A 56,746-nucleotide genomic window follows, 5' to 3' on the forward strand; every position below is an offset into this window, starting at 1 on the left:
CATATCCAATGATACTGTTTATGTGTCTTACAGGAAAAACCGAAGAGCGTATAAAAGAATTTGAAGCCATGCTGAAATGTGAAGAAGGGGACTTAAGTTGTCCATTTATAATCAAGACTCAGAACCTAGGTTTTGTGGACATTTCTAAAAAGATTTAATTTTGGCTACAAAATACCTCAAAATAGCAAATCAATTAGAAATGTCCACAAAACCTAAATTAATTCATAATTTGTAATACTTTAAATAATTCTCCCATTTGTTTCGGTGATATTAGTCTTTCTACCTGTCTTTCTATTATTTGTGCTTGCGCAGACATCTTTCCAAACTCTACTTCTAGAGGTAAGTTATACGTCGATCCGATACTCGCATCCTCACGTACTAAAGTGTACGCTGCGGTGCTGTGTTTCGTGTCTCCTTTAAATTTCTCTCTATAAGCGAATTTGGAAAGATGTCTATAATTAAGCTTGTCTTGCAATGTTTGTTTGCGTAATAAGATTCCGTTTTCTATTAAAAAATCTCGTTGCAATATTGTATCTATTACGTTTATTTTGCTGTTTTTAGCTACCGTCTTTAATGCATAAAAATCCACATGTGCCGATAAATCAGCTTCTCCAAGATTTTCAAGGATGGGGCAATATTTATGGTTTTTAACCGCTTGTAATGTTTGATTATATTGATATCTAGTTCTACCATTCGGAGCTATATCATAGCCGTAATCTATTATTAAGCCACTGCCGCTTAGTCTTTTTAGATGTTGCGCTATAAATTTTATAATTTCTATCGATTTATAAGATTCTTCAAGTACTGCCCCGTCTTTTGCTTCAATATGAGTACGCAGCAGATATTCTTGTAATTGCTTATTAACGCTTATTTTATCGTATTTAATTCTTTTGTCTACTGGCTGCACTACAAATATTCTTTCATACCATAATTCCTTGACTTTAATATATTGCTTTGTCGGTATAGCATCAAAGAATTCGTTAGCTATTATTATAGTAGGTTTTTTTGGTATATCTTCTACAAATGATTGATGACTAATTGGTAAATTAATATCTTGTAAATTAGCCTTTTGATGAGCAATAAAATTTTTATTAATTTCTATTAGTTCAATTGATAAAGCTTTATAAAATTCCGGTACTAATTTTGCAGTACGTAGTAAATCACGCATTAATAGACCTCGACCAGGACCAAGCTCTACTAAACTAAGACTTTTTGGGCAGCCAATTCTTTGCCACTCTCTGATACACCATAAGCCGATAATTTCACCGAATAGCTGTGAAATTTCAGGAGCCGTAACAAAGTCACCTTCTCTAGCCAATGATTTTACTTGCTTATAATAGGAAGTAGGACTTAAGTTTAATACCTCCTGCATGAGGACATCGCAAGTAATATAACCGTTTTGATCAATTAATTGTCTTATTTTGGATTCGATTGACATATTAAATAACTTCCTAAAAGTAACATAGGTACAGATAAAATTTGTCCCATAGTTAAGCTATCTAAAATAAACCCGATTTGTATGTCGGGTTCTCTAAATATTTCAATAGTGATTCGGAAAAGACCGTAAAATGTTAAAAATATTCCTGAGTTTAAACTGTACTTTTTAAGAGTTTTGTGCTTAAATGTTGCATATGCTAAGATACTAAATAATACTAAACCTTCAAAAAAAGCTTCATATAATTGACTAGGATGTCTTGGCATCAAATCGCTATTCGGAAAAATCATACCAAAAGAAGAATTTGTAACACGTCCGTATAGTTCGCCGTTAATAAAATTAGCGATTCTACCTAAAAATAATCCGATAGGTACTACAGGGGCTATTATATCCGTGAGACTTAAAAAATTAATTTTATATTTTCGGCAAAACAAGTAAGCAGCAATAATCACCCCTAAAGCTCCGCCATGGAAAGACATCCCGCCTTCATAAGTTTTTAAGATATCTATTGGATTTGAAAAATATCTAGAAGGGTTATATAATAAAACAAACCCTAGTCTGCCTCCGACTATTATGCCTATAACGGCATAAGTAATGAAATCTTCTAGATTTTTTTTGGTAATTTGAGGCTTAAATTTTTCTATAATTTTATTTGCATAGAACCAGCCTAGCAAAATTCCTATTACATATGAAAGAGAATACCAAGAGATAGCAAGTGGACCTATAGAGAAAATAATTGGATTGATATTAGGAAATGTCATAGATAAATAAGTTATTTAATTCATTTAACGTCTGAGTTACGGAAAATTACGTAAGTAATTGACGAGGCAATTCAGTTTTTTATTATTTTTATGGGTTGCCGCAGCTGCTTCGTGGCTTCGCAATGACAGTATCTATATTTGCTTAGCAATACCAAATTCTTTTGAGTTAAAATTATTGATAAAAATAAAATGCTTAGTAATAATAAAAAAGATTTATATTTATAATAATAATGATAGGTAAAATATGCAATATTTAATGGATCTATATCATACCTCAAGTACTGAGTTAGTATTATTGTTTGTTATGTTAGTATCTCTTATACCGGTGATATTTCTAATTAAAAGATTAATTTTTATTCCTGTAAAAAATTATTTAACTAGACATCATTATGATGATTATGAAAGGATAAAAAAATATCCTATATTTCGTTATTTATTACATACTTTATTAGCACTTTACTTTGTATGTTGGGGAAAGATTTTTCATCCTACTTCTTTTAAAGCACATGTATTACTGGGAATCAAAGATACTATAGTAATCTTATATACTGGTATATCTGTGATGATGTTATTATTAACGCTTATAGATGCTTTTGCAAATCTGTATCACAATAGAATCAAAGCCGTTACAAAAAATGCACCGCTTAGCTTATATTTTCAAATATTAAAAATTATTGTCATAGTTATTGCAGCAATGGTAACTATTTCATATATATTAAATATTTCGCTTAGTACATTCTTAACAAGCTTAGGTGCAGCCGCAGCTCTTTTAACATTTGTTTTCAAAGATACCGTTTTAGGATTACTTGCAAGCTTGCAACTAACTACTCAAGAAATTATTAATATTGGAGACTGGGTACGTATAGGCGCAATTGAAGGAACAGTTGAAAAAATTACTATTTCCGTAGTAACAATTAGGAATTTTGACCAATCTATTTCCACAGTTCCTACTTACAGCATTTTAAATTCTAACGTAACTAATTATAGAGGAATTAGTGAATCAGGAGCAAGAAGAGTAAAGAGAGTGTTTAATATTAATATGGCAACTATTAACTTCTGTGATGCTACTATTTTAAAAGCACTAAAAAAATCTCCTTATATATCAAAGGATGTAATAGATAAAATCACTCTTGATAAAGAAGAGAAAGATTTAACCAACATTAAACTATTCAAATTATATATTCAGGAATATCTAAAAAATAATCCGGCAGTTTATACCGAAGGGTTTACTTTTCTAGTAAGACAGCTTGAACCTACGATTCATGGGTTGCCTATAGAAATATATATCTTTGTTAAAGAAGTAAATTTAGTAGGTTATGAAAATATACAGGACAATATTTCTGAACATTTCATTTCGATACTTCCTGAATTTAAATTAAAAATATTTCAGAATGTAGGAGTGGTATAATATATCTGAAGTAAAATGAAAAGTAGTAAAAATAAAAAAATAAATTAAATTTGTATCCAAGATGGAAGTTGTCTTTCATCTTAGATATTCACTACTTTTGAAAGCAAAGAAGTATATATACTACTTGATTATTTTCTCTAAATGCTTTAAAACTTAAAGCTTTAAAAATATTAAAATTTAAGACCTAGGAATGAATAATAATATAATTAATTTAATAGCCGCTATTATACTGTCTTTAAGTATAATTTTCGGTTGGCAGTATTTTGTTGTAAAACCTGAACAAAAAAAACAGCAACAGCAAATAGCAGTGCAGAAAGCAGAAAATTTAAAGAAACAACAGTTAAAAGCTTTAGTCGAACCTGTAACTGGTATTGTTGTTCAAGAAGAAAGTCAAGTACAGCGTATTAAAATAGAATCTGAATCACTCACCGGTTCTATTTCATTAAAAGGACTTAGATTTGATGATTTAATATTAAAGAAATATAAACAAGATTTATCTAAAAATAGTCCTGAAGTGAGATTATTTTCACCGGCTAATACAGAAAATGCATATTTTGCTGAAATTGGTTTAGTTAGTAATTTATCTAGTGTAAAACTCCCTAACAACGATACTATATGGAATAGTGATAGTGAAATATTAAGTCCTGAAAAACCTGTTCATTTATTTTGGGTTAATGAAGACGGAGTTAAATTTTTAGTTACTATTACTATCGATGAAAACTATTTATTTACTATAGAGCAAACCATCGTTAATAATAGTGATAAAGAACTTCCTGTGCAATCTTACGGTTTAATAAATCGTAAATATATTGCCGTAGAGAAAGCAGTGAATATATTACATCAAGGACCTATCGGGTGTATAGACGAGAATCTTAAAGAATATTCTTATGATGATATTAAAGATAGGAAAAGTGAAAAATTTGTAGCAAGTAAGGTTGACTGGATAGGAATTACCGATAAATATTGGTTATCTTCCTTGATTCCGGATAAATCAAGTAATTACAGCTCGAATTTTAATTATGCTCTTAAGCAAGGGACTGAAAGATATCAGGTAGATTTTATTTCACCGGTACAAATAATAAAGCCCGGCGAAAATTTTTCAATTAAAAGCAGAATTTTTGCCGGAGCAAAAAAAGTAGACTTGCTTGATAAATATGAAAAGCAATATGATATTAAATTATTTGATAGAGCTATTGATTTTGGCTGGTTCTATATAATTACCAAACCGGTTTTCTATGCCATGAATTTTTTCTATGGCTATGTCGGTAATTTCGGTGTTAGTATATTAATTGTTACGGTTATAATTAAGCTATTAATGTTTACTTTAGCCAATAAGTCTTATCGTTCGATGAAAAAAATGAAAAATTTACAGCCGGAAATCGATAGGATAAAAAATTTATACAGTGATAATAAAGCACGTTTAAATCAAGAAATTATGGCTTTATATAAAAAAGAAAAAGTAAATCCGGTAGCTGGTTGTCTACCTATACTTGTTCAAATTCCGGTATTTTTCTCCATCTATAAAGTATTGTATGTAACTATTGAAATGCGGCAAGCACCGTTTTACGGCTGGATTAAAGACTTATCTGCACCTGACCCTACTACTATTTTTAATGTATTCGGCTTATTACCGTTCTCGCCGCCGTCATTTTTAATGATTGGAGCATGGCCTATTTTAATGGCTATTACTATGTTCTTACAGCAAAAAATGAGTCCTGAACCTGCGGATCCGATGCAAGCTCAAGTAATGAAATTTATGCCGCTAATTTTTTTATTTATGTTTAGTAGTTTTCCTGTGGGACTTTTAATATATTGGTCTTGGAATAATATTCTATCCATCATTCAACAATATTATATTAATAAATTTAATTAATTAATGAGAATAGATAAAAATTTACCTAATTATCTAACTATTGCTCGAATAATGGTAATTCCGGTTCTTATACTGGTATTTTATATAAATAATTCACTTGCACGTAAACTTGGGGCATTATTATTTGTTTTAGCTAGTATTACGGATTTTTTTGATGGTTATATTGCAAGAAAATATAATTTAGTTACAAGTTTCGGCAAGATGTTTGACCCTATAGCAGATAAGCTACTTGTAGGTTGCGTTATTATCATGCTACTAAAAAAAGATAATGTAGATGAGATACCTTGCTTATTGATTTTAGCACGAGAATTTTTAGTTAGCGGTCTTCGGGAATTTTTAGCTCTAGTAAAGGTTAGTGTGCCTGTATCGAGACTCGCTAAGGTAAAAACGTTTTTACAAATGTTTGCTTTATCGATATTGATACTAGGCTCAAAAGGTTCAGGAATTATTTATTTAGATATAGTAGGGGAAATAATTTTATGGATTGCCGCTTTTTTAACAATCATTACAGGTTATTCTTATTTTAAAGCCTGTAAGAAATATTTTTAAATAGGAGAATTTTATGATACATGTAAAATATATAATTTTAGGGTTTATTATAGTGTCTAGTTTAAATCTTTACGCTGCTAACAATGATATAATTGCCAATAAGAAAGTTGTAAAGGTAGAAGTAAGTAATGAACATTTAAAAACATTAAATGAAGCTTCTACTCTTTTAATTAGTTGTGTAGATTTTAGATTAATAGACGAAACAGATAAATTAATGAAGCAATTAGGATTAGAAGATAATTTTGATAAAGTATCACTGCCCGGTGCATCGCTTGCCCTCGTTAACGACAAATATACTTATTGGGGAAAAACAATAGAAGATACTATTGAGATTTTGCAAGAATTACATAACATAAAACAAATTGTTTTTCTTGATCATAGAGAATGTGGAGCTTATAAAATACTTATAGGTCAGGAACAGCTAAATACCAAGGAAAAAGAAACGGCAGCACATGCAGCAATTTTAAACAAGGCCCGTGATATAATAAAAGAAAAATTCCCTCAATTAAAAGTTTATACTTTTTTAATGGGTCTTGATGGTGTAGTAGAGCAGATTTATGAAATACCTAGCTAAAAGCGGAGTTGTTGTATGGATAGGTTTATCCGTCATTGTGAGGAAATTGCGTAGCAATTGACGAAGCAATCTCAGGAGTTTGTTATTATTTCATGAGATTGCCTCACAGCCTACGGCTGCTCGCAATGACGATTTTTAACCCGCACAATAACGGCTAAGAAAAGTAATTTATTTTGTATCTTTGCTCTTATTATCATTAGAATCAACAGTATTATTCTTTTGATCGTTTTCTGCCGGTAATTTAGAGATAGATAGTTTTTGTTTATATTTTTGTTGCTCTGCTAAAAAATTTTGAGCCTCTTTGGAAAGACTGTTATATAGTTCACGTTTCTTCTTATTAATCTTGACTATTGCTACTCTATATTTTTGTATTTCCTCCCGTACTTCCGGTTTTATAGTACCGGCGTAAGCAGAAAAATCATCTATAATTTTTTGTGTTGTAACATCGTTAGTTTTTGCTGCATCTTTTTTTGAGCCGTCAGAAGTTGTACTATTGGCAAAGCAGCTTGTACTAAGTAAAATAGCTATTCCAAATATTATTTTTTTTATCATATAAACCTTAAGCCTTATTCTTGATAAGTAGACCATTTTTAAGTCTAATAGTCAATAGACTTCTTTTGGAACTCTACTTCTAGGGGTAATTTGTACGTCAATCCGGTACTCGCATCCTCACGTACTTTTTTATACGCTGTGGTGCTGCGTTCCGTGTTTCCTCCAAATTCCTCCCTATAAGCGCGTTCGAAAAGAAGTCTAATATATAATAGAAATTATTTGTATTTTATTGTTTGGTGAGTATAAATATACTAATAGTTGGAAAAAATATAAAATTATGAAAAATATACAATATTATAATAATAACGCTCAAGAGTTTTATAGCAGAACAATCAATGCAGATTTGTCTGATAACTATAAAGCATTTACTAGCTATTTACCTGAACAAGCTCATAGGTTAGGACGCCATTTTTTTAACTCTGCATCTTCATGTACTGCAAATATTATTATACATTTTGATATGCCTATTTGCGGTGCAGCAAGTCCTGCACAATTTTCTTCTTGAGCATATTTCTTTTACGCATCCTATAGTTAATAATTTTATTTAATTTCTTTTGAGAAAAAATCAATAGGTTTGACTTTTCTAACATATTCTAGTACAATGTTTATCTTCAAAATAAATAGAAAAATTTAATTTATGAGTACTCCCAAAAGTGACAATTATCTCTCGGAACTAAGCAAGGTAATTTGGCCTATAGAAAAATATGAAAATAAGAAGTTTCTTCCTATGGCGTTTATGATGTTCTGTATTTTATTAAACTACTCAACGCTTCGTTCAATTAAAGACGGGTTTGTAGTAACGGATATAGGGGCAGAAGCAATAAGTTTCTTAAAAACATATATAGTGCTACCTTCTGCCGTAATCGCTATGGTAATTTATGTTAAGCTCTGCGATATTTTAAAGCAAGAAAACGTGTTTTATGTTATTACTTCATTTTTCTTAGGGTATTTTGCATTATTTGCATTTGTTCTTTACCCCTACCCTGATTTAGTTCATCCTGATCCTGAAACCATAGAATCTTGGAGTTTAGCTTATCCTAATTTCAAATGGTTTATAAGAATAGTTGGGAAATGGAGTTTTGCATCTTTTTATACTATGGCAGAGCTTTGGGGAACAATGATGCTTAGTTTATTATTTTGGCAATTTGCTAACCAAATTACTAAAACCGATGAAGCTAAACGTTTTTACTCAATGTTTGGTTTACTTGCTAATTTAGCATTGCCTGTAACATCCGTAATTATTGGATATTGCTTGCATGAAAAAACTCAAATAGTTGCAGAACATCTAAAATTTGTGCCTTTATTTGTTATAATGATAACAAGTAGCTTTTTGGTAATATTAACATATAGATGGATGAATAAAAACGTTCTAACCGATCCTAGACTTTATGATCCGGCATTAGTAAAAGAAAAGAAAGCTAAAGCTAAAATGTCATTAATAGACAGTTTTAAAATGATCTTTACTTCTAAGTATGTAGGTTATATTGCATTGTTACTTATTGCTTACGGTGTTTCAGTAAATTTAGTTGAAGGTGTTTGGAAATCCAAAGTAAAAGAATTATATCCGACGAAAGAGGCCTATACTATATATATGGGTAAGTTCCAATTTTATCAGGGTTGGGTTGCAATTGCTTTCATGCTTATAGGTAGTAATATTTTAAGAAAAGTATCATGGCTAACTGCAGCTATGATAACTCCATTAATGATGTTAATTACTGGTGCAGCGTTTTTTGCATTTATCTTTTTTGATAGTGTTATTGCTATGCATTTAACAGGTATTCTTGCTTCAGGTCCTTTAGCACTTGCTGTTATGATTGGTATGATTCAAAATGTTTTAAGTAAAGGTGTAAAATATTCTTTATTTGATGCCACTAAAAACATGGCTTATATTCCGCTTGATAAGGATTTACGAGTAAAAGGGCAAGCTGCGGTTGAAGTTATCGGAGGAAGATTTGGTAAATCAGGCGGTGCTATTATTCAATCTACATTCTTTATTTTATTTCCTGCATTTGGTTTTGTAGAGGCAACTCCTTATTTTGCTTCTATATTCTTTGTAATATTAATATTATGGATATATGCCGTTAAAGGTTTAAATAAAGAGTATAAAGTTTTGGTAAATAAAACCGAAAAATAGAATTTGTTAAAATTTAACATTATAAAAAAACAAGTTTTAGAGTCTAGCAGTAAATAAATTTTCATTAATAATTAAAGAGCTTTTTTGCTACAAATTATAAGATTTTTGTGAAATATGAATAATATTCCTTCAAAAATCTTATAATTTGTAGCAAAAAAGCTCTTTAATTATTAATGAAAATTTATTTACTGCTAGACTCTAAAACTTGCTTTTTTTATAGTCGAGTCGGAGAGTTTATAATATGACAAACACAAGATCCAAAATTAAAACTCCAAGATCGCCATATGTAAAAAAATATAATAGTTGGCGAGTAAGGATTTTGTATTCTATTATTATAGGTTACGCAACTTTTTATTTTTGTCGTCAGAATTTTAATATAGCAACTCCTGCTATAAGAGAATATTTTGGGGTTACTAAAACACAAATTGGTTGGATATTAACTGCTTCATCTATTATGTATGGAGTTAGTAAAGCTTGTAACGGGTTTATTAGCGATAAAGTTAATGCTCGGATATTTATGGTTTTGGGTCTTTTATTTGTCGGGATCATTACTATGCTAATAGGTTTTTCAGATTCTTTATGGCTTATAGGAATTTTATGGATAGCCAGTAACTGGTTTCAATCTATGGGCTGGCCTCCTGCAACAAAGATGCTTACTCACTGGTTCGCTTCAAAAGAACTTGGAACTAAATGGGCTATGGGTGCAACTTCTAATCAAATAGGTGGTGCCCTTGCTATGATAAGCTGTGGTTATTTAATCGATAAATTTGATTGGAGAACTGCTTTTTTTGTTCCAGGTGTAGTTGCTTGTGTAGTATCGCTTTTTTTATATAATAAGCTTCGTAATTCTCCAAAAGAAGTAGGTTTATCTACCGTAGAGGAATATAAAGAATATCCATCTGAAGCTATAGGAGATTATGAGAAGCTATTAACTCCACAATTACTTAAAATGGTCTTTTGTAATAAGCTAATATGGTATGTTTGTTTAGCAAACATGTTTGTTTATATAATACGTTCCGGAGTAATTTATTGGGCTCCAACATTTTTAAAAGATTTACGTAATATAAGTCTTGCAAATGCAGGCTTACAAATCGGTTTATATGAAATGATAGGTATCCCAGGGGCATTAATAGCAGGTGTTTTATCTGATAAACTATTTCAAGGTCGTCGAGGTCCTGTTGCATCCATATGTATGGTATTGCTTAGCTTATTGTTAGTCTTGTTTTGGAAACTTCCTATTCACAGTGAATTATTAAGTATAGTAATTCTTTCTTTAATAGGCTTTTTTGTTTCAGGACCTCAGCTCCTTGTAGGTATAGCAGCTGCTGATTTTAGTACCCGTCAGGCTGTCGGTACGGCTAATGGATTATCAGGGTTATTTGGTTATTTAGGAGCGGCTATTGCGGGAGTCGGCGTAGGATGGATTAGCGATAATTATGGTTGGAATGGGGTATTTATATTTTTCAGTATTTCTGCTCTTTTAGGAGGAGGATTATTTGCTTTAATATGGAATCGTTCAGCTAAAAAATAAATTTAATAATTATAATAAATAGGTTACAAAATGACAATACAATATACTTTTTCAATGATTAAGCCTGATGCTATCAAAAGGAATAAAATAGGGCAAGTTAATACTTACTTAGAAAATGCCGGTTTAAAAATAGTGGCTCAGAAAATGAAATTTTTAACTAAATATGAAGCTGAATGTTTTTATGATGAGCATAGAGCAAGACCATTTTTTAATAGCTTAGTTGAATATATTACTTCAGGAGCGGTAGTACTTCAAGTGCTTAAGGGGGAGGATGCTATAACTTTAAACCGCACCGTTATGGGTGCAACTAATCCTGCTGAAGCTGAAGCAGGCACTATTAGAAAAGATTTAGGTGAATCAATTGAGGCTAATAGTATTCATGGTTCAGATAGTGAAAATAGTGCGAAAAGAGAAATCGAATTTTTCTTTAATAAATCTGAAATTATAGAATAATTAATGTTAAAATATGATGTAATAGTTATAGGCGGTGGACATGCAGGCGTAGAAGCAGCCGCCGCTTCTGCACGTCTTGGAGTGCCTACTCTCTTAATTACGTTAAAACCGGAAAATTTAGGCGAAATGTCTTGCAATCCAGCAATCGGTGGCATTGCAAAAGGCACATTAGTTAAAGAAATCGATGCACTTGATGGGTTAATGGGTTATGTTATAGACCAAGCCGGTATACATTATAAAATGCTGAATGAGACTAGAGGACCAGCAGTTTGGGGACCTAGAGCTCAAGCTGATCGAAAGCTTTATAAAAAAGCGATGTATCAAATACTAACAAATTATCCTAATCTAGATATATTATATGGAAAAGTGGAAGATATAGAAATTAAATCTTCTAAAATTGAAGCGGTTATTTTAAATAACGGTAGCAAAATTCTTTGTCAAAAAATTATATTAACTACAGGTACTTTCCTATCAGGTCTTATTCATATTGGACAAAAAAAAATTCCTGCCGGTAGAGTAGATGAAGAGCCTTCGTATGGATTATCAAATACATTAAAACAAATAGGTTTTAAACTGGCTCGTTTAAAAACAGGTACACCACCTCGAATTGATGGACGTACTATTGATTATAGTAAAACAATTTTACAACCCGGCGATAAAATTCCTCGTCCTTTTTCTGAATTAACAAATATTGTTAATGTTTCTCAGATAAATTGTTTTATCACAAAAACAACCTCAGAAACTCATGATATTATACGTGAGAATCTTGATAAATCCGCAATGTATTCAGGGCAAATAGAAGGAATAGGACCGCGATATTGTCCTTCTATTGAAGATAAAATAGTCAGATTTAGTACAAAATTAGAACATCGTATATTTTTAGAACCTGAAGGGTTAGATGATTATACGATTTATCCAAACGGTATTTCTACTTCTTTGCCTGAAGATGTGCAACATAAATTAATCAAAACAATACCAGGATTAGAAAATGTAAAGGTTTTACGTCCAGGTTATGCTATAGAATATGATTATGTTGATCCACATGAAATAAGTGTTACGCTAGAGACAAAAAAAATAGCTGGATTGTATTTGGCCGGGCAAATTAACGGTACTACAGGATATGAGGAAGCCGCAGGGCAAGGTATAATAGCCGGTATAAATGCTGCTTTAGCAGTAAAAGATCAAGCACCGTTTATGTTAACAAGAGCAAACAGTTATATTGGAGTAATGATTGACGATTTAACAACATTTGGTACTATAGAACCTTATCGTATGTTTACTTCTCGCTCAGAATATAGATTATCTTTAAGAGCAGATAACTCTGATTTACGTTTAACGGAATTAGGGATGAACATTGGAGTCGTATCAGAAAAACGTAAAAAAATATTCACAAAAAAATGTGAAGATGTAGAAAAAATAAAATCATTATTAAATACTTTGTCTTTAACTACTAGTAAACTTGCTAAAATGGGTATACAGGTTGCACAGGATGGTACATATAAAACAGTATTAGACTTATTTAAAATACCTAATTTTAATGTTGAACAAGCTATTAAAATTTTTCCTATGCTTAAAGAAACACAAAATAATAACATTTTGCAATTACTCTATATTGAAGCAAAATATGCTTCATATTTAACTAGACAACACGCAGATATTAATTTATTTCAAAGTGAAGAGGCGCAGTTAATACCTAAAAATATTGACTATTTTAAAATACCAAGTATATCATTAGAGATACAGGAAAAACTTTCTTCCCATAAACCTACTACTATTGGTGTAGCACGTCGAATTCCAGGGATTACACCTGCAGCAATTACGGCTATTATAATTTATTTAAAAACTAAATATAGTGATGGAAGTTCCACGTGAAATAATTGAAAAGTTAGAAATTTTTCAAAAGTTAGTTAAAAAATGGAATAAATCAATCAATCTTGTATCGGATAATACTATACATAATTTTTGGCAACGTCATATATTAGACTCATTACAATTAATACAATATATTGATAATAAAGAAATACATTTGGTTGATATAGGAAGCGGTTCCGGTTTGCCTGGTATAGTATTATCTATAGCGGGGGTAGCGCAAGTAAGTTTAATAGAAGCTGATTTACGTAAATGTATATTTTTAGAAAAAGCATCAAAGATATCAAATAATAACATACAAATAATCAATCAAAGAATAGAAAAAGTAGAAATAGATTGTAGTATATTAACTTGTAGAGCTTTCTCTAACTTAAATACAATATTTAATTGCATAAAAAATATTTCAGTACGAGAAAAATTTTTGTTATTAAAAGGAAAAAATTATTTAACTGAAATAGTAGCAGCTAAAGAGAGATGGTTATTTGGTTATTTAATACATCAAAGTATTACTTGTGAAGAAGGGAAAATTCTAGAAGTTAGTAATTTAACAAAAATGATATGAAAGTAATTGCTATTGTTAATCAAAAAGGAGGGGTAGCTAAAACTACAACTACTGTAAATTTAGCTACAGCTTTTGCTGCTGTAAATAAAAAAATTTTAGTTATAGATCTTGATCCTCAAGGGAATAGTAGTACCGGTTTTGGAATTAGTCAGCAACAACGCAAAAATACTATATACCAAGTATTAACAAATTTAATAGAATTGCAAGATGCAATAATTTCTACAGATATACCAAATTTAGAAATAATTACTGCAAACACTAATCTATCTGCGGTTGAATTAGACTTAACAAAATTAAAGGACCGAGAATATATTTTAATGAAGCTATTGGCAGAAATAAAAATATTATATGATTATATAATTATTGATTGCCCTCCCTCATTAAATTTATTAACGGTAAACGCTTTAGTTGCAAGCGATGAAGTACTGATTCCAATGCAATGTGATTTTTATTCTTTAGAAGGATTAAGTCATTTGTTAAAAACAATTGAAATTGTAGAGAAAAAATTAAATCCTAAGATAAAGATTGCAGGTATATTATTTACAATGTATGATAAGCGTAATCGTTTAACTGAACAAGTAGAAGATGATGTTAGAAAATGCTTAGGAGAATTAGTATTTAAAACCGTTATTCCAAGAAATATTAAACTATCTGAAGCTCCTTCATATGGAAAACCGGCTATTATATATGATTATAAATGTTCAGGAGCAGTTGCATATATAGAACTTACAAAAGAAATCTTAGAAAGATATGGCGAAAAATAAAGGACTAGGAAGAGGATTATCTTCATTACTTGGAGAAGAAGTTATTTCTATAGAATCAGAAATAGTACAAATAATAAATATTGATAAAATAAGACCAAATGAGAATCAGCCTAGAAAAAACTTTGAATATGATAAAATAAAAGAATTAGCAGATTCTATATTGAATAATGGTTTATTACAGCCTATTATTGTTGATAATAATTTCCAAATTATAGCAGGAGAGCGACGCTGGCGTGCATGTAAATTAGCAAAAGTTTTAGAGATACCGGTAATTATAAAAAATTTAGATGCTAGAGAGAGTATGGAAATAGCATTAATTGAGAACATACAAAGAACTGATTTAACAGTGATGGAAGAAGCTCGTGGCTTTAAATATTTAATAGAAAATTTTAATTATACGGCAGAAAAATTAGCTGAAAGGCTTGGTAAAAGTCGTAGTCATATAGCTAATTTATTAAGGCTTAATAATTTGCCGCAGTCTATTCAAGATAAAGTAAATGAAAATATACTAAGTATGGGTCAAGCTCGGTGTTTAATAAATCATGAATATGCAGAAGTAATAGCCGATCATATTATAAACAATGATTTAAATGTACGTCAAACAGAAGAACTAGTAAGACAATGGTATAAAAATGAGTATACAAAATCCCCTAACAATAATAACAAAATAGGAAAGCGTTTTTTAAAGGACAACGCTACGGATAATGATCTAGAATTATTAGTAAAAGCTTTATCAGAAAAATTTGGTATAAAAATAACAATAGAAAATTATCCATTAGGCGGAAAATTAATATTTCATTATAAAGATTTGGAAGAATTAGATTTGATATTATTAAAATTAAATTAAAATGCATATGAAAAAATTATCAATAAGCTTGAACGAAAAATTATAAGTATAAAAGTATACACAATCCTCAAGCTGCTAAAATTAAAGTATATATACAGCATTTTATTTCTTAAGATAAATATCTAAACGAGAAAAACAATGATAGAAATTACAATGTCTGATTTTGAATTATATGATCATAGAGCAATAAATTCATACAATACAGTAGTAAATATATATATCGGTGTAAAATAATAATATAAGGAAATAAGTAATTTATGTCATATCAATATGTTTATGAAATGGTTGGTTTAAGCAAAATTATAAACGGTAAACGAATTTTAAAAGAAACAAATTTATCATTTTTACCAAAAGCTAAAATCGGTATAATAGGTCCAAATGGAGCAGGCAAATCGACTTTATTAAAAATAATGGCAGGTATTGATAAAGAGTTTGAAGGTAAAGCAACAGCTAAAATTGGTATAAAAGTAGGATATTTACCTCAAGAACCGTATCTTGATGCTAGTAAAAATGTTTTTGATAATATCATAGAAGGTCTTCATGAAAAGAAAAAACTTATTGATGAATTTAATTATATAAGTAACAAATTTGCTGCTGAAATCACTGATGAAGAAATGCAAAAGCTTTTTGATAAACAAGCAGAATTGCAAGAAAAAATAGACAATTGTGATGGATGGAATCTAGAACGTGAAATAGAGATCGCAATGCTTGCTTTACGTTGCCCACCAAAAGAAGCAGATATTACAAAAATTTCCGGTGGAGAAAAAAGAAGAGTGGCTTTATGTAAATTGCTTTTAGAGAAACCTGATATGTTGTTACTTGATGAACCTACAAATCATTTGGATGCAGAATCAGTTTCTTGGCTTGAGGATTATTTAAAGCATTATGAAGGTACTGTGATAGTAATTACCCATGATCGTTATTTTTTAGATAATGTTACAAAATGGATATTAGAAATAGATCGTGGAAATTGTATACCATGGGAATTAAATTATAGTTCTTGGCTTGAGCAGAAGCAAAAAAAATTAGCTTTAGAAAGTAAAGAAGACGATGATAGAAAAAAACAATTGAATCGTGAACTTGAATGGATTCGTCACACTCCAAAAGCTAGACAATCAAAAAATAAAGCACGTATTACAGCATATCAAGAGTTATTAAATAAACAACAAGAACAAAAAACCGATCCTACTCAAATAATTATACCTAACGGACCTCGTTTAGGTGATCTTGTTATTGAAGCAGAACATATAGCTAAAAAATTTAATAATAAAATATTATTATCAGATTTTAGTTTTAAAGTTCCACGTGGAGCTATTGTAGGAATTATTGGACCGAATGGAGCAGGTAAGTCTACTTTGTTTAATATTATTACAGGTAAAATAATGCCAGATAGTGGTTTTATTAAAATTGGTCAAACGGTAAAATTAGGTTATGTCGATCAATCACGGGATCATTTAGATGATAATAAGACTATATGGGAAGAAATTTCAGAAGGTCTAGATGAATTACAACTTGGTAATAGAATAGTTAAAAGTAGAGCTTATTGTGCAGCTTTTAATTTTAGAGGCGGTGATCAACAAAAAAAAGTTGGACAACTTTCAGGTGGAGAACGTAACAGAGTACATTTGGCAAAATTACTAAAAGAAGGAGCAAATGTTATATTATTAGATGAGCCGTCTAATGATTTAGATATTGATACGTTAAGAGCACTTGAAGATGCTATTTTAGATTTTGCAGGTTGTGTATTAGTGATTAGTCATGATAGGTGGTTTTTAGATAGAATAACCACTCATATTATATCATATGATAAAAAAAATAATGCTACATGGTTTGAAGGAAATTATCAAGATTATCATGAATATATGCTAAGTACTAACGGGGAAAGTATTTTAAATCCAAAATATAAGCATAAGAAATTAATATAAATATGTCTTTAACGCAAATATTATTAATTTTGTTTGTAGGAATATTGGTAACAAAACCGCATGATATTTTTATAATTATTAAAGAATTAAAAAAAATAAAAGCGTATTTAATTAATATTAAGTCGTCTATTGTAAAAAATATAGATGAACCGTTAGAAACAGAGCAGATAAATTTTTATTTAAAAAAAATTATTAACCTAGAAGGTTATTATCATGGTAGTTATGATTTAACAACAATAAAAGAAAAATATTATACACTAATAATTAATAATGACTTAATAGAAAATGCATCAGTACCTGATATAACAGAGAAACACTAATCCGTGCCTCGTTCAATTAATTAAATCTAAGAATTATGCAAAAAGTAGTAAAACTTAACAATATCAAAATAGGAAATGATTTACCGTTTGTTCTAATTACAGGGCCTTGTCAGATTGAAGGAAAAGATCATGCGTTGTTTATGGCAGAAAAACTTGTTAAATTAACTAGCAAGCTTGAAATTCCATTTATTTATAAATCTTCTTTTGATAAAGCTAATAGAACTTCCGTACATGGGATTAGAGGACTTGGTATTGAGAAAGGTTTAGAAATTTTATCAAAAGTAAAATCTGAATTCGATTGCCCTATTGTTACTGATGTTCATTCAGAGAGTCAATGTACCGAAACAGCTGAAGTAGCAGATATTTTACAAATTCCGGCATTTTTATGTAGACAAACCGACTTGCTTCAAGCTGCAGCAAAAACAGGTAAAATAGTAAAAGTAAAAAAAGGACAGTTTCTAGCTCCGTGGGATATGAAAAATGTACAAACAAAACTAGAAGCTTTTGGAGTAAAGGATATATTATTTACAGAGCGAGGAGCATGTTTTGGCTATAATAACTTGGTATCTGATATGCGTAGTCTTGCAATAATGGCAGAGTTAAATGTACCTGTAGTTTTTGATGCCACACATTCCGTTCAGCAACCGGGCGGGCTAGGAGGTAGTACCGGCGGAGAAAGAAAATATGTAGAGTTACTTGCAAAGGCAGCAACTTCTGTAGGTATCGCCGGTATGTATATGGAAGTACATCAAGACCCCGATAACGCTCCAAGCGACGGTCCATGTATGATGAAGTTGGATAATCTAGAGTCCATTCTTATCAAATTAAAAAAATATGATAAAATTACAAAAGAAAAATAACTTCAAATTTTACCTTTCAAAATATATATAAATATCCCCTATTAATTCAATTTTAAAATAGAAGTAATAATTTTTTACAATATAAAAAATAGAACTTTCTTATCGTTAGAATTTCACCAATTCGCCTTTAAATCTTTGTTATAAATTTACTTATTTAGAAATTTTTTAAAAATTAGTATTAATATTTATTTATTCAACTTATAGATCAAAAATGTTTTTATTTGTATAAATGCAAATAATTTATAGGTATAATTATTATGTGGAATCAAATAAAAGCAGTTGGCAGTACACTGCTTGGTAGTCCTAAACAGGAACGAGGTTTAAAAAATATAAATGATTTTTTGACGGAGTATTTTAATAATATTTTGGAACAAAAAAACACTCCAAACTTAACTGTTCTTGAAGAATGTAATATATTAATGAAATTACGTAATATTAAGGAGATATTAACTCCAAACACAAGCTTCATATCTAAGTATGAATATAAAGATGTTATAACTTGGCTCTCTAATAACACTCGTTCTATATTTAATGAAACATTAGTAAAACCAAATAGCGGGCTTGCGGAGTTTATCAATGTAACCGCTTTGGATTTTAGTAACTACCCCTTTATAACAGACGATACACCATATATAGCAAATTATTTAAGGAATAATAAGACTATTGAGCAAGTCTTTTTGGACAATTGCGGTATAAATGATAAGCAAATAAAAATTTTAGCTGCGGTGTTTAGACTTAATAAAACAATAACTAAACTTTCTTTAGTAAATAATAAAGCTATATTAGATATAAAATTAAAACCTTATCAAGTAACCGATAATGTAGAATCTAATAAAGAACAAAAAAAATATTATAAAGAAGCATTAGAATGGCTTGATAAACTTACGGGATCGCAAGCTGAGCATATTGTTATATCTATAAATGAAATAAAAGCCAATGCTCATTATTATTTAGGTATGATCTATGAAAATAGTAAATCGATTGGTTTAGAGCAATAAGAGAATATATTAATGCTCTAGAAATTGAGAAAGATTTTAACTTTCTCTATGGCCATGATACAATTCCGTACATTTTTAGCAATATTTGTAAAAAAATAGGTGGATTATTTTTAAAATTTAGGGAGATTCTATAAGGACGAAAATAAAAGCGAAATAGTAATTAAATTGCTTCTTGAAGCAATAAAATATTTCAAGGTAAGTTTAAGTATAGACCTGATAGAAGAGTGTAGTTTTATTCTTAGAGAAATTTTTAACATCCCTAAGAATAAAAAAGAAGTAGAGAATTATCTATCTTTAAAAAAAGATCTTTATATATCTTTAGGAGAATTTTTATTTAAATTAAATTTAATACCGCTAGCTGCTTTTGAATATTTAAAGACTGCAAGTATAGCTAGCCCTCAGGAAGAACAAAAATTATTGTTAAAAGTTCATAAAGTTTATAGTACGAAAATGGAGGAAAATACTGCTTTTATACGCTCAATGCTTGACGAAGGTAAGATAGAAGATCTGAGTATAGTTACAAGAGGTTGACAGAACAAAATTTTTAAGTGATACACTATTACCGAGGTTTGCTCTGATGCAGAAATAATGGATTTAAAAACTCAACAACAAGAAGAAGGAAATACTTCGGATTGCGGAGTTTTGGTATGCGATGATTTAATAAGACAATCTCAAGGCCTTAAAATTCTCTCTACGGAGCAATCTAAAGGACAAGGACTAAATTTAAGAAAATCTCAAGCTGAAACATTAAAACAAAGTTTGATAGTTCTCAACAAGCCCAAGAACAACATGTTTATATTAACATAGATAGTAATGCTTCAGATAACGAAGAAGATAAAGATAATAAAGTTAATAGTAATGAAGTAGAGCGTCCTCCTTATGATAATAATGACGAAGTTGAGGCAGGTGGAGCAACTATGCAACTTAATGATTAACATTAAAAGTTTGACGTTGCAATGTCATTGCTGCTGTTGCAGGAATGACATCGGCATTCTAATAACAATGCCCACTCGCAATACTTGGTTTACACCGAGAAAGAATTACCGCAGCCGCATTTTGCTTTAGCTTGCGGATTACTAACGTTGAAATATGAACTGCCTAGCTCTTCTATAAAATCAAGAGTGCAATCTAGCATAAATTTTTGAGAGATAGGATCAATAATAATTGTAGCATTATGTTTAGTAATGACATAATCATCTTGCTCTATATTATCTTTTGAGACTAGTTCGTAATTATACATAAGTCCTGAGCAACCGCCGCTATCAACCGAAACTCGCAGTACTAAATTCTTATCTTTTTCTAGCTTTACTAACTCGCAAACCCGTTCAAAAGCTCTATCCGTAATTGTTATCGTCACTTAAAATTACCTTGTAAAAGTCTCATAAATTATATAGTATATCTTGATATTTTTCAAGTTGGCTTTGTTGTGTGGATACCCAATTGGCATTGCGAGCAGCCGTAGGCTGCGTGGCAGAAATAATAACAAACTCCTGAGATTGCTTCGTCAATTGCTATGCAATTTCCTCGCAATGACGAAAAGTTAGAACCACACAACAACGTCTTTCAAAATAAAGGATAATGATGCTTGCTTCATACGCTTCTGATCCTCTTAAAAGTAGGGGAAGATTATATAAGGAAATCCCGACCTCTTATAGAAACGAGTTTGAACGTGATCGTGATCGCATTATACATACTAATGCATTTAGGCGTTTGCAATATAAAACTCAAGTTTTTATTAATCACGAGGGAGATCATTACAGAAATAGGCTAACTCATTCTCTAGAGGTTTCGACTGTTGCACGTTCGGTTGCTAATACTTTAAATTTATCAAATGATTTAGCTGAGACAATAGCACTTGCTCATGATCTTGGGCATACGCCTTTCGGTCATGCGGGAGAGCGGGCTTTAAATGAATGTATGAGAGAGTATAACGGCTTTTCTCATAATGCTCAATCTTTAAAGATACTAACATTACTTGAAAAAAGATATGCGGCTTATAATGGAGTAAATTTAACATGGGAAGTTTTAGAAGGAATAGTAAAACATAACGGTCCTATACTAGGCGAGATAAATGAATATATAGCAGAGTATAATAAGCAAAATGATTTAGAACTTAGTACCTATGCATCAGCAGAGGCTCAAATAGCAGCTCTTGCCGATGATATTAGCTATATTTCGCATGATTTGGAAGATAGTATCGGTGCTAAAATTATCGATTTTAATAGTCTTGCTGAACTTAAATATATTGATCAACATGTTTTTGAACTCAAGTCAAAATTTAAAAATATTAGTTCCTCATGTCTGATTTATGAGGTAGTACGTAAGCTAATACATGAGTTAATTACCGATTTATTATGGCAAACAAAAGAAAATTTAAATAAAGAAAAAATTACTAACATAGATGAGATACGTAACTTGAATTATCAGATAGTAGATTTTACGGAAAAAACTAATGAAAATATTAAGGAAACTAAGAAGTTTCTTCATGAGCGAGTTTATAAAAGTAATAAAATTACGGCCATCAGCCTTAAATGTACTAAAATCGTACAAGGTCTGTTTAAGATTTATATGGATGATATTAATTTATTGCCGGTTAATTGGAAAATGCTAATAGACTCTAATGAAACATATAGCAAAGCTAGAGTTGTTGCTGATTATATAGCAGGGATGACTGACCGTTTTGCCATTCAGGAATATAATCAGCTCTGCTCGACTTCCTACATAACTTGTTTCTAAGGGTAATTTGTGTGTCGCTCGCTCCGGTACTCGCATCCTCACGTACTAAAGTGTACGCTGTAGTGCTGCGTTTTGTGTCTCCTACAAATTCCTCCTTATTAGCGAGCGTTTGTAAGAATTCTATTCGCTGAATTTTAATAACATTTAATAATTATGAATATATTTAATCAATTGAAACAAGATATAATTGTGGCAAGCAGGCAATTATATAATAATCAGGAAATAGCAAATACTGCTACTATTGAAACACCGAAAGATAGTTTTAACGGTGATTTATCAAGTAATATTGCAATGATTATTGCAGCTAAAGAAAGTATTGCTCCTCGGGAAGTGGCTTTAAAATTTAAAGAAGTCCTTATAACATTACCTTATATTGCAAGTATAGAAATAGCAGGACCGGGCTTTATTAATTTTACTATAAAAGCTGATAGTTGGCAGGCATCAATAAAGGATATTTTACAGCATGAAGAAAAGTTTTTTGAAATTGATATAGATAAAAGCAGAAATATTAACATCGAGTATGTGTCGGCAAATCCCACCGGTCCAATGCATATAGGGCATGCTAGGGGTGCGGTATATGGTGATGTGCTAGCAAGGATTTTGCAAAAGGTAGGTTACTCCGTTACAAAAGAATATTATGTTAATGATGCAGGCTCACAAATAAATGATTTAGTTAGTACGGTATTATTACGTTATAAAGAGGCTTTAGGTGAGCAAATTACTATCCCTGCCGGGTTATATCCGGGAGAGTATTTAATTCCGCTTGGGCAAATTTTAGCGAAAGAATACGGCAATAAATTATTAACGATGAGCGATGCTGAAAGATTCAAAATAATCAAAAGTTTTGCCGTAGAAAAAATGCTTGATTTAAATAGAAAAGATTTAGCAGATTTAGGGATTAAACATGATATATTTTTCTCTGAGCAATCATTGCATGATAAAGGTGAGATAGAGGAAACAGTTAAACTACTGGAGCGTATGGGGCTAATTTATGAAGGTACGTTACCTGCCCCTAAAGGTAAAATTCACGAAGAGTGGGATAATAGAGTTCAAAAATTATTTAAATCTACTAAGTACGGTGATAGTCAAGATCGTCCTATAGAAAAAGCTGATGGAAGTTGGTCTTATTTTGCTTCTGATCTTGCATATGCTAAGGATAAAATAGAGCGGGGAGCGAATCACTTAATTTATGTACTTGGTGCCGATCATAGTGGATATGTTAAAAGAATTGAGGGAATAGTTAAAGCTTTAGGTAAGGAGCAGGTTAAAGTGGACGTTAAAATCTGTCAATTGGTCAATTTCGTTGAAAACGGTGTGCCGGTTAAAATGTCGAAACGTCTTGGGAGCTTTGCTAGTGTGCAAGACGTAAATCATGAGGTAGGGAAAGATATCATAAGATTTATGATGTTGACTAGACAAAATGATAAGCCACTTGATTTTGATTTGGTAAAAGTGAAAGAACAATCAAGAGAAAATCCTATCTTTTATGTACAATATGCACATGTGAGAACGATATCTATTTTATCAAAAGCTAGAGAATTAATGCCTGAATCTTATAATAACTTTGAAGCAGGTAAGTATGATTTATCTTTATTATCCTCTGAAGAAGAAATTGAGATTATAAAACTTTTGGCTAGCTGGACAAAGACATTAGAAGCATCTGCAAAATATTTTGAACCGCATCGCATCGCATTTTATTTAATAAATTTAGCCTCAAAATTTCATTCTATGTGGAATTTCGGTAAAGAAAATAGCGATTATAGATTTGTAATTGAGAGCAATAAAGAATTAACTCTAGCACGCCTTGCTCTTACAAGTGCCATACAGAAAGTTATAGCTAGCGGTCTCGAAGTGATAGGTGTAGAACCAATGAACAAAATGTAGTTAGGTTTTCATCGTCATTGCGAGTAGCCGTAGTCTGCGTGGCAATCTCATGAAATAATACTCCTGAGAGTACTTTGTCAAAACTTACAATTTTTCCTCGCAATGACGTTTTTCTATTATCAAATTACTAAATATGATCAATAATATTTTTATTAAAATATTTCTAGTATTTTTAGTATGTATATCCGCTATTTATTTTGGTTATCAATATTATCAGAATAGCAAGCCGGTAATTACTATTTATCCTGATGAGCTGCCTACAAAAATAAAACCGTCTATAATAGAAAATAACCAAATAGCAGCAGTACATAGTATGATATATGAAAATCTTATTGCTAAAGATACAAATATTAAAACCGTAAAATTGCTTCCTGATCCTGAGAAACCTATGAGTATAGATTCTCGTAACCAAAGTCAAAGCGATGAATCTTTTGATGAAATATCTAACCTTATTGCATTAATAGAGCCAAATAATAACTCCAAAAATGAAACGGATTTAAATATAATAAAGCTTGAAAAAGGAAGTAAAGATAAGGTTAGTAATGCTAAAAATTGTAAAAATAATGAAAGTTATAAAGTACAACTAGGTTCGGTAAAATCTGAAGCAGAAGCAATGAAAGAAGGGGAAAAAATAAAAAAGCAATTCCCGAAAATTCTTAAAAATGTTGTTATCACAACTAAAAAAGTTAAATATGATGACGGCAAATTTTTCTATTTAATCTTAGCCGGTGATTATAGTAGTCTTAGTCAAGCTAAAGCGGTTTGTAAGAAATTAGCTTATAATAAGCAGAGTTGTGTGTTGAAGTGATATTTGTATACTCTTATGTCATTCCTGTGAAAGCAGAAATCCATCATAAAGCGAGATAAATCGAGCTTTTAATTTTAAGAATTTGCTGTGTTTATACTTTTTTTCTGGATTCCTGCTTTTGCAGGAATGACATAGAGAACCACGCAACAACGACTGCTCGCAATGACGATAAATAAAAACTAAATAACTTATGAAAGAAGCTAAAATAGAAAATATTGACTTTGGTAATGCATTATCAGAGCGTTATCTTGCTTATGCGTTATCAACAATTATGTCACGTTCGCTTCCTGACGTACGTGACGGACTCAAGCCTGTACATCGTAGGTTATTATACGCAATGCTACAGTTAAGGCTTGAGCCGAATTCCGGCTATAAGAAATGTGCAAGGGTGGTCGGTGACGTAATAGGTAAATACCACCCGCACGGTGATGTGGCAGTATATGATACCTTGGTACGCCTTGCTCAGCATTTTTCGTTGCGTTATCCTTTAATTGATGGGCAGGGTAATTTCGGCTCTATCGACGGTGATAATGCAGCAGCTATGCGTTATACCGAATCACGTATGACGGACATAGGTACGTTATTAATGGAGGACATCGATAAAGATACGGTAGATTTTCGCCCTACTTATGATGATTCCGATTTAGAACCGGTAATAATGCCGGCAAGTTTTCCGAATTTACTAGCTAATGGTTCTGAAGGGATAGCAGTCGGTATGGCAACCAATATACCGCCGCATAATTTACATGAGCTTTGTGATGCTCTAATATATTTAATCGACCATCCGAAAGCTGAAATTAACGATATAATGAACTTTATCAAAGGTCCTGATTTCCCGACCGGCGGCATAATTATTGATAAAGCTGAAGTTATTAATGCTGCATATACTACTGGACGCGGTAGTCTTAGAGTGAGAAGCAGATGGGAAAAAGAGGAGTTAAGTTACGGTACATATCAGATAGTCGTAACCGAGATACCTTATCAGGTTCAGAAATCAAAACTTATAGAACAAATAGCAATATTACTAAAGGATAAAAAAATTCCCCTTGTTAGCAATATTAGAGATGAATCAACAGACATTATAAGGTTGGTTATAGAGCCCAGAGATCGGGGATGTGATCCGCAAATAGTTATGGAATCTCTATTCAAGCTAACGAATTTAGAAAGCCGCATTCAGTTAAATATGAATGTGATCGGCAGTAATAACGTGCCGAGAGTAATGAATATTTTAGAGATTTTACAAGAGTTTCTAGATCATAGACAAAATATTGTTACTCGCAGATCAACTTATCTTTTAAACAAAATCAAGTATCGTTTAGAAATTCTAAAAGGGCTTAGGATAGCTTATCTAAATCTTGATGAGATAATTAAAATTATTCGTGAAGAAGATGAGCCAAAAGCGATAATGATAGAGCGGTTTAAACTAACCGAAATACAAGTAGAAGCGATGTTAAATACCCGTCTTCGCTCGCTTCGCAAGCTTGAAGAGCAGGAAATTATTAATGAGCATAGTAATTTGCAGAAGCAACAAGCTATATTAGAAGAAATTCTAAATAACCCTAAAGAACTATGGAAAATAGTTAAAAAAGAAATCAAAACAGTACAAATGAAATTTGGATTAAATACGGTAATAGGAGCAAGGCGTACAAGCTTTGAGGAAGTAACGCTTACGAATCAAGTAGTTGATATAACGGCTTTCATTACTAAAGAGCCGATTACTATTATCTGCTCAAAAATGGGGTGGGTGCGTTCGTTAAAAGGTCATAACACCGATTTATCGACTATCAAGTATAAAGAAGGTGATGCAGAAAAATTTATTTTAGAAGCTTACACGACTGATAAAATATTAATAGTTAGTTCAGAAGGCAGATTTTTTACTTTGCTTGCCGATAATATTTCCAAAGGTAAAAGAACAGGGGAATCTATAAAGCTACTTGTGGATATAGGCAATAACGATATTACGAATATTTTAGTCTATAAACCTGATCAGCTTTTATTACTTGCAAGTAGTGTAGGTAAGGGGTTTTTAGTTAATTCAAATGAAGTAATGGCTCAAACAAAAACAGGAAAGCAAATTATGAATGTACCGGATGGTCATGTATGTATAGCTTGTTTACCTGTAAACGGGGATAGTATTGCTTGTATCGGTGAAAGTCGTAAATTACTGGTATTTAATATAGATGAAATACCTGAAATGAAAAAAGGGCAAGGTGTAACGCTGCAAAAATTTAAGAATGCTAAGCTTCTAGATATTAAAATATTCAATAAAGAAGACGGCTTAGGTTGGAATAACAATGGAAAAGTAAAACTTGAGAAAAACATTGTTGCATTTTTAGGCAAAAGAGGTAGTACCGGTAAATTACCTCCTATGGGCTTCCCAAAAAATAATAGATTTTCATCATAATTATAATAAAGATTGAGTATATACAAAAAAATAGCATATTTTATATGGTTTTATACAAGCGAATTATTTATAAATTCGCTTGTACCGTTCTATTATTAAAAGTTTTTATAGGCTTTTAAACTCATCTTACCTATTTAAATTAATAGATGTTACTATCTCCTACTCCTATAACATCAACCTGATCATCCTGATAACCTTCCTCTAATTGATAATATGTAAAATCTTCATTATTATTACCGAAAAGGTTATAAACACCAGTTAATAGAGTATTACTATCTTTGAAAAATTGAATTATAGTAGAACAATCCTCTCTAATTGTATCTATTAAAGGTTTTTCGATAGTGGCAGCCATAAGTGCTGGTACATTTATTGCATCAAATTTGCTTATAACGTAGTTGGGGCTTGAAATTTTTTTTAAGGTAAAACCTATACTCATTAAATGAGGGATTGCAGTAATATATTTATCTATAATGTTACTTATTGCCATCATGTTTTTAAATACATTTAATATAGGAGAGAAAATATTTTCATTGTCCTCTGATGCTGGTTTTTCGATGTTCTGAGTTACATATCTTTAGAGAATTATCCTGTTGCATATTAAAAAACTTCAATGCTGCCTCAAAATCCCCGTCTTTTGTATAGACTTTCTGAATATTTAAAGCATGTAATATTGTAAATATTTTTTTAAGTTGGCACTAGAAACAAAATATATATGCATCTTTAAATAATAATTTAGAAGCGGTTGCATATCTTGTAACTGCTTTTAATCCATTTACAAAGGAATGTCTTGAGCTTGTAAATTGAGCATGGTTCGTAGTGTTACTCCTGTTTTAAAATAATAAAAATCATATATCACATGATTACCATATATTATGGTTGCATCACAATATATGGTAATCAGAGAAAATCAATATCTAAAAATAAAAAAAGTAAAATATATAATTTTATTTAATCAAAAGGCAGTATAGCATAAATTTTCAAGGTTCGCCGGTACTTGAAGTACAAAAGCTAAGCATAATTTGACAAGAATTAGAGAGCTGTAAGCTAATAGAATGGTTTAAAGATTTAACAGAAGAGAAAACAAGATTATTACAACGACGGAACTATAAAGTTTATTGATAGTTCAATTAAAAAAATGGAATAATCAAGGCATAAGATTGCTCTAAGCCTTGATTATAATAGTGATGGCAATTTATTTGTAAATAATTAAAACTTAAGTTTTGTACCTATAAGACCAACAGTACCTCGTGTTGTTTTACTAGGTGCTTCAGGGTAATATACAGGTTTACCTTTAGCTTGGAAATGAGAAATTTCAGCATATGGTAATAAACCAGGCATAATCTTATATTCAGTAGCGAGGCTTACAGCATCAACGGTGTTTTTATATCTTGAAGTTTTAAGATATTCAAGACTTGTTTTTATAGGTCCTTGTCCATAAGCAACTGCTCCATTGTAATAATAAGTATCACGACCGACTTTATAATATTCCTTAGCGGTTAAGCTTTTACCTAAATTACCGTAAGAAGCACCACAAGAGAAATTACCGTAAGTAAATACAGCTCCAAGATTATATGCTTTTAAATTAGAAAGCTTATAGGTATTAAGCACTTGAATTGCAGTTCCGTCCATTTTAGCATGAATAAGACGACGAGCAGGTTTACCGTATTCTCCGGTGACAGATAATTTTAAGTCTGCATCTTCGCTAATTTCATGTTCATAAGTTAAGCCGGCAGAAAAAGCATCCCTAATATTCTGATTAATAGTCATGGTTTCGTTATTCTCTAATTTAACCGTCTTTATTCCGGTTTTAGAAACACTAACTCCGTTTCTGCCTGAGCTTTCGAGCGTTAAATTATTTATATCTCTATTACCGCCTGTATTAGCAGTATCGGGAGTATAAGAAACTCCGACTTGGAAGCCTTTCATTTTAGGCGTGAAAAAATTCAATCTTCTAGCTCTCTCAGCTTTATCATTGATTTGATTAAAAGAATTAGAGTATGACTCAAGATAAAAGCTAGCACTAGTATCAAAATCCGATTTTAAACCGTTATATCGCATATATTGACCATCAAGTAGAGCATATCTAGACCATCCTCCGGTACCTGCAGTTACTTGACTACCGGTAATACGCAACTTAGCGCTTGCATCAGCGGGAGAGCCGAATTCTACTTTACCGTAACTAGTTTCAATAAAGATATGTGATCCATTATAACTTGTAGAGGTTTTTGCTCTTGTAGTAGGCTGAAGCACTATTTTAGCACCTGCTATTACATCATTTATAGTTTTAGCAATAGTGGCCGCAAACGCTGCTTCCGTGTAAAAGCCTAGCTTTTTCCTGTTATCAGTTACATTTTTATCAAATAAAATTAAATGATCCTGTTTAATATAACCGCTTTCAAATAAATAGAATCCTTCTAATTTTATTTCAGTATCAGAATTAGAAATAACAGGTATTGGATTTCCTTCGGCAAGACCAGCTGATGCAATGCAAATAATACTTGCAGCTAATAATAATTTTTTCACTTTAATAAAGCTCCTAATAAACTTAAATAATAAAATTTACTATACAAAATAAATAGTATTAATAAATATAAATCAACTACGCTATAAATATAATAATTCTTTTCAGAATTGACAATAAAAAACTATTTTAATTTGTAATAATTTAATTTTAAGTATATATATGTTGTATTATTATCACTATCATTATTCAAATAGTCTCAGACTTATAGTTTTAAAGAAAAATTTTGTATTGTAAATAATTATGAGTTATAATCATTAGTTTATTAATTAAATCAAGTTTTGATTATGGCTATAATGTCAGATAAGTGGATAAAAGAAGCTGTTATAAATCAAAGTATGATAAGGCCCTTTGCGGAAAAGCAGATAAGAGTGCATAATAAAGAAAAGATTATTTCTTACGGCTTATCTTCTTACGGTTATGATGCTAGAGTATCTAATGAATTTAAAATATTCACCAATATAAATTCTACTACGGTTGATCCAAAAAATTTCAGTGAATATAATTTAGTTGATAGAGAAGTAGATGTGTGTATTATTCCACCTAATAGCTTTGCCCTTGGCAGAACTATAGAATATTTTAAAATACCGCGTGATGTATTAGTTATTTGTGTCGGCAAGTCCACTTATGCAAGATGCGGTATAATAGTAAATGTGACTCCGTTAGAACCGGAGTGGGAAGGACATGTAACTTTAGAGTTTTCTAATACTACTCCATTACCTGCTAAAATATATGCAAATGAAGGAGCTTGTCAGTTTTTATTTTTAAAGAGTGATCAAATTTGTGATACTTCATATGCTGATCGCCAAGGAAAATATATGAAACAAGTAGGCGTAACTTTACCGCTAACATAACTTTTTTATGTAGAAAATTATATTAAATTTTTAATAAGGATTTTTATGAGTACAATAAACACCGATACTAATGAGACAATGCCGCATATTTCCGTTAATGCACAATATATAAAAGATTTATCTCTTGAGAATCCTTCTGCCCCGTCTTCTCTTGCAGCTTTGGATCAACGCCCTCAAATTGATTTATCTCTAGATATAAATATTACTAATTTATCGGAAGAAAATTTCTATGAAGTAGAGTTAAATATCGAGGCAATTGCAAGAAATAAGAAATATAAATTATTTCAGATAGAATTAAAATATGCTGGAGTATTTAATTTAATTAATATTGATTCTGAACAACATCCGGTTTTATTATCCGTTCATTGTCCGGCGATGATATTTCCATTTGCCAGAAAAATTATAGCTAGCTGTACTCAAGATGCAGGATTCCAGCCTTTAATGATTGATCCTATAGATTTTGGTGCCTTATATCATAAGAAAATGTCGGAGCATCAAAACTAAGAAAATCATTTAATTATTAAATAAATTTCGTTTTAAACGCTATGGTTTTTAAATCACAGGTAGAGCTTAAAGAGCTTAATAGTAAAAATTTTATCAATTTGATTAAATATTCTTTACTTATGTTATTAATGAATGTATAAAGCGCTGCTAGATAAAAAATTATAATTTAGTTAACAATAATTAATTGTAAATTATAGCACAATATAAAAATTGAATTTTATGGAGAAAAATAATGAGAGTTTTGTTAATTGAAGGCGAGCCGGAAATGGCTAACTTAATTGAGCTAACTTTAGCTTCAGAAGGGATAGTTTGCGATAAAGCTTCAGTTGGTGTGGAAGGTTTAAGGCTTGGTAAAGTTGGTGGTTATGATCTAGTAATCTTAGACCTTATGTTACCGGATATTAATGGTTTTGAAATATTACTAAGATTGCGTGCTGCAAAAATAAAAACCCCAATCTTAATTTTATCTAGCTTAACGGATACGTATCAAAAAATTACTGGTTTCTCTTCCGGAGCCGATGATTATCTAACCAAGCCGTTTGTAAGAGAGGAATTAATTGCTAGAATTAAAGCTATAGTTAGACGTTCTAAAGGTCATGCAGCATCAGTATTTAGGTTTGATAAGGTTAGCATAAACTTAGATACTAGAAGTGTAGAAGTTGACGGCAAAAAAGTACATTTGACGAACAAAGAATATGCTATTTTAGAGCTATTAATACTCCGAAGAGGAACTATCTTAACTAAAGAAATGTTCTTAAATCACTTATATAGTAGTGTTGATGAACCGGAAATGAAAATTATTGACGTATTTATTTGTAAACTTCGTAAGAAGTTAAGTGATGCTGCCGGCGGTAGAGATTATATCGACACAGTATGGGGACGTGGTTATATGCTAAAAGAATATGATGAGTTACAACAAAAAGAAATTTTAGCACAAGGAGCATAATTAATGCCTTTATCTACTTCTTTACTTGGTAAAAAAAGTACTTATAAAGATAGTTATGATGTGACTTTATTATTTAAAATTCCACGTATAAATCATCGAAACGAACTTGGAATAAATAGTAATAATCTTCCGTTTTACGGTGTAGATGTTTGGAATACATATGAACTATCTTGTCTTAATAAGAACGGTAAGCCATGGGTTGGAATAGGCACTTTTTATATACCGACGGATTCTGAAAATATAGTAGAATCAAAATCATTTAAATTATATCTAAATTCTTTTAATAACTTTGTTGTTGAATCAGTAAAAGAACTAGAAAGAATTATCTTGCAGGATCTAAGTAATGTTACACACGCTAAAGTAACAGGACGTATATTTCCTATAAATACAAAAGTAGAATTTGGTGTTCCAAGCGGTAAAAATATCGATGATTTAGATATAGTATGCAATAATTACGGTGCACCTGATAATAGTTTAATTGAGTATGAAGATGTTTTGGTAGAAGAAGAGATTAATTCTAATTTGCTCAAATCAAATTGTCTAGTAACCGGTCAACCGGATTGGGGTACAATCGTTATAAAATATAAAGGAAAAAAGTTAAAACATGATTCTTTTCTGAAATATTTAATATCTTTTAGAAATTGTAATGAGTTTGCAGAGCAGTGTGCTGAGCGTATTTTTACAGATATTAAAAACGCTATAAGTCCTGATTTTCTTTCTATTTATATAGTATATACTAGGCGTGGAGGAATTGATATTTGTCCCTATCGTTCTACCAATAAAAGTTATACTTTACCTAGCGATAAACGATTTATTAGGCAATAATCACTTTTCTAATCCATAAAAAAATCCGTTTGTGAGAAAAGTATTGTTAATGTGGATTGAAAAATGCATCCGTTGTTATTCCGTAGCTTGACCACGGAATCTAGCTTAAAATACTAATATTATTAGTATTTTAGATTTTTTTATGGACCCCGTGGCCAAGCCACGGGGTGACACAGTGGATTTTACGGTCCATCCAGCAATGTTCCGACTATACAGGAATGACATAAACGAGCCACGCAATAACGCTGATCAAGGTGGGGTAACAATCAAAAAATAATTCACGTAAGCAAGCTTTTCGCAGGATAGCAGTTAGTATAATTTTATGATTCTTTTGTAGGATTTTGTGGAGGCTTTAGGCTTTCTACTATTTTATTCAGGTCTATTTGACTACAGATTCCCAGTAATACGGGATCACGAGGACGAATAGAATTCATATTCCAATGGCTACGGGTTCTAATAGCATCTATAGTAATTTTAGTAGTACCTATTAATTTAATTATTTGATGGTCTTGAATGTTCGGATAATTAGACAATAACCAATATATAGCATCCGGTTTATCTTGACGTCTTGCTATAGGAGTGTATTTAGCACGCTGTTTTTTCTGATTTTTCATCAATTCATCAGCAGGGCTATATGAAATTTGTAAATTAGCATTAGGATCTTTACTGCAACGCTTAATTTCCTCTAAAGTTAACTGACCGTTTGCAATTGGATTTAAACCTTTTATAGATTGTGCTACTTCACCGTCAGCCATACCTTTTATTTCAAATTCATGAATACCGCAAAAATCGGCAATTTGTTTAAAAGTTAAAGAAGTATTTTCAATTAACCACATAGCCGTGGCTTTTGGCAGAAGCGGTAATGTTTTTTGCGAATTCATGATAATTGTTTTTTGGCTTAATTTAAGAAGTTATAACAAATAGAGTTATTTAAGTCAATCTTCATTTAGAAACTTAACTATCTCCTCAACTACTTTCTTAGCATCGCCGAATAACATAAAAGTATTATCATGATAAAATAGCGCATTTTTTATACCTGCATATCCTGATCCCATAGAGCGTTTAATAAACAAAATCGTACGTGCTTTTTCGACATCGAGTACCGGCATACCGTAAATTGGACTGTTCGGATCATTTTTAGCAGCAGGATTAGTTACGTCATTTGCCCCAATCACAAGCACTACGTCAGTGGTAGCGAAATCTCTATTAATTTCTTCAAGCTCAAGTACTTTCTCATAATCTATATTAGCTTCTGCAAGTAAAACATTCATATGCCCCGGCATTCTACCTGCTACCGGATGTACGGCAAAACGTACATTAATATCTGAACGTTCTAATATATCAACCATCTCTTTTATGATATGCTGAGACTGGGCTACTGCCATACCGTAACCGGGAACAATTATCACCGATGATGTATTAAGTAGTAAATGTGCTGCATCTTCAGGGCAGCTTGTTTTTGCTATTTTATCGTCGTCTCTATCCTTGTTAATTCCAGTAGGTGCAAGCAAAAACGCCCCAAAAATAACCTTAATTAATGAGCGATTCATCGCTTTGCACATTATATAGCTAAGTATAGCTCCGCTACTACCGACTAATGCTCCAGTAATAATAAGTAGGCTATTGCTAAGCGTAAAGCCTATACCTGTTGCCGCAAAACCTGAATAAGAATTTAGCATTGAGACTATAACAGGCATATCTGCACCGCCTACCGGTATTATTAGTAATACTCCGATTAACAGTGATAAAAAAACTATTAGATTAAATAAAAATATATTCTCTGAACGAATAAACGATATTACTAGAATAACCAATATTATTGCCGTTAATAAGCATATATATTGCTGACCGTAGAATTTTAACGAGCTACTTTTCATTAAGCCTTGTAGTTTTAGAAAAGCTATAATCGAACCGCTAAAAGTTAAAGCACCGATAGAGACGCCTACTGATATTTCTATTAATGCATTAATCGGTAAACTTCCTGCTATTCCTATAGAAAAATTTTCAGGAGCAAGTACTGTAGCATAAGCTACAAATACCGCAGCAAGACCGACAAAAGAGTGAAATCCCGCTACTAATTGAGGCATTGCCGTCATGGAGATTTTAAGTGCGATAATCCCGCCGATTACAGCACCTAATAATATGGTTGCTATAATGGGTAATTTATGAGTAAAATCCGGTAGGAAAAAAGTAACGACGACTGCTATTGCCATCCCCAAAATACCTATGGTACTGCCTAAATATGCTTGTTTCTGTGAGGATAAGAATTTGAGTGATAGAATAAAGCAAACAGCCGCAACTAAGTATAATAACTGGATAATTTGTAGGGACATAGGTGAATGTATGTTTATATTATTAGCTATTTAGTGTCATCCCGCGGCTTGACCGCGGTATCCAAAAAAATAAAAAACTGGATCCCGCAATCAAGTTGCGGGATGACAAATACGCTTCAAGAACCATGCAACAAGGCTAAAAAGTAAATCCTATACCTATAGAAACTATTAAAGGATTAAGTTTAACTTTAGAGGTCATGGTTTTATTATCTACTAAATTTGGTTTATACTCAAGTTTAGGATTTAAGAAAAATTGTCTTACGTCAATATTAATTAAAGTATCATCTTTAGCATAAAAATCTACACCTATTTGTCCTACGGCACCGTGTCCGTTTCTAATTTTAAGACCGGTAGCTTGCGTAAGCATATAAGAACCGTGATAACCTATACCTATATATGGTCTTATTCCACCGTAAGGAGCTATATGAAATTGTCCGGTAACTGTTGCAGGAATCATATAAATAGGTTTGTTTTTTCCTAGTTTGACATTATCAACGCCATAATTGTGAGCAACGGCTGCAAGGGATGTATATTTAGTGCGTAACACATTAAAGCCAAGTGATAATTCAGTAGCTAAATAATTATTAAAGAATATAGTAGTGGACACATCACCTCCATAACCGTTTTTTGCAACTTCTCCTACTGAAATAGGTTGAGGAGAGGTAGGAATAGGTAATCCTTTTTGCTTAGCACTTGAAACAACACCTCCTAGACGCATCTTGAAAACTAAACTGCCTTCGTTTTCGTAATACGGTGTACTATCGTAGTCAGGAGCAGAGTCTACATCATCATACATGCTTTTAGCAAAACTATTAATACTTATGCTGGATACAAACAAAATTATCCCTAATTTTTTCACTATTCTTAACATATAATTATAACCTTTACTTGCTTAAAATTGATTACTGTATTATTATATAAAATTTTTGTTTATATATTTATACCATTGTCATAAAAGATAGAATTCTTTTATGCTAAAAGTCAAGACATTTAAGTAAAATTATAGAAATTATTGGAGCATATTAATGAATGATGCATTAAAAACATATTTAACCGGTATAGGTTGGTTTTTACTTAGTTTAGTAAGTAGTAGTGCCAATGATGTAATGTCTAAATATCTTGGGACTCGTTTACATAGCTTTGAAGTAGCTTTTTTCCGCTTCTTTTTCAGTAGCATAGTTTTACTACCTTTTGTTGTTTATTATGGTAAAAATACTTTAAAAACAAGTCGTCCTTTTGTACATATATTAAGAGGGTTATTATTATTTTTCGGTATGACTTCTTGGACTTACGGTCTTACCATAGCTCCCGTTACTACTGCAACAGTCGTAAGTTTTTCTATTCCTTTATTTACTTTAATACTTGCCGTATTTTTTCTGAACGAAAATATTATTTGGCCAAGATGGGTAGTGACCGTAGTAGGATTTATAGGACTTGTTGTTACGCTTAAACCGCATGCCGAGGATTTTAACCCAGAAATTTTGTATTTTGTATTAGCGGCTATTTCATTTGCTATGCTTGATATTATTAATAAAAAATTCGTAATAAAAGAATCGATGATTAGCATGCTATTTTATTCGGCAATAGTAACTGCTATAGTGTCGTTACCTGTAGCATCGCAGTATTGGCTAACTCCTAGTAGTTTTGAATTAGCTTTATTGTTTGTACTCGGTAGTAGCGGAAGCTTAATATTATTCTTCCTGCTTAAAGCTTTTTCCATGGTAGATGCAACCGCTACCGCTCCTTATAGATATTTAGAGCTGGTGATTTCGGCAATAGCGGCATATTTCATATTTAACGAATTTCCCGATAAAAGCACACTTCATGGAGCAGTAATAATAATTCCTACCACCTTATTTATAATATATTCCGAAAAAAAAGCTATGAATAGAAAACATGAATCGCAGTAAACTAGTATTTTCAAGCGGTATCGCTAACACTTTTGAATGGTATGATTATGTATTATTCGGTTATTTTGCACCCATAATAGGAACAAAATTTTTTCCAAATGATGATGTTAATACTTCTTTACTGCAAGCTTTTTTAGTATTTGCTATAGGTTATTTGGCGAGACCGTTGGGCGGCATATTTTTTGGTGTTATCGGTGATAGATTCGGACGCAAAGTAGCCTTAACTAGTGCGTTATTTTGCATGTCTGCCCCAACCGTATTAATAGGAATATTACCAACTTACCATACTATCGGTATAACTGCGACTATATTAATGATTTGTGTACGAATTCTACAAGGATTATCAATGGGAGGAGCTTTGACCAGCTCTATTTCCTTTGTTATTGAGCATACTAGCCATAAACACCAAGGCTTCACCGGTAGTATTTCAATGTCTAGTATATGCTCCGGTTTATTGCTTGGTTCTTTTGTTTCTTATATCGTTAAGAATATCCTAACAGCTTTACAATTTGATAGTTTTGGCTGGAGAATACCTTTTTTACTTGGTTTTTTTATTCTTTTTGCAGCATTTTATATTAAAAAAAATACACACGAAACACCGAATTTTAAAAATCTAAGAGAGCAGAAAAAGATTTTACAATCACCGTTAAAAAAAGTCATTACCAATTATTGGTTTGATATATTAATCTCGATTTTTATCAATGCTCCCGGTTCGATAATATTCTATCTAACTACAATTTACTTGGTATCGTTTTTAAAAATCAGCCGCAACTTTACTGAAAATGAGGTAAATAGCCTTGCTAGCGTGTGTTACGTGATTATGATAGCCGTAACTTTATTAAGCGGTTATCTATCCGATATTATAGGTCGCAGGAAAATTTTTGTAATTAATCTGATAATAATTATTGTAACAACGCCGTTTTTACTTAATAATTTTGAGAATGGGGCCTTTACAAGTGTAATTATCTCACAATTGATACTTGCTATACTTGCTGCTAGCTATATCGGTCCTGAACCGGTATTACAAGCAGAATTGTATCCTACAAATATACGTAACACTGCTCTCTCTATTTCATATAACACTGCTACAAGTATTTTTGGTGGTACTACGCCTCTTGTCTTTGAATATTTAGTACACAAAACAGGGCATGTAACCTCAGCAGTTTATTATGTCATATTAAGCTGTATTTTTGCATTGATTGCCTTATCTTTTTACAAAAATAGAAGTTTAGATAAAATATGAAAAAAATTACAAAACCTGCAAACCTAGTTGAATTTAATAACAAAATTGTAGTCTTTAAACCTAAGAGTTATTACTATGGCGATGCTTGTGAACATAAAATAACTGAAAAGGGATTAGTCTTTGCCAGTATCTCTGAGGATAACATCAATCATTCCAGAACTTTTAAAGAAGTAACTAGTGACGAAGCAATTTCAAGGATAGATCTAGACTTATTCGGTACATGTCATAGAGTTACTACGAGTGTAACGGCTGACCTTCTACAACAAGAAGAAAACGGTTGTTTGGAAATGAGGCTTGTTACTGCAGAAGAGATACCCAAATTACGCAAGTGAGTACAAGATAATAAAATGATATTAGCATGCCAAACCAAAGAAAAAACACTAAAGATTTTAAGTGATTATTTACAGAAAGAATTTGGGATGCATGCTAATGAAACTACAGTAGCATCTTATGATGGGATACATATAAGTGGAGCGAATGAAGAGCTAGAATAAGAGCTTTTTTGTAAATAGTAAACGAATTTCCAAAATTTTTCTTGATTTAATGACAAATATGTGGCAAAAAGGGTTTGAAATAATCTTGCTACTATAGCTCAGGGGTAGAGCACTTCATTGGTAATGAAGAGGTCGGGGGTTCAATTCCCCCTAGTAGCACCACCACACATCCTAAGCTTTGTGAGTTTTTAACCTTTCTTGAAAAACTCATATGCTGATTTTAGTTTAGTTTCTGTTAGATACTATTATAGTATTATGTTTATTTTATAAAGCTAAGTTGCAAATAATATAAAACTAATGTATTATTTACATTTAAAATACGGTAACGATTATTTTATTATATGATAGACATTCTTCTTTTTGTACATATTACTATTGCAATATTGCTAATTATAGTTATTCTGATGCAGCGTAGCGGATCGGATGGAATTAGTAGTATAAGCGGTGGTAATAATATGGGAGTAGTCAGTGCTAAAACAGTCGGTAATTTTCTTACTAAAAGCACTATAATACTTACAACATTATTTTTAATAAATGCAATAGTACTTGCTAACCTTTCCTCAAAAAAGAAATCTGATTTAGTTTCTAAGATTAATGAAATTGAAGAAAATCAAGCAGAAAATAGTTTACCTATAGCTAAATAGTTACAGCTTTATCTTATTAATATCTCTCATACTTGTCATTGTCTACCTTTGTTGGTATTGTTGCGTGTATCGGTAAAATCCACTGTGTCACCCCGTGGCCAAGCCACGGGGTGACAGATAAAAGTACTAGATTCCTGCTTTTGCGGGAATGACATAACAGGAGTCATGTAACAACACCTATGGATCAATGGCATGACATCAGAGAATTTAGTATAGTTTTCAGAACTCCCAATATATATTATTTAGAGTACAGCAATATTTTTGCACCTAAAATAATTTTAGAAATGCCTATAGAATTTAATATAAAAGAAAAAATTTATATCATTTTATGTACGTTTTTACAGTCCTTATTATAGTAGGAAACTTAATATATCAAAAATTTGTTTACCTTAATATTTTTAATTTTTATATTCTTGAATTATCTATAGGAGCAATTTTTTATCAGTTAACTTTTTTATTAACGGATTTAATAGCTGAGTTTTACGGTAAAGAAAGAGCCGTGTAAAGCTTGCTATTATTTTTAATATAATAGTAGTTTTAATAATAAGTCTCATGGATAAATTGGAAGCTACTAATATCTTTTTAGCATCAACTTTTGCCTGTTATATAGCTCAACTTGTTGATATTAATATCTATTTATGGATACATAAAATTACTAAAGGTAAATATTTATGGATAAGAAATAATTTTAGTACGGCAATTTCTTTATTTATCGATACTTTTATTGTAATTGGGATTATGAGCTTATTTAATATTTTTCCTTTTGACCAATTAGGTCATCTTGTACTTAATAGCTATTCATTTAAACTATTTTTTACTATATTTAGTACTCCAATATTCTATGCAGGAGTTTGGTTAATAAGCTTATTCATTAAGAAAGGATAAGCTCTTAGGAAAAGCTTATCCTTATTTAAATTTTCTATTGGTGATTTACAAATTGACTTTTAGTTTAATAAGTCCTTGATGGCTTTGATACTTTCTATGAGTATAATAATTATACTCAAGTAGAACATTTATATTTTTTCTACTCATAAGTATATTACTACCAATATTATATCCAAGCTTAGGTTGTTTTGGTATAATAATTATTTCTTGTAATGTTTGTCCTTTAAAAGTCGCTTTTGCATTAACTTTTGTATTTTTATTATTGAAATGATGCTCAATATTACCATACAAACTTGGTGTTAATACTATATTGTTTGTGGTCACTATAGGTTTAAACACTATTTTACCGCCAAGGCTACTTTCAAATAATTGATTTGATTTCTTTTGAATCATGAGATTTTCTATATCTACATTATACTCTTTATAGTTGCTAGCTCTTGAATAATCATATTTAAAACCGATATTAGGAATAAAATGTAAATCGTATTTTGTACGATATTTATAATTTAATAAAGTTTGAAAACTTAAATTATTGTTTTGATATTTTCCAATTATATTATTAATACTTTTAGATCTATTCTTAATATAATTATGACCGTAAGATGTTATAGCCTGCAATGAGAAACCTTTAGTTAGTTCTTTTAGACCGTAAATGCTTAAAAGATGACCGTTAACTGTTGTTTTCCCTAGTTTTTTATTATATTTAATTTGGGATTCCAAACGGCTATAAGCTATTCCTATAACATCATGACTATTGATGAATTCAGCATCAGTCCCGATAGTTATGCCGGTTGTACGACTTTGATATTTTGGAATATTCTTCCAAGTTTCTTGTTTGTTGATGTCGTATAAGCCGCTAATCCATACCCCTTTGTTTATACTAGCTTCTTCATCACCGGCCCCTATTGCAGCAACCTTTAATCTATTACTTAAAATATTATAGTGAACAGGTTTGTTAAGAGTTGAAGTCGCCTTAACTAATATTGCTACTTTCCTACTAGTATCATCAGATACCTGTTGTTTCTGTGTCACCTCATCTTGTTTTGTAATTGCTTCAGTTTTGAATGACACATCGATAGTTTCATCTTCGCTTTCTAAAACTATATCTTTTTTTAATTCTTCGTCAGTGGTGCTATTGCTTTCTTCTAATTCTTCTTCATCAGTTTCATACCCTTTATCGTCTTCATCACTAGATCTTAATGCTAGAAGTGATTTTTTGTCATCTGATGATTTATCATTTTCATCAGTTTCATACCCTTTATCGTCTTCATCACTAGATCTTAATGCTAGAAGTAATTTTTTGTCATCTGATGATTTATCATTTTCATCAGTTTCATACCCTTTATCGTTTTCATCACTAGATCTTAATGCTAGAAGTGATTTTTTGTCATCTGATGATTTATCATTTTCATCAGTTTCATACTCTTTATCGTTTTCATCACTAGACCTTAATGCTAGAAGTGATTTTTTGTCATCTGATGATTTATCATTTTTGCTATCGTTAGAACTCAATAATTTCGGTGATAAAGCGGTTTTTGAATCAGATTGCTCTGACTGTTTATTGCTATCTTCAGGTTGTGTATCATCCTTTGTTGAGGATTCGTCATTTGTAGCTTCGTTTTCTTGTTGGAATAATCGTAATTTTTTCAGATCTAAACGTCCTATTTTCTTTTCATTGTTACTATTTTCTGATTGAATATCACTACCATATTTTTGTTCTAGTTCAGTAGACTCTACTAGTAATTGTTCAACAAATAGAGTCAATTCTTTATCTTTTGTTAATTCTGAAAGTTTAGAGTTATAAATATTATGTACTTCTTGCCCTAGTTCAGTTCTAGGACCTATAAAATCAGAGTGAAAAGTGTTAAAGGCCTCTTTTATCGCTTCTTCTGGATATTTTGTCAATTGCTGTGTATAAATATTATGTATTTTTTGTCCTAGTTCAGTTCTAGGACCTATAAAATCAGAGTTAGCGGAAGTAAACGCCTCCGTTAATTTTTTGTTAATTATAATATCATTTTCAACATATTGAATAAATTTATTATCTTTTGTTAATTCTGAAAGTTTAGAGTTATAAATATTATGTATTTTTTGTCCTAGTTCAGTTCTAGGACCTATAAAGCTAGAGTGCATAGTATCGACTGCTTCTTGGATTTTTGCAAAATACTTATTATTTTGATGAGCTTTAGGTAAGTTTTTTGAATGCTCAAATGCTACTGATTCCACTATAGCTTTTTTAAATAAATCGGTATCAGAGTATTTTGCTTTATGTCCTGCTGATTGGTGTCCTGATAAAGTAAATTCTTTATATCTTTGAGCTATATCGGATTTAAATTCATAAGCTTTTGAAGTTGTTTTAAAAGTAGATGTATTTACATTGAATTTAGTAATCCCTAATCTTTTTAGATAAGCTAATTCCAAATCTTGTAAATTAGGCGGTGGCGGTGGTGGTGGTGGTGGCATGTTTCCAGTATGGACAGTATGGATGTGTTTTTTAGCTTTTTCTTGCGAGCACTCTTGAAGAGCTTTGAATATTATAGACATATTTAATTTCTTAGTAAGAATTTTTATTTGTTCATTGCTCATGCCTGTAAATGAAGGCAAAGCTGATCTTAATTGATCTACATTATTATTACTTGTTAATTGGATAGTAGTAGCTTTTAAAAGTTCTTTTAATAATTCGGGTTCTTTTTCCTTTACTATAGCAATAAACTCATGTTGAGATAAATTTGCTGTAATTAATTCTTCAAATTTTATTGTGCTTAAAATAGCTGTTCTTAAATCATCAAGTTTAGCCTGTGCTTGATCAGAATTAATTGTTTTTCTTAAGTTTGCATCTTCTGTTATTAAAAAAGTAGCTTGTTGTACTATAGTTAATATATTAGGGTTGTTAATTAACTCTTCGACTCTATTGCCAAATATATCTTGATCGAAGTTTTTTGCATTAGTATAGGCAAATTCTAATTGTTCAAACGGATTTTGTTTGTTCTGTAACTCTTTAATCAATTTTGATTTATTGAATTCAAGTTTAATAGGTCTCTTTAATTCTTCAGATATTTTACATGACGATAATAAAATACGTTTTACTGCATCATCAGTGTCTTCATTGAAAAGATTTTGAATTATTTCGTTGCTTGTTATTGTTTTCTTACCATTTGTGGTTATATTTTGTATATACGGGTCTTGAATAAGGGTATTAAAAGCTTCTTTAGCTTTTTCTGCGATTTCAGGGGTTGAAATACTAAATAAATTTACAAGAGTTTTCTCGTCAGCTCCTTGGTTGGCGTATGATTCTGTTAATATTTGACGTATAACATTTGTAAGATCAGCTTGTCTTTTTATAAGCTGATCTTGTAAATCAGCAGCTTTTTTTACTGTCTCAGTTCTATATTCTACATATAGTTTGGCATAAGCTGTCTCTGGCATGCTTCTGTCTGTGCTGGTTGCACTAGAAGCTGTAGGTTGAAGTGGTACTTTTGGCTGAACAGCAGTATTGTGAGTAAACTGAACATATAATGAATGTATGCGAGGATATTCTGCTTGTAACTTATTTAAATCAAAATTGTTAGAGTTGCTACTAAAGCCTTGAGGATTTAAGGGAGATGGTGAAGGTGGTATGCTTCCATTTAGCGGTAGAGGAGGTGGATTTGGAATACCCCCATTTAGCGGTAGAGGAGGTGGATTCGGAATGTCCCCATTTAGTGGTAGAGGAGGTGGATTCGGAATGCCGCTTTGTGTTTGTTCTAAATTATTTGCATTATTACCTACTGCTAACCCTAAAATTTTATTGGTTTCATTGCTGAGTATGTTACTATCAGATAATATTACTTTAATTACTGAATTTAATGTGTGTTTATTTACTTCTTTGGCTAGTTTAATCATATCGTCTTTAGTTAAACTATCTATTATTAGCCCTTTATTTTTTAGTTCTATATTTATTTCTTTTACTATTTCTGGTGTTAAAACATAGACACTTTTTACAATATAAGGTTGCATTTTGTTTTTTAACTCTAATTGCAGAGCTAAAAGGTTTTCTACTGAACTCTTATCTTTACTTGCTGCTAGTTTGATAAGATCTAATCGTGCCTTTTCTTCAAATTGATTATTAGATATATTTCGTGTTGCATAGTCTTGAATTCTTTCAGCAAATTTAGTTTTTTCTTCAGAAGAACTATTTTCTAATAATTCTTTTAAAATAGGTCTATTTTTAACGTCAATATTGGTATTGAAATCTAATTGTCCCTTATCATTGCTAAATAATACCCTTTGAATAATATCATCATTAAAATCACTTAAGATAGCCGTTACTGCTTCTTGTTTATAACTACTATCTACTTTAAGATTTAATGCTGCTATAGGATCTGTTTTAATAAGATTTTTAAAGTCTTCAATATTTTCTTCTTGTTGTATTATTCTATTTATATTGCGTTGAGACTGCGTTAAATTATCCTTACTTTTTTTAGTATTAAATTGAGCTTTAAAAGTACTTATAGGATCAAAAACATATGGTTGTTTCTTTTTTCTACCCGTGAAAACCCCTGAAGATGTTCCTGTATTATTTGTACCTTGATTTGATATGTACCAAGTGTCGTTTTTGCGTCCGCTCTTTTTTTGAGAGCGTCCGGCAGACAGTTTAGTAGTATCATTGTTGTTTAGAAACTGGTTTGCTTCTATTCCGGCTCTTATTTGTTCTATATAAGAATTTGCTTTTATTTGCCCTATCTTAAATTCATTCATTAATTCGTCAGCGTTAGGGATAATATTATTATCTATATAGTACGATTTTTTACTAAGCATCATCTGAGTTGCTATTGATGCGATATAGTTTGTTGCCTCACCTTTATCAGCACCAAATTTCTGCTCTAGCTCTTTTGCTGTAGGAATACTATTATTAGCTATATATTGTGGCTTTTCTTTGTCCATAACTTTAAGTCTTATTGACTTAATATAGCTTCTATTATCATCAGGAGATATACCAAACCTATTTTTTAACTCTTTTTCTGTAGGAATATGGCTATCGGCTATATATTGTCCCTTTGCGTTTTCCATAATTTCAGTTCTTATTGAAGTAACAAAAGATTCTGCATCATCTTTATTCATGTTAAGAGTAGTCCTTACTTCTTTCATTTCAGGGATAATATCATTATTAACATAATGTTTGTATTTAATATCTCTGTTTATTGAGCTGATATATAGCTCGATTACCGCTTTTTTGTCTTTTTCTGCACGACGTACCTTTTGATCGTGTTCTACATTATTGTCTATTTTGCTAGGGTCATAACTTATTCCAAGATTTGTTGCTGCTTCTATATCTGTAGGAACTACACCTTGATTAATATATTCTTGTTTTTTTGTATCAAAATCCTGTTGTTTTATTCTTTCGATGTATAATAAAATTTCAGCTCTTGCTTGTCTTGCTTTATGTCTCGTATTATCTAAAAAATTTGATAAATCTGTTTCCTTATACGTTATTTCTAGATCCTTTTGTGCTTGAGTAAAACTAGGAACTAAATCTGCTTCTTGCCATTTTTTGATTTTTTCATTTGGAGTCAAATTGTTCCAAAGAGCTTTTTGCTGTTGTAAATTGTGCGTTTCCCATGCCGGGGTTTTACTAACTAAATCTTGAAAACTTGCCGCTCTAGCACTTGTACTTAAAAAGCTACTAGTCAACAAACATGTTGACATGAAAAAAGTTAAAACATATTTTTTTGAGTGGGAATTTTGTAAATTCATTCAAACCTCGATTAGTTATTGTTTTTTTAAATAATAAACGAGGCGAACCATATAATATTTGTTAACTCATGTAAACTATTAATTACTATTTTTTGTTAACCAGTGAATTTTTTAGCCAAAATGTGTTTATTATATCACATGCTAATGTATACTCCAAATTTTAAACTTTTTTCAAAAATAGTATTAAATAAAATATGCAAATTCAATTTCACTTATATAACACTCTTAGCCGTACTAAAGAGGTTTTTAATCCTCAAGATCAAGCTAACGTAAAAATTTATGTATGTGGACCGACTGTTTATGATAATCCTCATATAGGCAATAGTAGGTCAGAAGTAGTATATGATTTACTTTATCGTATAGTTATAAAAATATTTGGTGAGAAGGCAGTAAAATATGTACGTAACATTACGGATATTGACGATAAAATTATCGATAGAGCTGCACTACTTGGTGTTACTATTGATGAGTTGACTGATAAAGTTACAAAAGAGTTTCATAAAAATATGGCATATTTAGGTTGTATGCTACCTAGTATTGAGCCGAAAGCTACAAAGCATATTGATGTAATGATCGCAATAATAGAACGCTTAATAGCAAAAGATCACGCATATATTGCTGATAATCATGTTTATTTTGATGTTTTATCAGCTCCAAATTATACGGAATTATCTAACCGAAATTTAGAAGAAATGTTTGAGGGAGTACATGTAGAAAATAGTAAAACCAAAAAAAATCCACAAGATTTTGTATTATGGAAACCGGCAAAGCAAAATGAATCGGCAAATATAAATTTTGAAAGCCCCTGGGGACTTGGTCGCCCTGGATGGCATATTGAATGTTCAGCCATGAGCTACAAATATTTAGGTGAGAATTTTGATATTCACGGCGGCGGAGCAGATTTAATCTTTCCGCATCATACCAATGAGATTGCTCAAAGTAGATGTGCTTTCCCAAGTTCTACTTATGCTAAATATTGGGTACATAATGGGTTTCTAACGGTTAACGGTGAGAAAATGAGTAAATCTCTTGGTAATTTTATTACCGTAAGGGATTTTATGGATAAACAAATTCAAGGAGAAGTAGTAAGGTTATTTTTATTAAGTAGTCACTATAGGCGTCCTGTTGATTATAATGATAAAGCTATAGAAGATGCTAAAAAAACTTTAGATTATTGGTATAGAGCTATAGGAAATATTAATGTGCAGAAAATAGATTTACCTCATGATTTCATGCAAAGCTTACTTGATGATATGAATACGCCGCTTGCCGTTAAAATCATTAATGACTACGCTAAAGGTGTTTTTATTTCTAAAACTGAAGAAGAAAGGCAGCTTAACGCCTCTACTATTATTACTTGTGCTAATTTTATTGGTTTAATGAATAAGACTCCACACGAGTGGTTTAATAGCGGTGTGGATGAACTCTATATAAATGAGTTTGTAAATAAGCGTTTGGAAGCAAAAAAACAAAAAAATTGGTTATTAGCTGATCAAATTCGTAACCAGTTATTAGAGGAAAAAATAATTCTAGAAGATCAACCTGACGGTACTACTATTTGGCGAAAAGAATAAAAGCTTGTAAATTACGCAATATACGTATATAATTTATAAGCTTGTAAGTCGTCATTGCGAGGAAATTATGTAATAATTGACGAAGCAATCTCAGGATATGTGATGAGATTGCCACGCAGCCTACGGCTGCTCGCAATAACGATTATCCAAAACTTAAGCAAAAAATTCACACGTAAGATATATGTTAGTTCATTAGAATGGACATCTTACGGAGGTATAAACTAACAATTAGGAGAATTTAAAAATGTCAAAAATACCATCTGTTAACATTAAAGAATTATTAGATGCGGGCGTGCATTTCGGTCACAAGACCTCACGCTGGAATCCTAAAATGGCATCTTATATATATGGTGAACGTGATGATGTTCATATAATCGATTTAAGACAAAGTGTCGCTTTAATGAGCGTTGCTTTGAATGCAATATATGAAACCGTAAAAAAAGACGGTAAAATATTATTTGTAAGTACTAAAATACAGGCAAGCGATATTATAGCGGAATATGCCGAAAAATGCGGGCAGTATTACGTAAATCATAGATGGCTTGGTGGTATGCTAACTAACTGGAAAACTATTGCGGGTTCAATAGAAAAGCTAAATAAGTTAGACAAAACCTTAGAAAACGAAGAAGCACTTATGGGTTATACTAAGAAAGAGATACTCGATATGAGCCGTAAGAAAGATAAATTACTTCTATCTCTTGCCGGTATTAGAAATCTTAATTCTAAACCTGATCTTCTAGTAGTTATTGACACTAATAAAGAGCATATCGCAATTAATGAAGCGGTAAAGCTTAATGTTCCTATAGTTGCAGTAGTTGATACTAATTCTAATCCTGATAATGTAGATTATCCGATTCCGGGTAATGATGATTCTATAAGATCAATAAGACTTTATTGTAGTTTATTTGCAGATGCGGCATTACAAGGACTTGAAGAATCAATGAAAGTTTCAGGAGTTGATATGGGTGCTATGCAAGAGCATACAGATAAGGCGTTAACTTCTAAAAATGTTTCTAAATTAAAACAAGCTAAAAAATTCTCTAAAACGAAAAATATTGATGAAGAGACAAATACAGAATTTGAGCAAGCATTAAATGATGTCGATGAAAATAAAAATTCTGATAATGCATAAGTGTTGTTGCATGGATCGGCTTTTCCATTGTCATCCCGCGACTTGATCGCAGGATCCAGCTTAAAGTACTAATAATATTAGTATTTTAAATTGTTTTTATGGACCCCAGGAGCAAGCTACGGGGTGACACCGAGGTCGTTCTTCGAGCCACAACCCAAGCCAAATATAATAATTAAGGAGAAAGTAAGGTATGAGTGAAATAAATATAAGTGCTGCAGCGGTTAAAGAATTAAGAGAAAAAACTGGTGCAGGTATGATGGACTGCAAAAAAGCATTAATAGAAACCAGCGGTAATTTTGAAGAAGCTATTGATTTTCTTCGTAAGCAAGGTTTAGCTGTTGCTGCAAAGAAAGCCGGACGCATTGTTTCTGAAGGTTTAACGGCTGCAAAAGTTGATGGGCTTACCGGAGTGGTAATTGAAGTAAATTCCGAAACGGATTTTGTTGCTAGAAATGAGCAGTTTCAGGATCTAGTTAAGGATATTGCAAATCTTGCAGTAATTGCAAAAACTATAGATACGCTAAAAACATTTAAAATGCAAAGCGGTAAATCAGTTGAAGAAGAAATTATAGAAAATATCGCTACAATCGGTGAAAATTTAACATTACGTCGTATGGATATATTAGAGATATCTGAAGGAGCAATCGGTTCGTACGTGCATAATGAAGTTGTACCGAATTTAGGAAAAATTTCCGTATTAGTAGGTCTTGTGTCTAACGCAAAAGATAAAGCAAAACTAGAAGCTTTAGCTAAACAAATTGCTGTTCATGTAGCAGGAAATAACCCGCAAAGTATAGATGATTCAAGCTTGGATCAAGCACTCGTAGAGCGTGAGAGAAAAGTATTTTTTGAGAAATCTAAAGAAGACGGAAAGCCTGATAATATTATAGAAAAAATGGTAGAAGGTAGAATACGTAAATTCTTCTCGGAAGTTGTATTGCTTCAGCAAAATTTCTTATTTGAACCTAAACTTACCGTTGCGGAAGTAATTAAAAATGCTGAAAAAGAACTCGGTGCAGAAATTAAAATCGCCAAATTTATTAGATACGAACTTGGTGAAGGTATAGAACACGAAGAAAAAAACTTTGCCGATGAAGTAGTTGCCATTACGCAAGGTTAATGGGCTTGTTTCATAGCTTCAATGTCATTCCCGCGTGGATACCAAATCATCATTGCGAGCATGCGTTGTTGTGCAGGCACAATTCTATCCTGTCATCCCGTGACTTGATCGTGGGATCCAGTCAAAATATAAAAACAACTAATACTAGTTATTTTTATGAATACCGTGGTCAAACCACGGTATGACACCGAATGCGTTTTTCTATCCACGCAACAATACCTTCCCGTGGTCAATTGAACTAGGTGACAGTAAAAAACTCGTGAATGCTCACTCACACCTTTTCAAAGCAAACAAAGGCAAATTTAGGATAAGTGCTTATTTCTAAACTTGTATTTATAATATCTCTCTAACTACAATCAACTATCTATTAATAAATAATTTTCGGTTTTTTCCTTTATAATAAAAGATTTATATTGACTTAATAATAGAAAATCTTACATTAATTGTTATTTTTAGTTTAAATGGAGAGCATTTTATGTCAAGGACAAAAGAGGAATATGCTGCATAAATTTATGCTGCCGAAGAGCATCGTAGGAGACAAGCTAATTATAGTGATAATGATGCCGAACTGCTTGGAGTTATTATAGTATGTGCCGGTTATGCATATTATAAAGCAGTAGAAGGGGCAGTAAAAGTTACCGTCACAGAAAGTAAAATTATAGAAAACGTCTATAAGATAGGAAGTGGACAAATAGCAGTACTCGGTACTGATGCCGGAAGTAAAATAACTTATATAACAAAGCATCCTTCGTCTCGAGGTAATACGAGTACTTCCACTCAGTCGATGACAACTAATCCTGTAGATCCTTTAGAGCAAACTCCCCCTAATACTCCTACCTCTAAAAGAGAAAAGGCTAAAATATACGGAAAAAAACTGGTAGATAGTGCAAAGATTGGAGCTAAAACCCTTTTAAACCTTATAAAGTGACAACCGGTACACAATAGAAATCGTCGGTCCAGGAAGTGATTTTAACAGCAACGGTAAGGAAAAATTTATATTTTCTGAACCTACTAAGCGTAAAGTTGTTCACAAAGAATTTAAAACCGAAAACGGTTATAAGTGCGGTATTGTGTTGGAAGAGACAATTGAAGCTTCCTTAACATTAAGATTAAATAATAAGCGTATAGTTAAGATTAAAGAATTTAGAAGCATGATTGTCCCTGATACTACAGAAGATACGGGAGAAATTTTTGATATTTCGCTAATTTTAAAATATTTTGATGGGGCAAACATGCCTAAGCAGATCCTGCTTTTTTAAAGATACATTACGGTAGAGACGGAAAATTAAATAAGTTATCGTTGCCAAACCCACCTATAATTTTTCATAACCAATAGTATCCGGCCTTAACCGTTTATAAAGGTGAATTATGTTCTTGGCCTATAAGTGTGGGTATTATAGGTATTTGAATAAGAAAATACTAGAAAATAACGGAAGTATAGAAATCAGTCACGTAGATCCTGAATTTACTATAGAGCTTTTAGGAGAATAAGAGTTTTTAGTTAAATTCTATCAAAGAAACTTCGTAATTACTTTTAAATATTCATCTAGGACTTTTTGGTTGTCCTTAACAAATTTTAAAGCATTTCCGCGGTAAGCTTTAAGTTCTAGAGAATTATTAGACCTGAGTAGATATGTTAGTTTGGTTAGTAAATCTTCACCGTTTTTGATTTGGATAGCTGCTTCATTTTGCAGTACGCCTTTAGCGATATCGGTGTTTTTGCTCATATCGAGACCGAATATAATACAATTAGAGAAATATGCTGCTTCTAAAATATTATGCCCGCCTTGTTTAAAAGAACCGCCGATAAAAGAAATTGTAGCTACAGAAAAAAATAGTCCCATTTCGCCGAACCTATCAACTATATAAAGATCATCGCTTAAAACAGGTAAATCATTTTGCGACTTAGCGGTAGCGGATAAATTATGTGACTTACAATTATCGATAATTGATTTAACTCGCTCAGGATGTCTTGGAATTAAGATAATATAGCAGTCTAAAAACTGCTCTTTTAGGTTTTTGATTATAGGCAAAATCACCTCTTCATCTTCGGGGTGAGTGCTGGCAAATAGCACGACTCGCCTATTGTCTAAATGTAAGCTTAATTTTGATAACTCTTCTTGATTGACCGGAAGTTTTTCGTTGGCAAATTTAATATTGCCTAAATTCACTGCATCTGATACGCCAAGTTCATTGAATTTTTGTAAGTCATGCTCGCTTTGCACGATAATTTTACTGAAATTTTTGAGAATAAGCTGAAAAAAGCTTTTTCTTTTTAGCCAAGCTTTAAATGATTTATCGGAAATACGAGCATTAACTAGTAGTAATTTACACTGCTTGGCTCCCTCATTAATAGTACACGGCCATAATTCCGATTCTATAAAAATGCCTAAATCAGGTTGCCAACTTCTTAAAAATTTTCGAGTAAAAATAATATTATCTATCGGTAAAAATCGGTGAACTGCTATTTTAGGTAATTTGGCAGTTAATATTTTAGCGGAGCTGTTAGTCCAAGAAGTTACTAGAAAACGAATGTCAGGGTAGCGTTTACTTATATTATGTATTAATGTTAAAGCTGTCATAGACTCGCCAACGCTTGCTGCATGAATCCATATCAGCCTTCGTGCATAACTTGCTTCTAAAGGTAATTTATACGTCGATCCTAACCCTTCATCCTCACGTACTAGTGTGTACGCTGTGGTTCGCAGTGAAGTGTCTCCTTTAAATTCCTCTTTATTAGCGGACGTTTGCACGAAGTCTAATGAATCGTCTTGTCTGTGTTTGTCAATAGCAAAACGCTCTTGGATGCGTCTTATATCTTCTTTACCTATTAATAAACGTATAAGAATTATGATAAAATAAACAGGTAATAATATAAAGCTTAAAGCATAATATAATAACATCATTTCTTTAAACTCTCTGTTAAGCTTGCTAATTGTTTTTCAAGGCTTATATGGTTTTGTATTTTATCATTTGTGAGTTCTAAAGGCGAGCCAACTATGATTTTAATGGTACCAAACGGTAGGGGTATTATTAATTTATCCCAACTTTTTAATCTGAAACATCTAGAAGTGGAGCTGACTATAGTAATAAGTTTTGTGTTATATCTATAGGCAATTTCGGTAATGCCGCTATTTACTTTATATACCGGTCCTTTAGGACCGTCCGGCGTGACTATTATATTTGCACCTTGAGATAACTTACCTATAATATTACGTAAAGCTCCAATTGGATTTTTATTAGTAGAACCTACTATCACTCTGCAACCGAATTTTCCTACTAGATCGTTTAAAATTTTTCCGTCTAAATGCGGTGATATTAAAGCATAGATATTTCTATGTCCTATAAACATAGCCGGACTTAAGGCAAGCATATTATGCCAAAATGCAAAGATTACCCCTTGTTCGTTTAGGAATTTTTCCTTATTGCCGTTATCGTAAAATATAAATTTCTGCTTTGAAGTAAAGTAAACAAAACGCAAATACCAATATAGTAAAATAGTAATTATACTAAGTACGTATTTATTATTTTTTAAAAATTTTTTAAAAACTTTCCGCATTATTTTTTTGTTGGTTTAGATGGCTTTTTAACTTTTCCGTCATTGCGAGGAAATTACGAGGTAAGTGATAAAGCAATCTCAGTATATTTGACGAGATTGTCACGCAGCCTATGGCTGCTCGCAATGACGATTTGGTATCCATGCAAAGCCTTAAGCAGGAATGACATCGATTGTTCTCTCAATTCTAATACAAGCTTCTTCTAGCTTTTCCATAGAAGTAGCATAAGAGATTCTAAAATATCCCTCTAAGCCGAAAGCGATACCAGGTACTACGGCAACTTTTGCTTCTTCAAGTAAATATTCGGCAAAATCATTACTATTTGCAATAATTTTTCCTGATTTAGTTTTATGCCCAAATATTTTATCGCATTTAACAAATAAGTAAAACGCCCCTTCCGGCTTATAGCACTCAAAATATTTTACTCTTTTCAAAATTGATAAAGCAAGATCACGCTTTTTTTGACAATTTAAAGCATTAGGCTTTATATAATCTTGAGGACCGTTTAATGCTTCAATAGCAGCCATTTGACTTATTGAACAAGGGTTTGAAGTACTTTGCGACTGAATAATAGTCATTGCTTTAATCAAAGCTTTAGAGCCTGCACCGTAGCCTATACGCCAACCCGTCATAGAATAAGCTTTAGATACTCCGTTTACGGTAAATATTCTCTTTTTTAAATCAGGTGCTATTTGGGCTAATGTATAAAATTTAAAATCATCAAAAGTAATATGCTCGTAAATATCATCGGACATTACGTTTATATGTGAATATTTTCTTAAAACTTTAGCAATATTTTCTAGTTCTTCAAAATTATAACTTACACCTGTTGGATTACTAGGTGAGTTAATAATAAGCCACTTAGTTTTATCCGTAATTGAACGTTCTAAAGCTTCTGCACTTAATTTAAAGTTATTTTCAATTCCGCAATTTACAAAAACAGGTGTGCCTGTGCTAAGTGCAACCATATCAGGATATGAAACCCAATAGGGTGCTGGAATAATTACCTCATCCCCTTGGTCTAAAGATGCCATAAACAAATTATATATAACTTGTTTACCGCCGGTGCTTACTATTATTTCATCAAGTTCGTAATCTATATTATTTTCACGTTTGAATTTGTCTTTTATTGCTTGCTTTAAAAGAGGCACACCCTCAACGTTAGTATATTTAGTAAAGCCGTCTTTAATCGCTTTAATCGCCGCTTCCTTAATATTGTCAGGCGTATCAAAATCAGGCTCACCGGCACCGAGTGTGATAATATCAACTCCCGCTTTTTTAAGTTCAAGAGTTTTTTTAACGACTGCAAGGGTCGGCGACGGTTTTATAGAACTTAGCCTCGTAGAAATAATTGACATAATTTGAGTCCGTATTAAATGAAAGCTATAGTAAAATCGGTAATTTCAAGAAATAAATATTAATTTTTATAATGAAATCTACAATTATATATTATAATTTGTTTAGTATTGACAGAATATATTAGTCTATGTTCGTGGTTAATTCTATATGACCATAAACCTTAGCCGGATTAGATAATAAATATAATGTTTCTTTTGTAGATTCATATTCTTCTTCGGTTAAAAGAATAATATTCTTATGATTCTTTCTTTTAATAAGATATAGGGACATGATCGTTTTCTACGGTATTTAGTACAGAGCTTAAGTTTTTTCTAAATGAAGTGTCGCTAATTGAGTTCATGAGCTACCTACTGATGTACATATAACATGTACATCCTAGCTTCAATGCCATTAATTTACAAGTAAAATTATTATTTTATTTAAAAATTTATCAAGATATGCTTTATTATAGTAAGTAATATTAATTTAGTAATTAAACTATGCTCGGTAAAATAAAAGACAAAATCAAACATTATTGCTTAACTATAATAAATATACCGAATTTTATTAAGAATAAAATTTTAGAATTTAAAAATTATATAAGTGATTGTAAATATAAATTCTCTCATTTAGCCGAAACTAATTATCAACTTGGACTCGATCATTTATATAGAGGTAATTTAAATGATGCATTACTTAGGTTTAAACTAGTCGATAAATTTTTTAATCCTAATGATTCTAAAGTATATTATCAACTCGGATGGGTTTATTTTTTAAAAAATAATTACAGGCAAGCTATGGAATATTTAGAAAAATCTAATGAAAAATATAAACCTATATTTATAAATTTTTTGAAAAATTATAAGGATATTACTGAAATACCTCAAGAAATTTGTGGAGAATATCGTGATTTAACAGCACAATATTATCCTACTATTTTTAATAACGACAAAAATATCCATCTTCCGTATAGGTTTGTTAATGAAGCACTTAAACAGATATCTGATTTACCGAATAATTACTCTATTTTGGAACTTGGAAGTAATATAGGGCTTGTAGGTTATGAAATACAAAAACGTTTTCCGGAAAGTTTTACTTTAACCGGTGTAGAAGTTTCTGCTTTAATGAATGAGTTACAAGAAACATATTACCCGAACACTAAAATTTACGATCATATATATAATATTGCTATCAATGAATTTTTAAAACAAAACTCTAATAAATTTCATATTATTTTTAGTTTTTGCGGATTATCGTTTACTAACAATTTAATAGAATATTTTAATTTAATATACTCATCTCTTAATAAACAAGGGTATTTTGCCCTTTGTTTACCGAATGCGACGAAGACACAATTTTCAGTAAAACGCAAAGAATTTATTTTTAACTTGAATGAAATAAATAATTTTTTACAAAAAAATAATTTTACTATATTAATTTCGGAAGAAATAATACTAGCGGAAAACAATAAATATAGTATTATTGTTTGTAAGAAAACAGCATAAATCAATGAGAATATTAATTATATTATCCATTATTTTATGTTCATTATCAATAAGAGCTGATCTTGAATATGTTGATAATGACATATATAACTATAATGGTGGAAGAAATGAAAACGGTTGCTTGGAAGTTTATGATCCATACGAAAAATTTAACCGTAAAGTGTTTGTATTTAATTCTGTGTTAGATTATATAATATTGCGTCCTTTAGCTATAGGTTATAAGAACATCACGAATGATTACATAAAAGCACGCGTTAATAGTTTCGTCAGTAATGTCGATACACCGCTTACGGCGGTAAATTACGGGCTTCAGTTAAATTACGATAAAACTATGAAAAGCGTTTGGCGGTTTCTCATTAACACGACGTTTGGCATAGGCGG

50 protein-coding genes, 1 tRNA gene and 7 pseudogenes are annotated in these 56,746 nt (G+C 31.4%); 39 read left to right on the top strand and 19 right to left on the bottom strand.

The window, feature by feature from the left end; all coding sequences use genetic code 11:
- Nucleotides 1-158: pseudogene (locus RGRA_RS14790) on the top strand (lysozyme inhibitor LprI family protein); the annotation flags it as partial.
- A 59-nt stretch (nt 159-217) separates the two neighbouring features.
- On the opposite strand, the gene RGRA_RS0100885 reads toward RGRA_RS14790, so the two are convergent.
- Together RGRA_RS0100885 and lgt are read right to left on the bottom strand one after the other, a co-directional pair.
- Nucleotides 218-1,438 carry a class I SAM-dependent methyltransferase gene (locus RGRA_RS0100885; RefSeq protein ID WP_017443541.1) on the bottom strand — a complete coding sequence of 407 codons (1,221 nt, stop codon included), beginning with the start codon at nt 1,436-1,438 and terminating at the stop codon, nt 218-220.
- Complete coding sequence (gene lgt / locus RGRA_RS0100890; protein ID WP_017443542.1) at nt 1,417-2,196, bottom strand: prolipoprotein diacylglyceryl transferase; 780 nt, start codon at nt 2,194-2,196, stop codon at nt 1,417-1,419. The genes RGRA_RS0100885 and lgt overlap by 22 nt, the downstream gene beginning before the upstream one ends.
- A 244-nt stretch (nt 2,197-2,440) precedes the next feature.
- Between lgt and RGRA_RS0100895 the strand changes: the two genes are divergently transcribed.
- The 4 genes from RGRA_RS0100895 to RGRA_RS0100910 all read left to right on the top strand — a co-directional run bounded on the left by RGRA_RS0100895 (nt 2,441) and on the right by RGRA_RS0100910 (nt 6,600).
- Nucleotides 2,441-3,604, top strand: coding sequence for a mechanosensitive ion channel family protein (locus RGRA_RS0100895; RefSeq protein WP_017443543.1), 1,164 nt, complete (start codon nt 2,441-2,443; stop codon nt 3,602-3,604).
- A 190-nt stretch (nt 3,605-3,794) separates the two neighbouring features.
- Nucleotides 3,795-5,477: a membrane protein insertase YidC gene (gene yidC, locus RGRA_RS0100900; protein WP_017443544.1), complete on the top strand. Its 1,683-nt coding sequence runs from the start codon at nt 3,795-3,797 to the stop codon at nt 5,475-5,477.
- 3 nt (nt 5,478-5,480) lie between these two features.
- Nucleotides 5,481-6,026 carry a CDP-diacylglycerol--glycerol-3-phosphate 3-phosphatidyltransferase gene (gene pgsA, locus RGRA_RS0100905; RefSeq protein WP_017443545.1) on the top strand — a complete coding sequence of 182 codons (546 nt, stop codon included), beginning with the start codon at nt 5,481-5,483 and terminating at the stop codon, nt 6,024-6,026.
- Between the two features lie 13 nt (nt 6,027-6,039).
- Nucleotides 6,040-6,600 carry a carbonic anhydrase gene (locus RGRA_RS0100910; RefSeq protein WP_017443546.1) on the top strand — a complete coding sequence of 187 codons (561 nt, stop codon included), beginning with the start codon at nt 6,040-6,042 and terminating at the stop codon, nt 6,598-6,600.
- 168 nt (nt 6,601-6,768) lie between these two features.
- Here the strand turns inward: RGRA_RS0100910 and RGRA_RS0100915 are convergent, their stop codons facing one another.
- The 3 genes and pseudogenes from RGRA_RS0100915 to RGRA_RS10070 all read right to left on the bottom strand — a co-directional run.
- Entirely contained in the window at nt 6,769-7,152 is a 384-nt protein-coding gene (locus tag RGRA_RS0100915) for a hypothetical protein (RefSeq protein ID WP_017443547.1), read from the bottom strand.
- 50 nt (nt 7,153-7,202) lie between these two features.
- Nucleotides 7,203-7,352 (bottom strand): annotated as a pseudogene (locus tag RGRA_RS10060) (palindromic element RPE1 domain-containing protein); the annotation flags it as partial.
- 193 nt (nt 7,353-7,545) lie between these two features.
- Nucleotides 7,546-7,668, bottom strand: a pseudogene (locus RGRA_RS10070) (peptide deformylase); the annotation flags it as partial.
- 121 nt (nt 7,669-7,789) lie between these two features.
- Here RGRA_RS10070 and tlc1 point away from each other — a divergent pair.
- The 13 genes and pseudogenes from tlc1 to RGRA_RS0100995 all read left to right on the top strand — a co-directional run bounded on the left by tlc1 (nt 7,790) and on the right by RGRA_RS0100995 (nt 20,222).
- On the top strand, nt 7,790-9,286 hold the full coding sequence (gene tlc1, locus RGRA_RS0100925; RefSeq protein ID WP_017443549.1) for an ATP/ADP exchange transporter Tlc1: 1,497 nt from the start codon (nt 7,790-7,792) through the stop codon (nt 9,284-9,286).
- Between the two features lie 241 nt (nt 9,287-9,527).
- Nucleotides 9,528-10,817, top strand: a complete 1,290-nt coding sequence (locus RGRA_RS0100930; RefSeq protein WP_017443387.1) for an MFS transporter — start codon at nt 9,528-9,530, stop codon at nt 10,815-10,817.
- A 30-nt stretch (nt 10,818-10,847) separates the two neighbouring features.
- Nucleotides 10,848-11,270, top strand: a complete 423-nt coding sequence (gene ndk, locus RGRA_RS0100935) for a nucleoside-diphosphate kinase (RefSeq protein ID WP_010420526.1) — start codon at nt 10,848-10,850, stop codon at nt 11,268-11,270.
- 3 nt (nt 11,271-11,273) lie between these two features.
- Nucleotides 11,274-13,142 (top strand): tRNA uridine-5-carboxymethylaminomethyl(34) synthesis enzyme MnmG, encoded by a 1,869-nt coding sequence (gene mnmG / locus RGRA_RS0100940; RefSeq protein WP_017443388.1) that lies wholly within the window; start codon nt 11,274-11,276, stop codon nt 13,140-13,142.
- The gene (rsmG, locus tag RGRA_RS0100945; RefSeq protein ID WP_029662570.1) at nt 13,126-13,701 is read left to right on the top strand and encodes a 16S rRNA (guanine(527)-N(7))-methyltransferase RsmG; all 576 of its coding nucleotides are present in this window, start codon (nt 13,126-13,128) and stop codon (nt 13,699-13,701) included. Before mnmG ends, rsmG begins: the two co-directional genes overlap by 17 nt.
- A complete protein-coding gene (locus RGRA_RS0100950; protein WP_017443390.1) occupies nt 13,698-14,465 on the top strand; it encodes a ParA family protein in 768 nt (255 codons plus the stop codon). The genes rsmG and RGRA_RS0100950 overlap by 4 nt, the downstream gene beginning before the upstream one ends.
- Nucleotides 14,452-15,312 (top strand): ParB/RepB/Spo0J family partition protein, encoded by an 861-nt coding sequence (locus tag RGRA_RS0100955; protein ID WP_017443391.1) that lies wholly within the window; start codon nt 14,452-14,454, stop codon nt 15,310-15,312. The genes RGRA_RS0100950 and RGRA_RS0100955 overlap by 14 nt, the downstream gene beginning before the upstream one ends.
- Before the next feature lie 257 nt (nt 15,313-15,569).
- Nucleotides 15,570-17,237, top strand: coding sequence for an energy-dependent translational throttle protein EttA (gene ettA, locus RGRA_RS0100960; RefSeq protein ID WP_017443392.1), 1,668 nt, complete (start codon nt 15,570-15,572; stop codon nt 17,235-17,237).
- Nucleotides 17,238-17,239: 2 nt separating this feature from the next.
- Nucleotides 17,240-17,557 carry a DUF2672 domain-containing protein gene (locus RGRA_RS0100965; protein WP_017443393.1) on the top strand — a complete coding sequence of 106 codons (318 nt, stop codon included), beginning with the start codon at nt 17,240-17,242 and terminating at the stop codon, nt 17,555-17,557.
- A 35-nt stretch (nt 17,558-17,592) separates the two neighbouring features.
- Nucleotides 17,593-18,417 (top strand): 3-deoxy-8-phosphooctulonate synthase, encoded by an 825-nt coding sequence (kdsA, locus tag RGRA_RS0100970; protein ID WP_017443394.1) that lies wholly within the window; start codon nt 17,593-17,595, stop codon nt 18,415-18,417.
- Between the two features lie 257 nt (nt 18,418-18,674).
- Nucleotides 18,675-19,415, top strand: a complete 741-nt coding sequence (locus RGRA_RS13020; protein WP_017443395.1) for a hypothetical protein — start codon at nt 18,675-18,677, stop codon at nt 19,413-19,415.
- A 165-nt stretch (nt 19,416-19,580) separates the two neighbouring features.
- Nucleotides 19,581-19,971: pseudogene (locus tag RGRA_RS12050) on the top strand (hypothetical protein); the annotation flags it as partial.
- Nucleotides 19,972-20,003: 32 nt separating this feature from the next.
- Entirely contained in the window at nt 20,004-20,222 is a 219-nt protein-coding gene (locus RGRA_RS0100995) for a hypothetical protein (RefSeq protein WP_017443397.1), read from the top strand.
- A gap of 217 nt (nt 20,223-20,439) precedes the next feature.
- Here RGRA_RS0100995 and RGRA_RS0101000 read toward each other — a convergent pair whose 3' ends face one another.
- Together RGRA_RS0101000 and RGRA_RS10075 are read right to left on the bottom strand one after the other, a co-directional pair.
- The gene (locus tag RGRA_RS0101000) at nt 20,440-20,772 is read right to left on the bottom strand and encodes an iron-sulfur cluster assembly accessory protein (RefSeq protein WP_012150318.1); all 333 of its coding nucleotides are present in this window, start codon (nt 20,770-20,772) and stop codon (nt 20,440-20,442) included.
- Nucleotides 20,773-20,794: 22 nt separating this feature from the next.
- On the bottom strand, nt 20,795-20,923 hold the full coding sequence (locus tag RGRA_RS10075; protein WP_017443398.1) for a hypothetical protein: 129 nt from the start codon (nt 20,921-20,923) through the stop codon (nt 20,795-20,797).
- Between the two features lie 73 nt (nt 20,924-20,996).
- Here RGRA_RS10075 and RGRA_RS0101005 point away from each other — a divergent pair, with 73 nt between their 5' ends.
- Nucleotides 20,997-22,151 carry a deoxyguanosinetriphosphate triphosphohydrolase gene (locus tag RGRA_RS0101005; RefSeq protein WP_024547217.1) on the top strand — a complete coding sequence of 385 codons (1,155 nt, stop codon included), beginning with the start codon at nt 20,997-20,999 and terminating at the stop codon, nt 22,149-22,151.
- On the opposite strand, the pseudogene RGRA_RS11635 reads toward RGRA_RS0101005, so the two are convergent.
- Nucleotides 22,136-22,281 (bottom strand): annotated as a pseudogene (locus RGRA_RS11635) (palindromic element RPE1 domain-containing protein); the annotation flags it as partial. The gene RGRA_RS0101005 and the pseudogene RGRA_RS11635 overlap by 16 nt on opposite strands.
- A gap of 23 nt (nt 22,282-22,304) precedes the next feature.
- Between RGRA_RS11635 and argS the strand changes: the two are divergent.
- The 3 genes from argS (at nt 22,305) to parC (ending at nt 27,247) form a co-directional block, all read left to right on the top strand.
- Nucleotides 22,305-24,035, top strand: coding sequence for an arginine--tRNA ligase (argS, locus tag RGRA_RS0101010; protein ID WP_017443400.1), 1,731 nt, complete (start codon nt 22,305-22,307; stop codon nt 24,033-24,035).
- A 133-nt stretch (nt 24,036-24,168) separates the two neighbouring features.
- Entirely contained in the window at nt 24,169-24,843 is a 675-nt protein-coding gene (locus tag RGRA_RS0101015) for an SPOR domain-containing protein (protein ID WP_017443401.1), read from the top strand.
- A gap of 190 nt (nt 24,844-25,033) precedes the next feature.
- Nucleotides 25,034-27,247, top strand: coding sequence for a DNA topoisomerase IV subunit A (gene parC / locus RGRA_RS0101020; protein ID WP_017443402.1), 2,214 nt, complete (start codon nt 25,034-25,036; stop codon nt 27,245-27,247).
- A gap of 139 nt (nt 27,248-27,386) precedes the next feature.
- Here the strand turns inward: parC and RGRA_RS0101025 are convergent, their stop codons facing one another.
- Nucleotides 27,387-27,737 carry a hypothetical protein gene (locus RGRA_RS0101025; RefSeq protein WP_024547218.1) on the bottom strand — a complete coding sequence of 117 codons (351 nt, stop codon included), beginning with the start codon at nt 27,735-27,737 and terminating at the stop codon, nt 27,387-27,389.
- A 716-nt stretch (nt 27,738-28,453) separates the two neighbouring features.
- Entirely contained in the window at nt 28,454-29,770 is a 1,317-nt protein-coding gene (locus RGRA_RS0101030) for a porin (RefSeq protein ID WP_017443405.1), read from the bottom strand.
- 285 nt (nt 29,771-30,055) lie between these two features.
- Between RGRA_RS0101030 and dcd the strand changes: the two genes are divergently transcribed.
- From dcd to queF, 4 genes are all read left to right on the top strand, one after another.
- Complete coding sequence (gene dcd, locus RGRA_RS0101035; protein WP_014412107.1) at nt 30,056-30,622, top strand: dCTP deaminase; 567 nt, start codon at nt 30,056-30,058, stop codon at nt 30,620-30,622.
- A 45-nt stretch (nt 30,623-30,667) separates the two neighbouring features.
- A complete protein-coding gene (secB, locus tag RGRA_RS0101040; protein WP_017443406.1) occupies nt 30,668-31,126 on the top strand; it encodes a protein-export chaperone SecB in 459 nt (152 codons plus the stop codon).
- 232 nt (nt 31,127-31,358) lie between these two features.
- The gene (gene ctrA, locus RGRA_RS0101045; RefSeq protein ID WP_010976784.1) at nt 31,359-32,072 is read left to right on the top strand and encodes a response regulator transcription factor CtrA; all 714 of its coding nucleotides are present in this window, start codon (nt 31,359-31,361) and stop codon (nt 32,070-32,072) included.
- A 3-nt stretch (nt 32,073-32,075) separates the two neighbouring features.
- Nucleotides 32,076-32,897: an NADPH-dependent 7-cyano-7-deazaguanine reductase QueF gene (gene queF, locus RGRA_RS0101050; protein ID WP_017443407.1), complete on the top strand. Its 822-nt coding sequence runs from the start codon at nt 32,076-32,078 to the stop codon at nt 32,895-32,897.
- Nucleotides 32,898-33,217: 320 nt separating this feature from the next.
- Here queF and RGRA_RS0101055 read toward each other — a convergent pair whose 3' ends face one another.
- The 3 genes from RGRA_RS0101055 to RGRA_RS0101065 all read right to left on the bottom strand — a co-directional run bounded on the left by RGRA_RS0101055 (nt 33,218) and on the right by RGRA_RS0101065 (nt 36,101).
- Nucleotides 33,218-33,778: a cell cycle transcriptional regulator TrcR gene (locus tag RGRA_RS0101055; RefSeq protein ID WP_017443408.1), complete on the bottom strand. Its 561-nt coding sequence runs from the start codon at nt 33,776-33,778 to the stop codon at nt 33,218-33,220.
- Between the two features lie 54 nt (nt 33,779-33,832).
- Entirely contained in the window at nt 33,833-35,230 is a 1,398-nt protein-coding gene (locus RGRA_RS0101060) for an NAD(P)(+) transhydrogenase (Re/Si-specific) subunit beta (RefSeq protein ID WP_017443409.1), read from the bottom strand.
- 136 nt (nt 35,231-35,366) lie between these two features.
- A complete protein-coding gene (locus RGRA_RS0101065; RefSeq protein WP_017443410.1) occupies nt 35,367-36,101 on the bottom strand; it encodes an OmpW family outer membrane protein in 735 nt (244 codons plus the stop codon).
- Nucleotides 36,102-36,255: 154 nt separating this feature from the next.
- On the opposite strand from RGRA_RS0101065, the gene RGRA_RS0101070 reads away from it, so the two are divergent.
- The 6 genes and pseudogenes from RGRA_RS0101070 (at nt 36,256) to RGRA_RS08295 (ending at nt 40,406) form a co-directional block, all read left to right on the top strand.
- On the top strand, nt 36,256-37,140 hold the full coding sequence (locus RGRA_RS0101070; RefSeq protein ID WP_017443411.1) for a DMT family transporter: 885 nt from the start codon (nt 36,256-36,258) through the stop codon (nt 37,138-37,140).
- Entirely contained in the window at nt 37,127-38,383 is a 1,257-nt protein-coding gene (locus RGRA_RS0101075; protein WP_017443412.1) for an MFS transporter, read from the top strand. Before RGRA_RS0101070 ends, RGRA_RS0101075 begins: the two co-directional genes overlap by 14 nt.
- 281 nt (nt 38,384-38,664) lie before the next feature.
- Nucleotides 38,665-38,877: pseudogene (locus RGRA_RS08290) on the top strand (hypothetical protein).
- A gap of 87 nt (nt 38,878-38,964) precedes the next feature.
- Nucleotides 38,965-39,039 (top strand) — tRNA-Thr (locus tag RGRA_RS0101090).
- 179 nt (nt 39,040-39,218) lie between these two features.
- Nucleotides 39,219-39,521, top strand: coding sequence for a preprotein translocase subunit SecG (gene secG / locus RGRA_RS0101095; protein ID WP_004996773.1), 303 nt, complete (start codon nt 39,219-39,221; stop codon nt 39,519-39,521).
- A gap of 284 nt (nt 39,522-39,805) precedes the next feature.
- Nucleotides 39,806-40,406 (top strand): annotated as a pseudogene (locus tag RGRA_RS08295) (queuosine precursor transporter).
- Nucleotides 40,407-40,451: 45 nt separating this feature from the next.
- Here RGRA_RS08295 and RGRA_RS0101105 read toward each other — a convergent pair.
- Entirely contained in the window at nt 40,452-46,139 is a 5,688-nt protein-coding gene (locus RGRA_RS0101105) for an autotransporter domain-containing protein (protein WP_095531965.1), read from the bottom strand.
- 194 nt (nt 46,140-46,333) lie between these two features.
- Here RGRA_RS0101105 and cysS point away from each other — a divergent pair, with 194 nt between their 5' ends.
- From cysS to RGRA_RS13030, 5 genes are all read left to right on the top strand, one after another.
- A complete protein-coding gene (gene cysS / locus RGRA_RS0101110; protein WP_017443416.1) occupies nt 46,334-47,713 on the top strand; it encodes a cysteine--tRNA ligase in 1,380 nt (459 codons plus the stop codon).
- A 244-nt stretch (nt 47,714-47,957) separates the two neighbouring features.
- Complete coding sequence (rpsB, locus tag RGRA_RS0101115) at nt 47,958-48,845, top strand: 30S ribosomal protein S2 (RefSeq protein WP_017443417.1); 888 nt, start codon at nt 47,958-47,960, stop codon at nt 48,843-48,845.
- Nucleotides 48,846-49,035: 190 nt separating this feature from the next.
- Complete coding sequence (tsf, locus tag RGRA_RS0101120) at nt 49,036-49,965, top strand: translation elongation factor Ts (RefSeq protein WP_017443418.1); 930 nt, start codon at nt 49,036-49,038, stop codon at nt 49,963-49,965.
- A 784-nt stretch (nt 49,966-50,749) separates the two neighbouring features.
- Entirely contained in the window at nt 50,750-50,893 is a 144-nt protein-coding gene (locus RGRA_RS13025) for a hypothetical protein (RefSeq protein ID WP_236609749.1), read from the top strand.
- Nucleotides 50,894-51,035: 142 nt separating this feature from the next.
- Nucleotides 51,036-51,224, top strand: coding sequence for a hypothetical protein (locus tag RGRA_RS13030; protein ID WP_236609750.1), 189 nt, complete (start codon nt 51,036-51,038; stop codon nt 51,222-51,224).
- A gap of 252 nt (nt 51,225-51,476) precedes the next feature.
- Here the strand turns inward: RGRA_RS13030 and waaA are convergent, their stop codons facing one another.
- The 5 genes from waaA to RGRA_RS10090 all read right to left on the bottom strand — a co-directional run bounded on the left by waaA (nt 51,477) and on the right by RGRA_RS10090 (nt 55,151).
- Nucleotides 51,477-52,871, bottom strand: a complete 1,395-nt coding sequence (gene waaA / locus RGRA_RS0101140; protein ID WP_017443419.1) for a lipid IV(A) 3-deoxy-D-manno-octulosonic acid transferase — start codon at nt 52,869-52,871, stop codon at nt 51,477-51,479.
- A complete protein-coding gene (locus RGRA_RS0101145) occupies nt 52,868-53,524 on the bottom strand; it encodes a lysophospholipid acyltransferase family protein (protein WP_017443420.1) in 657 nt (218 codons plus the stop codon). The genes waaA and RGRA_RS0101145 overlap by 4 nt, the downstream gene beginning before the upstream one ends.
- A 150-nt stretch (nt 53,525-53,674) precedes the next feature.
- A complete protein-coding gene (locus RGRA_RS0101150) occupies nt 53,675-54,880 on the bottom strand; it encodes a pyridoxal phosphate-dependent aminotransferase (protein ID WP_017443421.1) in 1,206 nt (401 codons plus the stop codon).
- A 59-nt stretch (nt 54,881-54,939) separates the two neighbouring features.
- The gene (locus tag RGRA_RS14215) at nt 54,940-55,023 is read right to left on the bottom strand and encodes a hypothetical protein (protein ID WP_408005770.1); all 84 of its coding nucleotides are present in this window, start codon (nt 55,021-55,023) and stop codon (nt 54,940-54,942) included.
- Nucleotides 55,002-55,151, bottom strand: coding sequence for a type II toxin-antitoxin system Phd/YefM family antitoxin (locus RGRA_RS10090; protein ID WP_236609751.1), 150 nt, complete (start codon nt 55,149-55,151; stop codon nt 55,002-55,004). Before RGRA_RS10090 ends, RGRA_RS14215 begins: the two co-directional genes overlap by 22 nt.
- A gap of 209 nt (nt 55,152-55,360) precedes the next feature.
- Between RGRA_RS10090 and RGRA_RS0101160 the strand changes: the two genes are divergently transcribed.
- Both RGRA_RS0101160 and RGRA_RS0101165 read left to right on the top strand, forming a co-directional pair.
- Nucleotides 55,361-56,365 carry a methyltransferase domain-containing protein gene (locus RGRA_RS0101160; protein ID WP_017443422.1) on the top strand — a complete coding sequence of 335 codons (1,005 nt, stop codon included), beginning with the start codon at nt 55,361-55,363 and terminating at the stop codon, nt 56,363-56,365.
- Between the two features lie 4 nt (nt 56,366-56,369).
- Nucleotides 56,370-56,746, top strand: a 377-nt coding sequence (locus tag RGRA_RS0101165) for an MlaA family lipoprotein (RefSeq protein WP_024547220.1), incomplete at its 3' end; no start/stop codon positions are given.

Origin of the sequence: Rickettsia gravesii BWI-1 (assembly GCF_000485845.1) — a bacterium.
GTDB lineage: Bacteria > Pseudomonadota > Alphaproteobacteria > Rickettsiales > Rickettsiaceae > Rickettsia > Rickettsia rickettsii.

Bases quoted from the DNA above. Each gene is read 5' to 3' on its own strand.
- argS (WP_017443400.1), top strand. From the start codon at position 22,305: ATGAATATATTTAATCAATTGAAACAAGATATAATTGTGGCAAGCAGG.
- lgt (WP_017443542.1), bottom strand. From the start codon at position 2,196: ATGACATTTCCTAATATCAATCCAATTATTTTCTCTATAGGTCCACTT.
- RGRA_RS0100885 (WP_017443541.1), bottom strand. From the start codon at position 1,438: ATGTCAATCGAATCCAAAATAAGACAATTAATTGATCAAAACGGTTAT.
- RGRA_RS0101150 (WP_017443421.1), bottom strand. From the start codon at position 54,880: ATGTCAATTATTTCTACGAGGCTAAGTTCTATAAAACCGTCGCCGACC.
- dcd (WP_014412107.1), top strand. From the start codon at position 30,056: ATGGCTATAATGTCAGATAAGTGGATAAAAGAAGCTGTTATAAATCAA.
- RGRA_RS0100915 (WP_017443547.1), bottom strand. From the start codon at position 7,152: ATGATAAAAAAAATAATATTTGGAATAGCTATTTTACTTAGTACAAGC.
- rsmG (WP_029662570.1), top strand. From the start codon at position 13,126: ATGGAAGTTCCACGTGAAATAATTGAAAAGTTAGAAATTTTTCAAAAG.
- RGRA_RS0100895 (WP_017443543.1), top strand. From the start codon at position 2,441: ATGCAATATTTAATGGATCTATATCATACCTCAAGTACTGAGTTAGTA.
- kdsA (WP_017443394.1), top strand. From the start codon at position 17,593: ATGCAAAAAGTAGTAAAACTTAACAATATCAAAATAGGAAATGATTTA.
- pgsA (WP_017443545.1), top strand. From the start codon at position 5,481: ATGAGAATAGATAAAAATTTACCTAATTATCTAACTATTGCTCGAATA.
- yidC (WP_017443544.1), top strand. From the start codon at position 3,795: ATGAATAATAATATAATTAATTTAATAGCCGCTATTATACTGTCTTTA.
- RGRA_RS0101160 (WP_017443422.1), top strand. From the start codon at position 55,361: ATGCTCGGTAAAATAAAAGACAAAATCAAACATTATTGCTTAACTATA.
- ettA (WP_017443392.1), top strand. From the start codon at position 15,570: ATGTCATATCAATATGTTTATGAAATGGTTGGTTTAAGCAAAATTATA.
- RGRA_RS13020 (WP_017443395.1), top strand. From the start codon at position 18,675: ATGTGGAATCAAATAAAAGCAGTTGGCAGTACACTGCTTGGTAGTCCT.
- tsf (WP_017443418.1), top strand. From the start codon at position 49,036: ATGAGTGAAATAAATATAAGTGCTGCAGCGGTTAAAGAATTAAGAGAA.
- RGRA_RS0101070 (WP_017443411.1), top strand. From the start codon at position 36,256: ATGAATGATGCATTAAAAACATATTTAACCGGTATAGGTTGGTTTTTA.
- RGRA_RS0101105 (WP_095531965.1), bottom strand. From the start codon at position 46,139: ATGAATTTACAAAATTCCCACTCAAAAAAATATGTTTTAACTTTTTTC.
- RGRA_RS0101065 (WP_017443410.1), bottom strand. From the start codon at position 36,101: ATGTTAAGAATAGTGAAAAAATTAGGGATAATTTTGTTTGTATCCAGC.
- RGRA_RS10090 (WP_236609751.1), bottom strand. From the start codon at position 55,151: ATGTCCCTATATCTTATTAAAAGAAAGAATCATAAGAATATTATTCTT.
- RGRA_RS0101025 (WP_024547218.1), bottom strand. From the start codon at position 27,737: ATGATGGCAATAAGTAACATTATAGATAAATATATTACTGCAATCCCT.
- RGRA_RS0100930 (WP_017443387.1), top strand. From the start codon at position 9,528: ATGACAAACACAAGATCCAAAATTAAAACTCCAAGATCGCCATATGTA.
- RGRA_RS0100950 (WP_017443390.1), top strand. From the start codon at position 13,698: ATGAAAGTAATTGCTATTGTTAATCAAAAAGGAGGGGTAGCTAAAACT.
- mnmG (WP_017443388.1), top strand. From the start codon at position 11,274: ATGTTAAAATATGATGTAATAGTTATAGGCGGTGGACATGCAGGCGTA.
- RGRA_RS0101060 (WP_017443409.1), bottom strand. From the start codon at position 35,230: ATGTCCCTACAAATTATCCAGTTATTATACTTAGTTGCGGCTGTTTGC.
- RGRA_RS13025 (WP_236609749.1), top strand. From the start codon at position 50,750: ATGACAACTAATCCTGTAGATCCTTTAGAGCAAACTCCCCCTAATACT.
- cysS (WP_017443416.1), top strand. From the start codon at position 46,334: ATGCAAATTCAATTTCACTTATATAACACTCTTAGCCGTACTAAAGAG.
- RGRA_RS0101075 (WP_017443412.1), top strand. From the start codon at position 37,127: ATGAATCGCAGTAAACTAGTATTTTCAAGCGGTATCGCTAACACTTTT.
- secB (WP_017443406.1), top strand. From the start codon at position 30,668: ATGAGTACAATAAACACCGATACTAATGAGACAATGCCGCATATTTCC.
- waaA (WP_017443419.1), bottom strand. From the start codon at position 52,871: ATGATGTTATTATATTATGCTTTAAGCTTTATATTATTACCTGTTTAT.
- RGRA_RS0100965 (WP_017443393.1), top strand. From the start codon at position 17,240: ATGTCTTTAACGCAAATATTATTAATTTTGTTTGTAGGAATATTGGTA.
- RGRA_RS0100995 (WP_017443397.1), top strand. From the start codon at position 20,004: ATGGATTTAAAAACTCAACAACAAGAAGAAGGAAATACTTCGGATTGC.
- RGRA_RS0101005 (WP_024547217.1), top strand. From the start codon at position 20,997: ATGCTTGCTTCATACGCTTCTGATCCTCTTAAAAGTAGGGGAAGATTA.
- RGRA_RS0100910 (WP_017443546.1), top strand. From the start codon at position 6,040: ATGATACATGTAAAATATATAATTTTAGGGTTTATTATAGTGTCTAGT.
- ctrA (WP_010976784.1), top strand. From the start codon at position 31,359: ATGAGAGTTTTGTTAATTGAAGGCGAGCCGGAAATGGCTAACTTAATT.
- secG (WP_004996773.1), top strand. From the start codon at position 39,219: ATGATAGACATTCTTCTTTTTGTACATATTACTATTGCAATATTGCTA.
- ndk (WP_010420526.1), top strand. From the start codon at position 10,848: ATGACAATACAATATACTTTTTCAATGATTAAGCCTGATGCTATCAAA.
- tlc1 (WP_017443549.1), top strand. From the start codon at position 7,790: ATGAGTACTCCCAAAAGTGACAATTATCTCTCGGAACTAAGCAAGGTA.
- RGRA_RS0100955 (WP_017443391.1), top strand. From the start codon at position 14,452: ATGGCGAAAAATAAAGGACTAGGAAGAGGATTATCTTCATTACTTGGA.
- RGRA_RS0101145 (WP_017443420.1), bottom strand. From the start codon at position 53,524: ATGCGGAAAGTTTTTAAAAAATTTTTAAAAAATAATAAATACGTACTT.
- queF (WP_017443407.1), top strand. From the start codon at position 32,076: ATGCCTTTATCTACTTCTTTACTTGGTAAAAAAAGTACTTATAAAGAT.
- RGRA_RS0101015 (WP_017443401.1), top strand. From the start codon at position 24,169: ATGATCAATAATATTTTTATTAAAATATTTCTAGTATTTTTAGTATGT.
- RGRA_RS0101055 (WP_017443408.1), bottom strand. From the start codon at position 33,778: ATGAATTCGCAAAAAACATTACCGCTTCTGCCAAAAGCCACGGCTATG.
- rpsB (WP_017443417.1), top strand. From the start codon at position 47,958: ATGTCAAAAATACCATCTGTTAACATTAAAGAATTATTAGATGCGGGC.
- parC (WP_017443402.1), top strand. From the start codon at position 25,034: ATGAAAGAAGCTAAAATAGAAAATATTGACTTTGGTAATGCATTATCA.